This is a genomic window from Fulvimarina fulva, from assembly GCF_039652615.1.
In the GTDB taxonomy this organism is placed as follows: Bacteria; Pseudomonadota; Alphaproteobacteria; order Rhizobiales; family Rhizobiaceae; genus Fulvimarina.
This window is the reverse complement of record NZ_JBDJAC010000006.1, coordinates 1-57,671: the sequence shown is the minus strand read 5'-3', so window position 1 is coordinate 57,671 and position 57,671 is coordinate 1. Positions and strand designations below refer to the sequence as shown.

General features: G+C 63.5%; 46 protein-coding genes and 2 pseudogenes (1 of these 48 running past the window's edge). 25 read left to right on the top strand and 23 right to left on the bottom strand.

Going from position 1 to position 57,671, the window contains the following annotated elements:
- From ABDX79_RS10095 to ABDX79_RS10065, 7 genes are all read left to right on the top strand, one after another.
- Positions 1-589 carry the 3' end of an aspartate aminotransferase family protein gene (locus ABDX79_RS10095; RefSeq protein ID WP_346220167.1) on the top strand. 740 nt of this gene lie to the left of the window's left edge, so the window shows 589 of its 1,329 coding nt (coding positions 741-1,329); its start codon lies beyond the left edge, outside the window; the stop codon is at positions 587-589.
- Between the two features lie 425 nt (positions 590-1,014).
- A complete protein-coding gene (locus ABDX79_RS10090) occupies positions 1,015-2,685 on the top strand; it encodes an ABC transporter ATP-binding protein (protein ID WP_346220166.1) in 1,671 nt (556 codons plus the stop codon).
- Positions 2,686-2,739: 54 nt separating this feature from the next.
- On the top strand, positions 2,740-4,407 hold the full coding sequence (locus ABDX79_RS10085; RefSeq protein ID WP_346220165.1) for a peptide ABC transporter substrate-binding protein: 1,668 nt from the start codon (positions 2,740-2,742) through the stop codon (positions 4,405-4,407).
- An 83-nt stretch (positions 4,408-4,490) separates the two neighbouring features.
- Complete coding sequence (locus ABDX79_RS10080; RefSeq protein WP_346220164.1) at positions 4,491-5,441, top strand: ABC transporter permease; 951 nt, start codon at positions 4,491-4,493, stop codon at positions 5,439-5,441.
- Between the two features lie 39 nt (positions 5,442-5,480).
- Complete coding sequence (locus ABDX79_RS10075) at positions 5,481-6,362, top strand: ABC transporter permease (protein ID WP_346220163.1); 882 nt, start codon at positions 5,481-5,483, stop codon at positions 6,360-6,362.
- A 112-nt stretch (positions 6,363-6,474) separates the two neighbouring features.
- Complete coding sequence (locus tag ABDX79_RS10070; RefSeq protein WP_346220162.1) at positions 6,475-7,809, top strand: NAD(P)/FAD-dependent oxidoreductase; 1,335 nt, start codon at positions 6,475-6,477, stop codon at positions 7,807-7,809.
- Positions 7,810-8,215: 406 nt separating this feature from the next.
- Positions 8,216-9,091, top strand: coding sequence for a GNAT family N-acetyltransferase (locus ABDX79_RS10065; RefSeq protein ID WP_346220313.1), 876 nt, complete (start codon positions 8,216-8,218; stop codon positions 9,089-9,091).
- Between the two features lie 45 nt (positions 9,092-9,136).
- Here ABDX79_RS10065 and ABDX79_RS10060 read toward each other — a convergent pair whose 3' ends face one another.
- From ABDX79_RS10060 to argE, 6 genes are all read right to left on the bottom strand, one after another.
- Entirely contained in the window at positions 9,137-10,513 is a 1,377-nt protein-coding gene (locus ABDX79_RS10060; protein WP_346220161.1) for an aspartate aminotransferase family protein, read from the bottom strand.
- Positions 10,514-10,612: 99 nt separating this feature from the next.
- Positions 10,613-12,076: an NAD-dependent succinate-semialdehyde dehydrogenase gene (locus tag ABDX79_RS10055; RefSeq protein WP_346220160.1), complete on the bottom strand. Its 1,464-nt coding sequence runs from the start codon at positions 12,074-12,076 to the stop codon at positions 10,613-10,615.
- Positions 12,077-12,130: 54 nt separating this feature from the next.
- A complete protein-coding gene (locus ABDX79_RS10050; protein ID WP_346220159.1) occupies positions 12,131-13,174 on the bottom strand; it encodes a tartrate dehydrogenase in 1,044 nt (347 codons plus the stop codon).
- A gap of 66 nt (positions 13,175-13,240) precedes the next feature.
- Entirely contained in the window at positions 13,241-13,597 is a 357-nt protein-coding gene (locus ABDX79_RS10045) for a cupin domain-containing protein (protein WP_346220158.1), read from the bottom strand.
- Positions 13,598-13,631: 34 nt separating this feature from the next.
- Complete coding sequence (locus tag ABDX79_RS10040; RefSeq protein WP_346220157.1) at positions 13,632-14,567, bottom strand: 2-hydroxyacid dehydrogenase; 936 nt, start codon at positions 14,565-14,567, stop codon at positions 13,632-13,634.
- Positions 14,564-15,685 carry an acetylornithine deacetylase gene (argE, locus tag ABDX79_RS10035; RefSeq protein ID WP_346220156.1) on the bottom strand — a complete coding sequence of 374 codons (1,122 nt, stop codon included), beginning with the start codon at positions 15,683-15,685 and terminating at the stop codon, positions 14,564-14,566. The genes ABDX79_RS10040 and argE overlap by 4 nt, the downstream gene beginning before the upstream one ends.
- A 288-nt stretch (positions 15,686-15,973) precedes the next feature.
- On the opposite strand from argE, the gene ABDX79_RS10030 reads away from it, so the two are divergent.
- The 5 genes from ABDX79_RS10030 (at position 15,974) to ABDX79_RS10010 (ending at position 21,173) form a co-directional block, all read left to right on the top strand.
- Entirely contained in the window at positions 15,974-16,843 is an 870-nt protein-coding gene (locus tag ABDX79_RS10030) for a GNAT family N-acetyltransferase (protein ID WP_346220155.1), read from the top strand.
- A gap of 9 nt (positions 16,844-16,852) precedes the next feature.
- Positions 16,853-17,998 (top strand): DSD1 family PLP-dependent enzyme, encoded by a 1,146-nt coding sequence (locus tag ABDX79_RS10025; RefSeq protein WP_346220154.1) that lies wholly within the window; start codon positions 16,853-16,855, stop codon positions 17,996-17,998.
- 139 nt (positions 17,999-18,137) lie between these two features.
- Positions 18,138-19,418, top strand: a complete 1,281-nt coding sequence (locus ABDX79_RS10020; protein ID WP_346220153.1) for an NAD(P)/FAD-dependent oxidoreductase — start codon at positions 18,138-18,140, stop codon at positions 19,416-19,418.
- Entirely contained in the window at positions 19,415-20,881 is a 1,467-nt protein-coding gene (locus ABDX79_RS10015; protein ID WP_346220152.1) for an aldehyde dehydrogenase family protein, read from the top strand. The genes ABDX79_RS10020 and ABDX79_RS10015 overlap by 4 nt, the downstream gene beginning before the upstream one ends.
- Before the next feature lie 13 nt (positions 20,882-20,894).
- Positions 20,895-21,173: a hypothetical protein gene (locus ABDX79_RS10010; protein ID WP_346220151.1), complete on the top strand. Its 279-nt coding sequence runs from the start codon at positions 20,895-20,897 to the stop codon at positions 21,171-21,173.
- Here the strand turns inward: ABDX79_RS10010 and ABDX79_RS10005 are convergent.
- A pseudogene (locus ABDX79_RS10005) lies at positions 21,160-21,426 on the bottom strand (DDE-type integrase/transposase/recombinase); the annotation flags it as partial. The gene ABDX79_RS10010 and the pseudogene ABDX79_RS10005 sit on opposite strands and share 14 nt — an antisense overlap.
- A gap of 399 nt (positions 21,427-21,825) precedes the next feature.
- On the opposite strand from ABDX79_RS10005, the gene ABDX79_RS10000 reads away from it, so the two are divergent.
- The gene (locus ABDX79_RS10000; protein WP_346220150.1) at positions 21,826-22,926 is read left to right on the top strand and encodes an oxygenase MpaB family protein; all 1,101 of its coding nucleotides are present in this window, start codon (positions 21,826-21,828) and stop codon (positions 22,924-22,926) included.
- Between the two features lie 600 nt (positions 22,927-23,526).
- Positions 23,527-25,455, top strand: a complete 1,929-nt coding sequence (locus ABDX79_RS09995; protein WP_346220149.1) for a methyl-accepting chemotaxis protein — start codon at positions 23,527-23,529, stop codon at positions 25,453-25,455.
- A 287-nt stretch (positions 25,456-25,742) separates the two neighbouring features.
- Here the strand turns inward: ABDX79_RS09995 and ABDX79_RS09990 are convergent, their stop codons facing one another.
- The 3 genes from ABDX79_RS09990 to ABDX79_RS09980 form a co-directional block, all read right to left on the bottom strand.
- Positions 25,743-27,092, bottom strand: a complete 1,350-nt coding sequence (locus tag ABDX79_RS09990) for a c-type cytochrome (protein WP_346220148.1) — start codon at positions 27,090-27,092, stop codon at positions 25,743-25,745.
- A gap of 126 nt (positions 27,093-27,218) precedes the next feature.
- Positions 27,219-29,483 (bottom strand): xanthine dehydrogenase family protein molybdopterin-binding subunit, encoded by a 2,265-nt coding sequence (locus tag ABDX79_RS09985; protein WP_346220147.1) that lies wholly within the window; start codon positions 29,481-29,483, stop codon positions 27,219-27,221.
- Complete coding sequence (locus ABDX79_RS09980) at positions 29,480-29,941, bottom strand: (2Fe-2S)-binding protein (protein WP_346220146.1); 462 nt, start codon at positions 29,939-29,941, stop codon at positions 29,480-29,482. Before ABDX79_RS09980 ends, ABDX79_RS09985 begins: the two co-directional genes overlap by 4 nt.
- A gap of 468 nt (positions 29,942-30,409) precedes the next feature.
- On the opposite strand from ABDX79_RS09980, the gene ABDX79_RS09975 reads away from it, so the two are divergent.
- The 4 genes from ABDX79_RS09975 (at position 30,410) to ABDX79_RS09960 (ending at position 34,916) form a co-directional block, all read left to right on the top strand.
- On the top strand, positions 30,410-31,006 hold the full coding sequence (locus tag ABDX79_RS09975) for a TetR/AcrR family transcriptional regulator C-terminal domain-containing protein (protein ID WP_346220145.1): 597 nt from the start codon (positions 30,410-30,412) through the stop codon (positions 31,004-31,006).
- Positions 31,007-31,363: 357 nt separating this feature from the next.
- The gene (locus ABDX79_RS09970; protein ID WP_346220144.1) at positions 31,364-31,927 is read left to right on the top strand and encodes a TetR/AcrR family transcriptional regulator; all 564 of its coding nucleotides are present in this window, start codon (positions 31,364-31,366) and stop codon (positions 31,925-31,927) included.
- On the top strand, positions 31,924-33,588 hold the full coding sequence (locus ABDX79_RS09965) for an MFS transporter (protein WP_346220143.1): 1,665 nt from the start codon (positions 31,924-31,926) through the stop codon (positions 33,586-33,588). The genes ABDX79_RS09970 and ABDX79_RS09965 overlap by 4 nt, the downstream gene beginning before the upstream one ends.
- A gap of 254 nt (positions 33,589-33,842) precedes the next feature.
- Entirely contained in the window at positions 33,843-34,916 is a 1,074-nt protein-coding gene (locus tag ABDX79_RS09960; protein WP_346220312.1) for an HlyD family secretion protein, read from the top strand.
- Between the two features lie 286 nt (positions 34,917-35,202).
- Here the strand turns inward: ABDX79_RS09960 and ABDX79_RS09955 are convergent, their stop codons facing one another.
- A complete protein-coding gene (locus ABDX79_RS09955) occupies positions 35,203-35,697 on the bottom strand; it encodes a MarR family winged helix-turn-helix transcriptional regulator (protein ID WP_346220142.1) in 495 nt (164 codons plus the stop codon).
- A complete protein-coding gene (locus tag ABDX79_RS09950; protein ID WP_346220141.1) occupies positions 35,694-36,119 on the bottom strand; it encodes an organic hydroperoxide resistance protein in 426 nt (141 codons plus the stop codon). The genes ABDX79_RS09955 and ABDX79_RS09950 overlap by 4 nt, the downstream gene beginning before the upstream one ends.
- A 588-nt stretch (positions 36,120-36,707) precedes the next feature.
- Here ABDX79_RS09950 and ABDX79_RS09945 point away from each other — a divergent pair.
- The 6 genes and pseudogenes from ABDX79_RS09945 (at position 36,708) to ABDX79_RS09920 (ending at position 43,245) form a co-directional block, all read left to right on the top strand.
- The gene (locus ABDX79_RS09945; protein ID WP_346220140.1) at positions 36,708-37,793 is read left to right on the top strand and encodes an oxygenase MpaB family protein; all 1,086 of its coding nucleotides are present in this window, start codon (positions 36,708-36,710) and stop codon (positions 37,791-37,793) included.
- Positions 37,793-38,818: a PDR/VanB family oxidoreductase gene (locus ABDX79_RS09940; protein WP_346220139.1), complete on the top strand. Its 1,026-nt coding sequence runs from the start codon at positions 37,793-37,795 to the stop codon at positions 38,816-38,818. The genes ABDX79_RS09945 and ABDX79_RS09940 overlap by 1 nt, the downstream gene beginning before the upstream one ends.
- A 147-nt stretch (positions 38,819-38,965) precedes the next feature.
- Positions 38,966-39,190, top strand: a pseudogene (locus ABDX79_RS09935) (transposase); the annotation flags it as partial.
- 131 nt (positions 39,191-39,321) lie between these two features.
- Positions 39,322-40,611 carry a PQQ-dependent sugar dehydrogenase gene (locus ABDX79_RS09930; RefSeq protein WP_346220138.1) on the top strand — a complete coding sequence of 430 codons (1,290 nt, stop codon included), beginning with the start codon at positions 39,322-39,324 and terminating at the stop codon, positions 40,609-40,611.
- Between the two features lie 232 nt (positions 40,612-40,843).
- Positions 40,844-41,407: a DUF992 domain-containing protein gene (locus ABDX79_RS09925; protein WP_346220137.1), complete on the top strand. Its 564-nt coding sequence runs from the start codon at positions 40,844-40,846 to the stop codon at positions 41,405-41,407.
- A gap of 575 nt (positions 41,408-41,982) precedes the next feature.
- Positions 41,983-43,245: an Hsp70 family protein gene (locus tag ABDX79_RS09920; RefSeq protein WP_346220136.1), complete on the top strand. Its 1,263-nt coding sequence runs from the start codon at positions 41,983-41,985 to the stop codon at positions 43,243-43,245.
- Positions 43,246-43,248: 3 nt separating this feature from the next.
- Here the strand turns inward: ABDX79_RS09920 and ABDX79_RS09915 are convergent, their stop codons facing one another.
- The 8 genes from ABDX79_RS09915 to ABDX79_RS09880 form a co-directional block, all read right to left on the bottom strand.
- The gene (locus tag ABDX79_RS09915) at positions 43,249-44,307 is read right to left on the bottom strand and encodes a fatty acid desaturase (RefSeq protein WP_346220135.1); all 1,059 of its coding nucleotides are present in this window, start codon (positions 44,305-44,307) and stop codon (positions 43,249-43,251) included.
- A 314-nt stretch (positions 44,308-44,621) separates the two neighbouring features.
- On the bottom strand, positions 44,622-45,713 hold the full coding sequence (locus ABDX79_RS09910) for an ABC transporter ATP-binding protein (RefSeq protein ID WP_346220134.1): 1,092 nt from the start codon (positions 45,711-45,713) through the stop codon (positions 44,622-44,624).
- 36 nt (positions 45,714-45,749) lie between these two features.
- Positions 45,750-47,426, bottom strand: coding sequence for an alpha-glucosidase family protein (locus tag ABDX79_RS09905; RefSeq protein ID WP_346220133.1), 1,677 nt, complete (start codon positions 47,424-47,426; stop codon positions 45,750-45,752).
- Between the two features lie 36 nt (positions 47,427-47,462).
- A complete protein-coding gene (locus ABDX79_RS09900; RefSeq protein WP_346220132.1) occupies positions 47,463-48,290 on the bottom strand; it encodes a carbohydrate ABC transporter permease in 828 nt (275 codons plus the stop codon).
- 1 nt (position 48,291) lies between these two features.
- Positions 48,292-49,290 (bottom strand): carbohydrate ABC transporter permease, encoded by a 999-nt coding sequence (locus ABDX79_RS09895; protein ID WP_346220131.1) that lies wholly within the window; start codon positions 49,288-49,290, stop codon positions 48,292-48,294.
- A 271-nt stretch (positions 49,291-49,561) separates the two neighbouring features.
- A complete protein-coding gene (locus tag ABDX79_RS09890) occupies positions 49,562-50,827 on the bottom strand; it encodes an ABC transporter substrate-binding protein (protein ID WP_346220130.1) in 1,266 nt (421 codons plus the stop codon).
- Positions 50,828-51,056: 229 nt separating this feature from the next.
- The gene (locus tag ABDX79_RS09885) at positions 51,057-52,181 is read right to left on the bottom strand and encodes a Gfo/Idh/MocA family protein (RefSeq protein WP_346220129.1); all 1,125 of its coding nucleotides are present in this window, start codon (positions 52,179-52,181) and stop codon (positions 51,057-51,059) included.
- Positions 52,178-52,963 (bottom strand): ThuA domain-containing protein, encoded by a 786-nt coding sequence (locus tag ABDX79_RS09880; RefSeq protein ID WP_346220128.1) that lies wholly within the window; start codon positions 52,961-52,963, stop codon positions 52,178-52,180. The genes ABDX79_RS09885 and ABDX79_RS09880 overlap by 4 nt, the downstream gene beginning before the upstream one ends.
- Before the next feature lie 202 nt (positions 52,964-53,165).
- Between ABDX79_RS09880 and ABDX79_RS09875 the strand changes: the two genes are divergently transcribed.
- Positions 53,166-54,206: a LacI family DNA-binding transcriptional regulator gene (locus ABDX79_RS09875; RefSeq protein ID WP_346220127.1), complete on the top strand. Its 1,041-nt coding sequence runs from the start codon at positions 53,166-53,168 to the stop codon at positions 54,204-54,206.
- A gap of 64 nt (positions 54,207-54,270) precedes the next feature.
- On the opposite strand, the gene ABDX79_RS09870 is transcribed toward ABDX79_RS09875, so the two are convergent.
- Genes ABDX79_RS09870 through ABDX79_RS09860 form a run of 3 tightly spaced genes read right to left on the bottom strand, consistent with a single transcriptional unit; the run spans position 54,271 to position 57,471 of the window.
- Positions 54,271-55,371 (bottom strand): ABC transporter substrate-binding protein, encoded by a 1,101-nt coding sequence (locus ABDX79_RS09870; protein WP_346220126.1) that lies wholly within the window; start codon positions 55,369-55,371, stop codon positions 54,271-54,273.
- A complete protein-coding gene (locus tag ABDX79_RS09865) occupies positions 55,368-56,807 on the bottom strand; it encodes a sensor histidine kinase (protein WP_346220125.1) in 1,440 nt (479 codons plus the stop codon). The genes ABDX79_RS09870 and ABDX79_RS09865 overlap by 4 nt, the downstream gene beginning before the upstream one ends.
- Positions 56,800-57,471, bottom strand: coding sequence for a response regulator transcription factor (locus ABDX79_RS09860; RefSeq protein WP_346220124.1), 672 nt, complete (start codon positions 57,469-57,471; stop codon positions 56,800-56,802). Before ABDX79_RS09860 ends, ABDX79_RS09865 begins: the two co-directional genes overlap by 8 nt.
- Positions 57,472-57,671 lie beyond the last annotated feature (200 nt).

Sequence of the window (57,671 nt, the reverse complement as noted above, 5' to 3'; positions counted from 1 at the left end):
CGGGCTCTTCATCGCCGATGAAGTCCAGCCAGGCTTTGGGCGCACCGGCACCCACATGTGGGGCTTCGAGCGCCACGATGTGGTGCCGGATCTCGCAACGCTCGGAAAGCCGATGGGCAACGGCTATCCGATCGGCGCCGTGGTCGGACGCCGGGCGCATATGGACCGGTTCGGCGCGACGGCGCGCTATTCGAACACCTTTGCCGGCAATACCGTCGGCATCGCGACGGCCGACGCCGTGCTCACCATTCTTCAGCGCGACGGGATCATGGAGAATGCCCGTGTCATGGGCGAGCGCCTCGCATCCGGCCTCGATGTCCTTGCCGGCCAGTCGGACGTCATCCGCGCGGTGCGCCATGCCGGTCTGTTCTTCGGCATCGACATCGGGCGGGACGCAATGTCGCCCAGCCAGCGCCGGGCGATGGCGCTCGATCTGGTCAATCTGATGCGCGACGACGGCGTCCTGATCAGCACGTGCGGCGCCAATGAGGATACGCTGAAGGTTCGCCCGCCGCTGGTCTGCGAGGCCGCGCATGCGGACCGGTTTCTGGACGCGCTCGGTATCGCCTTGGCGCGGCTCGCGCCATGAGGCAGGGGCAAGGGGCAGGGGCAGGGAACCGCGCGCCATGCCGGCCCGCTCTGGGCACGGTGATCGCTCTTGAGGCAGAAAGCGCTTTCAGCCGCCTCTATGCGTGCTTCACGCCCGTCGCTTCCTCGAAGCAGCTCCGCTCAGACTGGTCTGGCGGGACTTGCGAAAGCACTCTGGCCGACCAGTGGAAAATGCCGATTTGGCCACGGCATGCAGAAGCTTCTGCTGCACGCTCCGCACTATTCAGCGCGATCGGTGGCGCCAAACGCGCAACACTCATGTCGAAATGATGACGGTCCCAAAGGAATTCCCGATCGACGACAAGTCAGCTCCGACCCGAAAACTAGCATAGCCTGCCCGATTTTGCATCATCTGCCTCACCATTGTGATGATTTATTAGACTGCACTGAGAGGACGCGCAAACCATGACGCCGCAATACCAGACGGACAAGGCAAGAGAGCCGGCGCTTTCGGTTCGCGGTCTCACAATCGACCTGCCCAAGGACATGGAACGGCGTCACGCCGTGGAGGACATTTCCTTCGATCTTCAGGACGGACAGATCCTGTGCATCGTCGGCGAATCCGGGTCGGGCAAGTCGGTCACCGCCAACACGATCATGGGTCTCCTGCCATCCTCGATCCGCGTCTCGGCCGGTGCAATTTATCTCAGCGGCACGGAGGGGGGCGAGATGGTCGGCGCCGCACCCGCCACCTTGCGCAATCTGCGCGGCCGTGTGGTCTCGATGATCTTCCAAGACCCGCTCTCGGCACTCAATCCACTGATGACAGTGGGCGAGCAGATCACCGAAGTGCTCACGGCTCACGGGGTGGGCACGCGCGAATGGCAGCGGGCGAGGGTCATCGAGCTCCTGACGGAAGTAAACCTCCCCGATCCCCAGCTCATGTATCACCAGTATCCGTTTCGCCTGTCAGGCGGACAGCGCCAGCGCGTCATGATCGCGATGGCGCTCGCGCTGGAGCCCAAGATCCTGATCGCCGACGAGCCGACGACGGCGCTCGACGTGACGACCCAGGCGCAGATCCTGCACCTGATCCGCGACATCCAGCGCCGCAAGGGCATGAGCGTCATGTTCATAACCCACGATTTCGGCGTCGTGGCCGAGATCGCCGACAGCGTCGTGGTGATGGAAAAGGGCCGCATCGTCGAGACGGGGAGCGCCAAAACGGTGCTCAAGACCCCCTCCCATCCCTACACCAAGCGTCTGATCGCCGCCGTTCCGGCGCTGACCGGCGAGAACCGTGCAATGGCGCCACATGCGACGGCGGAGCCGATCATCCGCGTCGAGGGGCTTGGCAAGACCTACCGTATTGGCAGCGCCCTGTTCGGCGGAGAGCACCTCGTCAAGGCGGTGCAGGACGTCTCCTTCGAGATCGCACCGGGCCGCACGCTCGGCATCGTCGGCGAGAGCGGTTCGGGCAAGTCCTCCCTCGGCCGCCTTCTGGTCAAGCTTCAGGACGGCAATAGCGGGCGCATCCTGTTCGAGGGCCGCGACATCGCGCCGCTTTCGGACGCCGAATTCCGCCCGATCCGCCCGAAGATCCAGATGATCTTCCAGGATCCGTTCGCCTCGCTCAACCCGCGCTCGACGATCGGGCGCATCCTCACGGTCGGCCCCGTCGCCCATGGCATGGCCTATGGCGAGGCGCGCAAGGAGGCGCAGGCGCTTCTGTCCCATGTGGGCCTCGATGCCGGTGCCTTCGAGCGCTATCCGCACGAGTTCTCCGGCGGCCAGCGCCAGCGCATCGGCATCGCGCGGGCCTTGATGTTCAAGCCAAAGCTTCTCGTCGCCGACGAGGCGGTGTCGGCGCTCGACGTGTCGATCCAGGCGCAGATCCTCGAACTTCTGGATCAGATCCAGCGCGAGACCGGCGTCTCGATGATCTTCATCACCCACGATCTGCGCGTCGCCAGCCAGATCTGCGACGAGATCGCCGTGATGCAGAAGGGTCGGATCGTCGAACAGGGACCGCCCTCGCAAATCTTCCTCGATCCGCGCTCGGCCTACACGCGCGAACTCGTCGACGCCATTCCCGGCCGGATGCCGGCGGAGGCGCAGCTATCGACCGTGAACTGATCAGGCCACCCAGACCCCTCAGCCCCGCAACCTCAACTGGAATGGAACGACGACATGACGGACAAGACCACCCCGAAATCCGGCCTTTCGCGCCGTAGTGCCCTGCGCCTGATGGCGGCCAGCGGCCTTGCAACCTTTGTCGCGCCCCATTTCCTCGGCGGCGTGGCCTTCGCCCAAGCCGGCAAGGAGCCGAAGGGCCGCGTCGTCGTCGGCATGTCCCAGGAGCCGACCGTCTTCAATCCGCTGATGGTCCACAACGAGGTGGACGACGCGGTCCATTTCTCGGTCTTCGACGCGCTGTTCCGCATCGATCCGGATGGTGTGATCCAGCCCAATCTCGCGGCCGAAGTGCCGAGCGTCGAGAATGGGGGAATTTCCGAGGACGGCCTGAACTGGCGGGTGCGCCTGCGCGACGACGTCAAATGGCATGACGGCAAGCCCTTTACGGCCGAAGACGTCAAATACACGCTGGAGCTGATCGTCGATCCGAAGTTCCTCTCCTGGCGCACCGGCGGACATTCGCTGGTTCGTGATCTGACGGTTGTTTCGCCGACGGAGATCACCTGGCGCATGGAGAGCGAGTTCGCGCCCTATCTCGCCTTCCTCGCCGAGACCTTCATGGTGCCCAAGCACATTCTGGGCGAGGCGGAAGACCCGAATACGGCCCCCTTCAACCAGTCGCCCATCGGCACCGGTGCCTTCAAATGGAGCAACCGCGTGCCGGGCGACCGGGTCGAGCTCGTCGCCAATGATGACTATTTCGGCGAAGGGCCGTTCATCGAGGAGCTCATCTTCAAATACATCCCCGACATGACGGTGCTCTACACCCAGTTCCAGAGCGGCGACGTGGATCTGGTGGATCAGTCCTACATCACCCCCGATCACTATGCCGAAGCCAAGGACCTTCCCGATCGCACGGTCACCCTGGAGCCCGGCTCGTCGATCGAGGGAATCTTCTTCAATCTGGAGCGGCCGCAATTCAAGGATCCGGCCGTGCGCAAGGCGCTCTATGCCGCGCTCGACCGCCAGTCGATCATCGATGGCATCTATTACGGCGTCGGCACCATCACCGAAACCTTCATGCCGCCGCTGTCATACTATTACGATCCGGATCTGCCGAAGCAGGAATTCAGTCTGGACGAGGCGCGCAAGATTCTCGACGATGCCGGCTGGGTACCGGGATCGGACGGCATCCGTGCCAAGGACGGAGTGCGCCTCGCCTTCGCCAACTCCACCACCTCCGGCAATCATCTGCGCGAGCAGGTGCAGCAATATATGCAGCAGGTCTATCGCGAGATCGGCGTGGAGATGACGATCTCCAACCTGCCGCCGGCGGTCATGTGGGGCGACTTCTGGACGAAGTCCCAGTTTGATACGGCCATGTCCGGCGTCACCTTCCTCATCGCCTCCGACCCGGACGTCACCAACCGCTTCGCTTCGACCTCCAGCGCCGCCAAGGGCGGGCAGGGATCGAATACGATGCAGTATTCGAATGCGCGGGTCGACGAACTTCTGAAGGAAGGACGCGGCACGTTCGGTCAGGAAGAGCGCAAGAAGATCTATACGGAGGTTCAGGAGATCATCCGCGAGGATCTGCCTTTCCTGCCGATCTTTGCCTACACGGTCGTGATGGGGCGCAAATCCGGGCTTGAAGGCTTCAAGTTCAATCCCAATACACGCACGCCCTCCTGGCATGCCGCCGCCTGGTCCTGGAAGGACTGATCGGGGCCTTTCCCGCTCCCTCCGCCCTTTCCCAGGGGCGGAGGGTCTTTCAAGGATCGCTGTCACGAAGGGTGCATGTCCCAATGCCAGGCTTCCTCATCAAACGGCTTCTGCAGAGCCTCGTCTTGCTCCTGATCGTATCGGTCATCGGCTTCGTCGTGCTCAATCTGCTGCCGGGCGGGCCGCTCGCGCAGTTCGGCCTCGATTCCAGCATCACCCAGAACGATCTTGACCGGCTGAGAGAACAGCTCGGACTGAACCGCCCGCTTTATGTCCAATATCTCGACTGGGCATGGCGGCTTCTTCAGGGCGATTGGGGTCATTCCTTCCGCGACGGCGCTCCCGTGCTCGAGGTCATCGCCCGGCACCTGTGGGCGACCTTTCTGCTCATGGGCTCGTCAACCATCATCGCCGTATCCATCGGCGCCTGGATCGGCATCCGCAGCGCCACCCATCGCGGGTCCACCTTCGACTACGCCGCGACGGTCGGGGCGATGATCGCCCTGTCGATCCCAACCTTCTGGTTCGGTCTCGTCGGCATCTATGTGTTTTCGCTGAAACTCGGCTGGCTGCCGGCGGGAAATATGTACACGATCGGCGACGAGACGGTGCTGGATTATCTGCACCATCTCATCCTGCCGAGCATCGTGCTGGCGCTGGTCCATGTCGCGATCTGGAGCCGCTATATGCGCTCGGCGACGCTGGACGTGATGAACCAGGATTTCGTCAAGACGGCGCGCGCCAAGGGCCTGTCAGAGCGCCGCATCCTGATGAAGCATGTGGTCGGCAACGCGCTTCTGCCGATGGTGACGCTCGCCGGCATCCAGTTGCCGAGCGTTCTGACGGGTGCCCTCGTCACCGAGACGGTCTTCACCTGGCCCGGCATGGGGCGCCTCTTCCTCGATAGTCTGGGTTACAGCGACTATCCGGTGGTGATGGGCCTTTTGATGTTCTCGGCGATCCTGGTCATCGCGAGCAACCTCATTGCCGATATCGCCGTCGCCCTCATCGATCCTCGTATCCGATTGGCCTGATCCATGACATCCATCGCCCGAGAGAGGGAGCCAACCGCCGTGACAAGCGCCACCCTGTCCCAACCCATCCGCGAACGCTGGTGGCGGAGCCGCACGACCCGCCGTTTCATCACCAACAAGCTCGCCATGTTCGGTCTGGGCATGATCGTTCTTCTGGTGCTGGCCTGCATCCTGGCGCCCCATCTCCTGCCTTACGGGTCGCTCGACATCGATCTCCGCGCGCGCTTCGCGCCGCCCTTCACCGGCTACCACTTCTTCGGCACCGACCCGCTCGGCCGGGACATTGCCGCCCGGCTCTTCGAGGCTGGACGCATCTCGCTCGCCGTCGGCTTTTCCGCCATGCTGCTGTCGACCATCATCGGCACCCTGGTGGGCGTCGTCGCCGGCTATCGCGGCGACTGGATCGGCAGCGTCCTGATGCGGACCGTCGACGGCTTCCTGTCCTTTCCCTCGATCTTCCTGGTTCTGGCGCTTGCGGCCGCCCTTCAGCCGAGCGCCATGATGATCACCATCGTCATCGCCGCCACCAGCTGGATGGAAGTGGCGCGCATCGTCGATGCCGAGGTCCGCTCCTTGCGTGAGCGCGAATTCGTCCAGGCAGGGCGGATGCTGGGTCTGAGCGGTGCCCACATCATGTTCCGGGAGATCCTGCCCAACGCGCTTGGCCCGATCATTGTCGCGGCCACGCTGACGGTCGCGCGCGCCATTTTGATGGAGGCCTATATCAGCTTCCTCGGCTATGGCATCCAGCCGCCGCTGCCCTCCTGGGGCAATATGCTGAACGGCGCCCAGCAATATCTCGGCAGTGCCCCCTGGCTCGCCATCATTCCAGGCGCGGCCATCACCATCGCCGTTGCCAGCTTCAACTTCATCGGCGACGGCCTGCGCGACGCCTTCGACGTGCGAAGCGACGGCCATTGATATCGCCGCGGCGCCGTTGCCTGTGACCGGCGCCAGTGATCGGCGCCGCCGCAGTTCGTCCTCCCAAAGCACCCCGCCTTCGCGGCTTGAATGATCCGAAAGACCTGTCTCCATGCCCATCGTCGTGAACCCTGTCCAGGACAGCGCCGAATTTCCCGCAAAAGTCGATGTGGTCGTCATCGGCGCCGGTATCGTCGGCACCTCCACCGCCTATGAACTGGCGCGCAAGGGCGTCTCTGTCGCACTCGTCGAAAAGGGGATCGTGGCGGGCGAGCAGTCGGGCCGCAACTGGGGCTGGGTGCGCCAGCAGAACCGCGATTTCCACGAGCTTCCGCTCGCCATGCACAGCCTGAAGCGCTGGGGCGAGATCGACAGCGAGATCGGCGCCGATCTCGGCTTTCGCCGCATCGGCTGCCTCTACGCCTCCAAGGATGCGGACGAACTGGCACGCTGGGATGCCTGGAGCCGGAAGGCCCGTGAAATGGGCTTTTACAACGAGACACTGACGGCGGCCGAGACACAGGAGCGCATGAAGGGAAGCACCACGAAGTGGGTCGGCGCGATCTGGTCGCCGACCGACGGATGCGCAGAGCCCGGCATGGCCGCGCCCGCCATCGCGGCCGGGGCGAAGGCGCTCGGTGCTTCCATTCATCAGAACTGCGCCGTGCGCGGGCTCGACATCGCCAATGGCGCGGTCAAGGGCGTGTGGACCGAACGCGGCCTGATCAAGGCCGAGGCGGCCGTTCTTGCGGGCGGGGCCTGGAGCTCGCGCTTCCTTCGCCGCCATGGCATCGATCTGCCGGTCGCCAATGTGGAGGGAACAGCCCTGCGCACGTCCGCCGCCCCGAACGTCGTCGAGGCCGGCTGCGTGACGGGCGCCGGATATGCGCTGAGACGGCGCCTCGACGGCAGCTACACGATCGCGGTCCCTGGGCACGGTGTCGTCAACCTCGCGCCGCAGGGCATCCTCTATGCCACCAAATTCCGCGAGATGATGCGCGCGAAGATCGGCAAGAAGCTGAAATACCGGCTGAATGGCCGGTTCTTCAACGGCCCCGACGCGCTCGGCGGCTGGGACTTCGACAAGATTTCGCCCTTCGAGAAGATCCGCATCATGGACCCGGCCCCCCAGAAGGATCTGGTCAAGGAGGCGATCGACAGCCTCGTTGCCGATTTCCCGGTCTTCAAGGGCATTGAAGTCGCCGCATCCTGGGCCGGCCTCATCGACACCTCGCCCGACCTCGTGCCCGTCATCGCCAATCCCGACGCCGTTCGCGGCCTGACGGTCGCCACGGGTTTTTCCGGCCATGGCTTTGCCCTCGGGCCCGGCGCCGGGCGGCTGGCGAGCGAGATGGCGATGAACGAAACGCCGTTCGTCGAGATTAATCCGTTCCGGCTCAGCCGCTTCTTCGATGGTTCGGCCATCAAGCGCCCGGAAATGATGTGACGACGAGGGGCATGGGCGGGGCGTGCTATACCAGCGGACCTGTGAAAGCATCGCTTTCGAAGGTCCGCCGGCAGCCCGGGGGGCGTATGAGCCCCGCGTCGGGCGAATGAATTGACCCCGGGGAGGCAATTCATTCGCCCGGCGGTAACAGAGGGAGCGGGAGCGCCTTTCTCCCCCGGAGCGGCGCCGTTTGAGCCGTCACGGAAGGAGTGCTATCCGATGGGTCGTCATAGCCTGGAAACCGGCGACGAATGAACCACCCTATCGAGAGCATGCGAGACATTCAGCGGCGGGGGAGCGGGTCTGATCGGACCGACGCGCAACGGCCGAACAGGCCGCTTTCGCGAGTGGGCCATCGTGCCAGTCCCGTTTGAAGGGTCGGTCAGGCTACGGAGGATTGATGAAGATGCAGGACGCCGTGCGGCTCAAATCCTTCGAGCTCTTCGCAAGGGATATCGGCAGCGTCGATATCAGCCTGCTTCACGCCCTGTCGATCAGCGTCGGCTGGCCGCACCGTCCAAAGGACTGGGAATTCCTTCTCAGCGTCGGGGAGGGGATCGTCGCCGTCGACGGGATCGGGCGCGTCTTCGGCAGTGCCATGTGGTTTCCCCATGGGGACGATTTCGCCACGATCGGTCTCGTCATCACCACGCCGCGCACGCAAGCGCAAGGCAATGGCCGCTGGCTCATGGATCAGGTTCTCGCCCGCTGCGCGGGACGCGATCTTGCTCTCAATTCCACTCGTGCGGCCTATATCCTCTACCACTCCCTCGGCTTCGCCACCGAGGGACAGGTCCATATGCATCAGGGCGTGATGCCGCCCGTGACGGCGGCGCGTCTGGTGCTGAAGGGTGAAATCGAGGCCCTGACCCCAGACGCGCTCGCGGACATCGCCGCGCTCGACCATGCGGCCTTCGAGGCCGACCGCATGGCCCATCTGAAGGGCCTGGCCGAGACCGCCTCGATCCGAGTGCTTCGGCGCGGCGGCGCGATCGTCGGCTATTCCATGTGCCGCCCCTTTGGCCGCGGCCATGTCATCGGTCCGATCGTCGCTTCGAGCGACAATGACGCCATCCATCTCGCGGCTGTCCATCTGGATGGGCTCGGCGGGCAGTTCGTGCGCGTCGATACAAGGTCCGATGGGCCTTTCGGCGATTTTCTGCGTCGCAACGGCCTCACGGTCGCCGAGACCGTCACCACCATGTCGAAGGGCCGCCGCATCCTCATCGAGCGGCCGGGCGAGCCGATCGTCTTCGGTCTCGCCGGCCACGCTTTGGGCTGAGTTTGCCCCGAAGGAAGCGGCCTGTTGCAGGCCGCTCCGCTCTCGTCAGCCGACCATCTCCGCGCGCACGTCAGGGTCTTCCAGCGTCTGGTCGAGCGTCATCTTCGTGCGCTCGATGATCCCGTCGATATCGGCGTCGGTCGCGCAGAGCGGCGGTGCGTAGCCGAGGACGCCGGTGGGGAAGGCCCTGACGACGAGGCCGTTGTCCCAGGCCCGGTCGAAGACGCGCTTGGCCGGCTCGGCGCTGGCGGGAAGGGGGGTCTTCTTCGCCTTGTCCGTCACGAGTTCCAAAGCGGCGAGCATCCCCCGGCCGCGCACCTCGCCGACCAACGGATGATCGGCGAGCGAATGAAGACCCGCCATCAGCCGTTCGCCGGCGCGGCGGCCGTTTTCGAGAAGGCCGTTTTCGTAAAGTTCGAGGCAGGCGAGCCCGACGGCCGCGCTGACGGGATGGGCGGAATAAGTGTAGCCATGGCCGACGGCCGTCAGCCCTGCCCCATCGGCGATCGCATCATAGATCCTGTCCGACAGGAGGACCGCGCCCATCGGGCAATAGCCGGAGGTCAAACCCTTGGCGACGGTCATCAGATCGGGAACGATGCCTTCGTCCTCACAGGCAAAGAGCGGCCCGGTGCGCCCGAAGCCGGTGATCACCTCGTCGGCGACGAAGAGGATATCGAGCTCGCGGCAGGTCTCACGCATCGCTTTCACCCAGCCATCCGGCGGCACGAGCACCCCGCCCGAGCCCTGGATCGGCTCCACATAGAAGGCGGCGACGCGCTCGGGTCCGATCTCCTCTACCTTTGCCCGCAAGGCCGCGACGGAGGCCTCGATGATCGCCTGCGGTTCGGTGCCGACCGGATTGCGGTAGCCGTAGTGCGAGGGAATCTTGTGCTGCCAGTCGAAGGGCAGGCCAAAACCGGCATGGAAGGCCGGCAGGGCCGTGAGCCCGGCGCCGACGGTCGACGAGCCGTGATAGCCGTTCATGACGGAGATGAACTGGTCCTTCTCCGGCTTTCCGATGGCATGGGAGTAATAGCGGATGAAGCGGACGGTGGAATCCACCGCGTCCGACCCGCCCAGTGTGAAATAGACATGGTTGAGGGCGCCTGGCGCGCGGTCGGCGAGCTTGGAGGCGAGGCGGATCGCCGGCTCCGAGCCGAGGCCGAAATAGCCCGTGGCATAGGGCAGCTCGCGAAGCTGTCGTGTCGCAGCCTCCACGATCGTCTCCTGGCCATAGCCGGCATTGACGCACCATAGTCCGGCAAATCCATCGATCAGCTCATGTCCGCCGGCCTCCTTGACCCGCGCACCCTTACCGGAGGCGAGAACCCGCACGCCGGTCTTTTCATGCCCCCGATAGGAAGCGACGGGATGAACGAGATGGGCGCGGTCGAGCTCGACCAGCGAATTCATCAACATGGAGAGATTCCTCGAGGTGGCATGGCCCGTGCCTGCCAGGATCGGCCGGTGAGCGAGGCGGGGCGCCCTGTCGGCGCCCCGCAGACAGCGGATCGAAACTCAGGCGCTCTGGCGCAAGCCGCCCATGTGGAAGGTCTTTACCTCCAGATATTCCTCGATGCCGAGATGGGAGCCCTCGCGGCCGAGGCCGGACTGCTTGACCCCGCCGAAGGGGGCGACCTCGGTGGAGATCAGGCCGGTGTTGAGGCCGACCATGCCGAATTCCAGCGCCTCGCCGACGCGCCAGGCGCGCGACAGGCTTTCGGTGAAGAAATAGGCGGCAAGGCCGAAGGGCGTGCCGTTGGCGATCGTGATCGCTTCCTCTTCAGTCTCGAAGCGAAAGAGCGGGGCGACGGGGCCGAAGGTCTCCTCCGAGGCGAGTTGCATCTCGGTCGTCGCGCCGCCGATCACCACGGGCCGCGCATATTGCCCACCCTCCGGCATATGGCCGCTCTCGGCGAGGATGCGTCCGCCCTTGGCCTTGGCGTCGGCGATGTGCCGCTCGATCTTCTCGATCGCGGCCGCGTTGATCATCGGGCCGATCGCGACGCCTTCCTCGGTGCCCGGCCCGACCTTCATCTCCTTCACCTTGGCGCTCAGGCGCTCGGCGAAGGCGTCATAGATGCCGGACTGAACGAGGATCCGGTTGGCGCAGACGCAGGTCTGGCCGCCATTGCGGAACTTGGAGATGAGAACGCCCTCGACGGCGAGATCGAGATCGGCGTCGTCGAAGACGATGAAGGGCGCATTGCCGCCAAGCTCCAGGCTGAGCCGCTTGATCGAGTCCGCCGCGCCGCGCATCAGCAGCGCTCCGACCCGCGTCGAGCCGGTGAAGGAGATCTTGCGGACCGTCTCGCTCTCCATGAAAGCCTTGCCGATGCCCGTCGGCATGCCGGTGACGATATTGACGACGCCCGCCGGAATGCCCGCTCTTTCCGCCAACACGCCGAGAGCGAGCGCCGAAAAGGGCGTGAACTCGGACGGCTTGATGACGACGGTGCATCCGGCGGCAAGCGCCGGCGCGACCTTTCGCGTGATCATCGCATTGGGGAAGTTCCACGGCGTGATGATGCCGCAGACGCCCACCGCCTCTTTCAGGACGAGGATGCGCCGGTCGGGCGTCGGTGAGGGGATGGTCGATCCGCCGATGCGCCGGGCCTCTTCGGCAAACCATTTGACGAAACTCGCGCCATAGGCGATCTCGCCGCGCGCTTCAGTGAGCGGCTTGCCCTGTTCGGCGGTGAGGATCTGGGCGAGATCTTCGGCGTGCTCGATCATCAGAGAATGCCACGCCTCGATCAGACGGGCGCGCTCGGCATGGGTCTTGCGCTTCCAGGGCCCGAAGGCGCGCTCGGCCGCCTCGATCGCGGCCCTGGTCTCCGCCTCGCCCATGTCGGGCACGATGCCGAGGATGCCTTGGCTCGCCGGATCGAAAACGTCGAGCGTTGCCGCCGAGCCGGCATCCTGCCAACGCCCGTCGATCAGACCTTGAAAGCGCAGGAGATCGGTATCGTTCAATTGCATGGGTTTCTTCTCTTCATGGGAGCGGCTGAAAGGACTGGTGCGCGACGCGCAACGTCAGCCCAGGGCATCCAGAACGGCGTCGGCGATCTGGTCGGTCTTGTCTTTTCCGGGCACGGTGCCGAGGCCTCGCGCGGTCGTCATCTCCACCGCCCGCATTACGTCGGCGGCAGCCTCGCCGGCGCCAAGATGCTCCAGCATCATCGCGCCCGACCAGATCGCCGCGATCGGATTGGCGATGCCGAGATGGGCGATGTCCGGCGCTGAGCCGTGGACGGGCTCGAACATCGAAGGCGCCGTCCGGTCCGGGTTGATATTGGCGGAGGCGGCGAAGCCAAGGCCCCCCTGGATCGCGGCGCCGAGGTCGGTCAGGATGTCGCCGAAGAGGTTGGAGGCGACGACGACGTCGAGGGTTTCGGGTGCCATGACCATGCGCGCCGCCATAGCGTCGATGTGATAGGGCGTAACCTCGACATCCGGATAGTCGGCCGCGATCAGCTTGGTCATCTCGTCCCAGAACACCATCGTGTGCTTCTGGGCGTTGGATTTCGTCACCGAGGCGAGCTTGCCGCGCCGCTTGCGCGCCTGCTCGAAGGCAAAGCGCAGGATGCGCTCGACGCCGACCCGCGTGAAGATCGCCGTTTCCACCGCCACCTCCTCGGGCGTGCCGACATGGACCCTCCCGCCGGCGCCGGAATATTCCCCTTCGGTGTTTTCGCGAATGCAGAGAATGTCGAACTCTTCCCGGCGCAAGGGGCCTTCGACGCGCGGCAACAAACGGTGCGGGCGGATATTGGCATATTGTCGGAAGGCCTTGCGGATCGGCAGGAGAAGTCCGTGGAGGGAAACGGAATCGGGCACCTTCGCCGGCCAACCGACCGCGCCGAGGAACACGGCGTCGAAACCGCGCAGCGTCTCGATCCCGTCCGCCGGCATCATCGCGCCGGTCTCGTGGTAGAATTCACAGGACCAGGGAAAACGCGTGGCGTCGAGCGCGATGGCGCGCCGGGACGCGGCCCGCTCCAGAATGGGCCAGGCGGCGTCGATGACGGCCGGGCCGATGCCGTCGCCGGGGACGAGCGCGATGCGATAGGTCTTCATCGGTTCCTCAAAGATGGAAGGAGGCGGCGTGGATGGCTCGGGAGCCGGATGCCCGCCGGCTGTCGATCATTCGGAGACCGTGACGTAAATCTTGCGGACCGTCTCGATCGTGCGCCAGATCCCGACGAAGCCGGGCTTCATGACGAAGCTGTCGCCGGTGCGAAACGTGTAGGTTTCGCCGTCCTTTTCCTCGATCTCGATGTGACCGGCGAGGAGGTGGCAGAATTCGAAGGTCGTGCCCTTGATCGAATGGGTTTCGCCGGGCGTTGCTTCCCAGACGCCGGTCTTGACCATCTCGCCCTTCGAGGCGTCCTGCGCCCAGGTCTTGAAGGTCGGTGAGCCGGTGATCAGGCGCTCCGGCAGCGGCTGGCCGGGTTTCGGCTCGAAGGTCGGATTGGGGTCGATCGGAACGATCAGCGACATGGATTCAGTCTCCGGGTGTGTCGGGTTTGTCTTGTCAGTAGCCGCGCGCCGGATCGACCAGGCCGACCATGGGCTGGCCGGCCTGATGACGGCGAATATTGTCGATGACGGCTTGGGCGGCTGTCCCCGCTTGGGTCACGCTCGCCACATGCGGCGTGATCACCACTTTGGGGTGGGACCAGAGCGGATGGCCGGCGGGCAGCGGCTCGGGATCGGTCACGTCGAGCATCGCCGCCGACAGATGGCCCGAATCGAGCGCGGCGAGAAGCGCGGCCGTGTCGAGCTGCGGCCCGCGCCCGGTGTGAACCAGCGCCGCCCCTTGCGGAAGCTTGGCGAAGAGCTCGGCATTGAGGAAGCCGCGCGTTTCGTCCGTCAAAGGCAGGAGGCAGACGAGAATATCCGTCCACGCCAGGAAGTCGGCGAGCTGATTTGTGCCGTGAAACCCCTCAACGCCCTCGATCGCGCGCGGCGAACGGCTCCAGCCGGCGAGCGGAAAACCGAAGGGCATGAGGCGCGCCATCGCCGCCTGTGCGAGAATGCCCTGGCCGAGAAAACCCACGCGCCGCTCACTGGCCTGCCGGGCGGGCAGCGCCCGCCAGACCTTTTCGGCCTGCTGCCTTCCATAAGCCGGCATATCGCGATGGAGGGCGAGCACCGCGAGCGTCACATATTCCTGCATCATGCGGATGATGCCGTCCTCGACCATCCGCACAACGGCGACATCGGACGGCAGGCCCGCCTTGCCGAACTGATCGACGCCCGCGCCGATCGAGAAGACCACCTGCAGATTGCGATAGCGGGCGAGATCGGCCGGAATGGTCCAGGTGATGAGATAGCGGACCTCGTCCGGCTCGACGGTCGCCGGATCGTCCGCGAAGACGACATCGGGCAGATCGCGCGCGAAAGCCTTCCGGAAGACGGCGGCGCGTTCGGCGCTGGAGTTGAACAGGAAGACGGGGCGGGCGGTCATGCCTGGCACCTTTCTGCAAGAGCGAGGATCATCGACAGGCAGGCGTTGAGTTCGCCCCGCGTGATGAATTCGTCGGGGCGATGGGCTCTGGCGATATCGCCCGGGCCGCAGATGATGGCGTCATAGCCCGCCGCCTGGAAAAGCCCCGCCTCGGTGCCGTAGCTCACGGCCGCGCACGGCGTCTGGCCGGACAACTCGCCCATCAGCGCCGCCAGCGCACTGTCCGGGGAAAGCGCGAGGGCCGGATAGGCGGCCAGCTCCTGCCAGCCGGTGCCGAAGCCCTCCGCCTCGAGCGCCGTCAGCCGGGTCCGGATCGGCTCCAGAAGCGCGCGCGGGTCGGCGCCGGCGATCGCCCGCAATTCGATCTCGGCGCTGCAGCGCTCGGGGATCACATTGACCGCCCGCCCGCCAGCAACGATGCCGACCTGCAGCGTCGATGAAGGCGGGGTGAAACGCGGATCGAACGGCCCTCTCGCCAGATCCTTGCCGAGGGCGACCGCATCGGCCAGCACGCCGACCATGGCATGAATGGCGTTGAGCCCCTGATCGGGGCGCGAGGAGTGGCCGGAGCGGCCGGTCACGTCGAGCCGGACCGATGCCTTGCCTTTGTGGGCGAGGACCGGCTGAAGCCCGCTCGGCTCGCCGACGATCACCCCGAGCGGTCTGGCGCAGAGCTCCGGCAGTTCGGCGATCATATGGGGCACGCCGCGACAGCCCGCCTCCTCGTCATAGGAAAAGGCGAGATGGATCGGACGTTTCAGCGGACGGGCCGCAAGGGTGGGCAGCGCGGCGAGCGCGGCGGCGAGAAACCCCTTCATATCCGTGGTGCCGCGCCCATAGAGCCGCTCGCCCTCGGCGCGCAGCGTGAACGGATCGGCGCTCCACCCCGCCTCGTCGGCGGGCACGACGTCGCTATGGCCGGACAGGACATAGCCCGGCACGTCGGCGGGGCCGATGGTCGCGAAGAAATTGGCGCGATCGCCCTCCGGGCCGGGCAGCACATGGACCTCAGCCCCATGGGACCGGCAATAGTCGGCGATCCAGCCGGTGATCGGCCCGTTCGGGGTGCCGACGACGGACGGAAAGGCGACCAGCCTCGCCAGAATTTCCTCCACCATCGCGCATCTCCTTAGGGACCTTGGTTGGGACCTTGCGCTGAAGGTAGCGAAACGTCAGGGCCGTTCGTGCCGTAAATCCGGGAACTTCGGAAGATGATGCCGAAATGCCCCCGGCCTGCGGTAGAACCTTTGGCCTCTCCCGGATCACCCTATGACATGAAAGATCGAGGACGCGCCTCTGCCCGCGAAGGGCCGGCGGGTTCCGTCCCTCAGCGACCGGGAGAACGGCTTGGCGGCCGGGCTCTCGACATCCTTGGCGAAATGCAAAAAGAAAAGTGCGCACGCATCATGGACACCGCAGCCATTCGGGACGTCAAAAACGCAGCGGACGAGGTGGCGATGGTGCCGTTTTCCGATCGTCACCTGCCGGGCGCCCATAAGCTCTCCATGGCACTTTCCTGGCCCTACCGGGTCGAGGATTGGGCCTTTGCCCTCAAGCTCGGCGAGGGCCTCGCGCTCGAACAGAATGGCGAAGTGGTCGGCACCGCAGCCTGGTTCCCCTATGGAGAGGACGGCGCGACGATCGGCATGATCATCGTGTCGAGCGCGCTGCAGGGGCGCGGCTATGGCGCCAGGCTGATGGACGCGCTCCTTTCGGCGGCGGGTTCGCGGACGCTTCTCCTGAACGCAACGGCGGAGGGCAAGGCCCTTTATCTCAGGCGCGGCTTTACGCCCGTCGGCACGATCCACCAGCATCACGGCATTCTTCCGGGGCGGGTGGACGCGCCGCCCGCCGATGTCGTGCGCCCCATGGCCGCGTCGGACTTCGACGCCATCCTCAAGCTCGACCGTGAGGCGACCGGCTTCGAGCGCCGCCCGCTTCTTGAACAGCTTCTGGCGGTCGGCGAAGCCGACGTCCTCCTGCAAGACGGCGAGGTCGCGGGTTACGCCATCTCCCGCGTCTGGGGGCGTGGCCATGTGGTCGGCCCCGTCGTCGCGCCCGGCGCCGACGAGGCCCGGCCTCTGATCGCGGCCGCCCTGTCCCGGCTCGAAGGCCGCTTCGTGCGGATCGACACCGACGTGGAGACGGGCCTGTCGCCATGGCTGGAGAGCGTCGGCCTGCCGATGGTCAGCGATGCGCTGGTGATGGTTCGCGGCACGCTGCACAAGACCGGCCCCGCCCGGCTTTTCGCCCTCTCCAACCAGTCGCTGAACTAGGAGTCTCCAATGTCCGCGAAATCGCAGCTGGACACCCTCCCGACTCCGGCTCTCATTCTCGACACCGAGCGGCTCGACCGCAATCTCGCCCGCCTTTCCAGCCGCATGGCCGGCTTCGGGGTGACGCTTCGCCCCCATATGAAGACTGTGAAATCGATCGACGCCGCCCGCCACGTCTTTCCCGACGGGCCGGGGCCGATCACCGTTTCGACCATGGCCGAGGCAGAGTATTTCGCCGGGCATGGCTATCGCGACATGACCTATGCGGTCGGCCTCGCGCCGCACACGGCCGAACGGGCCATGCGTCTTCGCAAGGATGGCGTCGACATCAAGCTTCTCCTCGATACGGTCGAGCAGGCGCAAATCCTCGGCAAGGCGGGTCAGGCGGCGGGCGTGACGCCGTCGGCCTTCATCGAGATCGACTGCGACGGCCATCGCGGCGGCCTGCGGATCGACGACCCGAAACTGATCGCGGTCGCGGCGGCGTTGAAGGAAGGCGGCGTTCAGCTCGCGGGCGTCCTCACCCATGCGGGCGAATCCTACGGCCTCAACACGCCGGACGCACTGGAAGCGTCGGCGGAAAACGAGCGGGCCGTCGCCGTCGAGGCCGCCACGCGGCTGCGCGCGGCAGGTCATGAATGCCCGATTGTCAGCGTCGGCTCCACACCGACCGCCCATTTCGCCAGGTCTCTCGACGGCGTCACGGAGATGCGCGCCGGCGTCTACATGCTCTTCGACCTCGTGATGCACGGCGTCGGCGTCTGCTCCACCGACGATCTCGCTCTGTCGGTCCTTGCCACCGTCATCGGCAAGCGGCCGGAAAAGGGCTGGATCATGATCGACGCCGGCTGGATGGCCCTGTCGCGCGATCGGGGCACGGCGGCGCAGCGCGTCGATCAGGGCTACGGCCTCGTCACGGACATCGCGGGCAAGATCTATCCCGATCTCCTCGTCGCCCAGGCCAGCCAGGAACACGGCACGCTCGCCATCCGCTCCGGCTCTTCGGCAGAGCTGCCCGACCTGCCCGTCGGCGCCAGGGTCCGCATCCTGCCGAACCATGCCTGCGCCACCGGCGCCCAGCATGAGAGCTACCATGTGGTCCGCGGCACCGACGCCACGGTGACGGCCGAATGGCCGCGCATCCGCGGCTGGTGAGACCCAAACTCGATGAGACTGACTCATCGAGTTTTGGTCAAGCCCGCGTGGCGCTTGAACGGTTCAGGATGCGGATGGGTCACCATTCCCTTGCATCCTGAAATGAACTTCCTTTCCCCACCCCCACCGGACATTCGCGATGAAACTCACATCCTATTGGCTGGACACCTCGAAGCCCTTTTCGGGCGCGGCCATGGGGCCGCTCGAGGAGACCTATGACGTCGCGGTGATCGGCGGCGGCCTGACGGGATCCTCGGCCGCGCTGACGCTCGCCAGGAAGGGTGCCCGCGTCGTCCTTCTCGAAGCCGAGACGATCGGCAACGCCGCCTCGGGCCGCAATGGCGGCATGTGCAACAACGGCTTTGCCCAGGATTACGGCGTCATGTCCGAGCGTCTCGGGCGCGAAGCCGCCGACACGCTCTATCGGGCCTTCGACCTCGGCGTCGACACGGTGGAACGACTGATCAAGGAAGAGGGCATCGACTGCAATTTCGCCCGGGTCGGCAAGCTGAAGCTGGCGGCCAAGCCCGAGCATTACGACAAGCTCGCCCGGGCTCAGGAGCTGCTGGCCGCCCATGTGGATCCCGATACCGAAATGGTCACGCGGGCCGATCTTCCGGGCGAAGTCGGGTCCGAGCGCTATTATGGCGGCCTGATCTATCGCAAGAGCGCCACGATCCATATCGGCCGTTTCGTGCGCGGCCTCGCCGAGGCCGCCGCGCGCCACGGCGCCGCGATTTTCGAGCACACGCCCATGACCGGCCTGAAGCGCGCGCCGGGCGGCGGTCACATCGTTCAGACCCCGCGCGGTGAGACGCGCGTGCGCCAGGTGCTTCTGGCGAGCGGCATCTCCCACACCGGCCGCCCGCTCTCCTGGGTGCGCCGGCGCATCGTGCCGGTGGGCGCCTTTCTGATCGTCACCGAGCCGCTGCCGGTCGAAATGCTGGACAGGATGGTGCCGCGCCGGCGCAACTGCGTCGATACAAAGAACCTCGTCAACTATTTCCGCACGACGCCCGACAACCGGCTTCTCTTCGGCGGCCGGGCGCGCTTTGCCGTCTCCAATCCAGCCTCCGACCAGAAGAGCGGCGCCATCCTGCGCGCCTCGCTGAACGAGGTCTTCCCCGAATTGCGCGACGCCCGCATCGATTACTGCTGGGGCGGCATGGTCGACATGACGCGGGACCGCCTGCCACGGGCCGGCGAGCGCGACGGCATCTATTATTCCATGGGCTACAGCGGCCACGGCACCCAGATGTCGACGCTCATGGGCACGATCATGGCCGACGTCATGGACGGGCAGGCCGAGGCGAACCCCTGGAAGAACTTCGACTGGCCCGCCATTCCCGGCCATTTCGGCAAGCCCTGGTTCCTGCCCGTGGTCGGCGCCTATTACCGCATCAAGGATCGCCTGCAATGACCGACCCCATCCAGCATCTGAAAGAAGCCGGCCATCTCGATCGGTTCTTCATCGACGGGGGCTGGCGCGCGCCGAAAGGCCGCGAAAAAGCCCCGGTCGTCGATCCGGCGACGGAAGCGGTCGTGGCACAAGTGCCCCTCGGCAACGCAGCCGATGTCGACGATGCGGTGCTGACGGCAAGGCGCGCCTTTCCGGCTTGGTCCGGGACGCCCGCCCAGGAACGCGCGGCCTGTCTCGGCCGCATCCATGCGCTGATCCTCGAACGGCTCGACCTGATCGCCCATGCGCTGATGGCCGAGATGGGCGCGCCCCTCACCTATGCCCGCCAGACCCAGGTGCCGCTCGCGGCCGAACATATCCGCGTCGCGCGCGACAATCTCGCCGGTTTTCCCTTCGTGTCGAAGCGCGGCACGACCGCGATCATGAAGGAGCCGATCGGCGTCTGCGCGCTGATCACGCCCTGGAACTGGCCGCTCTACCAGATCACCGCCAAGGTCGGCCCGGCGCTGGCAGCCGGCTGCACGGTGGTCCTCAAGCCGAGCGAGCTTTCCCCCTTGAGCGCGCTTCTCTTCGCCGAGATCGTCGAGGAGGCCGGCTGCCCGCCGGGCGTCTTCAACCTCGTCAACGGCTCCGGCCCTGTCGTCGGCGAGGCGCTGGCCGCCCATGACGATGTGGACATGGTCTCCATCACCGGCTCGACCCGGGCGGGTGTCCTCGTCGCGCAAGCCGCCGCCCCGACGGTCAAGCGCGTTGCGCAAGAGCTCGGCGGCAAGTCGCCCAACATCGTCCTGCCCGACGCCGATCTTGACCGCTGCGTGCCGCTCGGCGTAGCCGCCGCCATGCGCAATCTCGGCCAGTCCTGCAGTGCGCCGACGCGCATGCTCGTGCCACGCGCCCGGCTCGCCGCGGTCGAGGCGCTGGCTCGGACGGCGGTTGCGGAGTTTGTGGTCGGCGCGCCGACCGACGAGGCGACGACCCACGGCGCCATCGCCAACCGGGCGCAATATGAGCGCGTCCAGACCATGATCGAAAAGGGCCTCGCCGAGGGCGCCAGCCTCGTCATCGGCGGCCCGGGCCGTCCCAACGGGCTGACGGCGGGCTTCTTCGCCCGGCCGACGGTCTTCTCCGATGTCCGCAGCGACATGGCGATCGCAAGGGAAGAGATCTTCGGGCCCGTGCTCGCTATCCTGCCCTATGACACGGTGGAGGAGGCGATCGCGATCGCCAATGACACGGTCTACGGTCTCGGCGCCCATGTGCATGGCACGGATATGGACGAGGTGCGCCGCGTCGCTTCGCAGATCCGCGCCGGCCAGGTCCATCTCAACGCCCCGGCCTGGGACCCGCAGGCGCCCTTCGGCGGTTACAAGCGCTCCGGCAACGGGCGCGAATACGGGCCCGAGGGCATGGAGGAATATCTCGAAACCAAGGCCGTCCTCGGCTTCTATTCCAGCCCTGCCTGAAGAGAACCGTCCGATGGACACGTTCATATCGGAAGAAGAGACCCGACGGCTCATCTCGAACGAGGCGGCCTTTGCGCGAGTGGCGGAAGCCCTGATCGCCGCGTCCTCCAGCAATGCTCAGGTCTTTCCTGCCGTCATCGCCAGAGCCTCCGAACCGCAGAACTTGCTCTCGCTGAAATCCGGCTCAACGGCGGACCTCGCTGGTCTCAAGGTCGGCTCGTTTTGGCGTGTCGCAACTTCGATCCTGAGACAGGAAAGCCCCGACTTTGCGGGGATTTTCAGGCTTCGTTAACCTTTTGAAGCCCGAAGATTTGCGCGACGAGATCGTTCTGGCTGTGAACGGTCCACTCGCCCGCGAAGCCGAAGCCCTTCTTCAGCCATAGCATCGCCTCGAACTCCTTGATCGTTCGCCGGGCTGTGTTGAAAGATCGGAAGCCCCCGATCCGCGTCATAGCCTTCTTCACCCGGAAATGGTCGCTCTCGATCCCTTGCTGGAGGTGCTTGGTAACGGAGTGGACCGGATGGGGCGGAAGCAATCCGTCCTCGAACTGCCGGCCTTTGAAGTCGTCCGTCGACTGCCGCTTCAGCTCCTCGGCGACCGTGTTCAGGATCACGGCAAGGCTCTCCAGCAGTGAGCGCTCGAAAATTGACGAACACGGTCACCGAACCGTTAAGCCGCGAAAGTTTGCGACAGGGCCTCTTTTGCGACCGAAGCCCAAAGTTGCGACAGGCCTGGCCAAGTCTCCCCCGCTGACCGCTTGTTCGGGCATTTCTCCAACGATGTCATGAGTTGAGGGTTGCCGGCCTTGTCGGGTTCGGGTCGTGATTTCGCGTTGGTTCAAAGTCGCGAACCGATCCACGCGACACCCATACACGCTTGACATGGCGGCTCTATCGAGCCTTTATTCCCTATCGGGAATAAGAGAGCAATTGAGGAGGACCCCATGACAGCTCAGGCACGCGCAGAACTTCGTCCCGACACCGAAAAGGTCGTCACGCATGAACGCCTGATCGGCAAAGCCTCGCGATGGCGCAGACATGGAGAGCCGACCCTCGCGCGTTCCGGCCCCGGTATCGACGACGGCGTCTACGGCCCCGGCTCGCTCGCATGGGAGGTGCTGCTGCACCCGGCCACCATCGTCTTCCAGTCGGCGGCCCAGTTCATTCTGCAGCTGAGCTACAAGCCGGTGTTCGCCGGCGTTCGGGACAATGATCCCATTTCGAAAAAGGCGCGGGCGGGGACGCTGACCATGTTTGACGTCTTCGATCGCGGCCAGCGCAATTCCGGTATTCATGCCCCGATGTGGCTGGGCGACATGGACACGGCGAAGCGCGTGTCGGGTCACCTCATCCGCATTCACGAGAAGGTTCAGGGCGACGTCATCGACGTGGGGACGCCAGAACTCGGCGGCTACGCGGCGAACTCGCCGCGCGACTCGATGTGGGCGGCGCTGACCGAGATGCACACCATGTTGTGGGTCTACGAACGGCTCGGGTTCCACGGCTTCAAGCTACCGAAGCGCCTTCCGGACCATCTTCGCGACGCATATATGCGCGAGGTCAAGGCGTATTGCCGTCTCTTCCCCCATAAGGAAGAAGACCTGCCCGGTTCGATGGCAGAGCTGCGCGCTCTCTACGAGCGCGATGCCAAGCTGTTCGGCCTGACCAAGACCATCGCGACCATCCCGGCGACCGGCCAGAATTTTCTGGAGCTGTGGCACGACTCGGTAAAGAAGAACTATCATCCCTCGCAATTTCGGGTGCAGATCCAGCTCTTCTTCCAGGAAAAGCTGCTGAAGCTTCCGGCCTTGGCTGCGGTGTCCAGCAAGACCCGTCGCAATTCGGGCATTTCGCCTGCCAAGGAGAAGCGCATCCTTTTCGCCAAGACGCTGATGATGCCGATCATCTGGCTCGTGCAGCAAGGTCCGATCGAGCGCTATTTCATGCGCATGATGTGGGGGCCGGATTCGGTGAAGCTGATCCAGAACGCGCGCAAGCTCCATGCCGAGGCCAAGAAGCACGCTTCCGCAAAGGCTTTTGGCTGAGAGCGATCGGACCGAACTTGCGCAGGAGCGGCGCTCATATGGGCCGCCCCATGGTCTGCGACACTCGATTGTCTTCGCTCTCTCGGCGAAGACCGAAAGCAGAGAAGAAATTGATCCAAACTGGTTGTAGTCGAAATAGGGCGAGGATCTGCGCTTTGAGGTAAAAATTCCGCTTTTTCCAACGCAGATAGTGTTTCAGGAAAGCAATTTGTCTGGTTAATTTCTCGTCCTGCCGACTGACGATGCCTCCTCCTGAGAGCGATATGACGTCCAATCGTATCAACAGTCTCGGATTTCGAGCGCCCTGCATCAATGCGGCTGACAACATCGACCTTCGTCCAACGATCAGGACAAAATGCTGTATTGCATTGATTTGCAATGAAGTTCGAACTTCAAACTGTCTTTGCTCAAGAGCCTGTCCCCAAGTTCGTGGGTTGGTCCGCATTGCAGTTTGCTACTAACGATGCACCTGCCTTCCTCTCGGCAGAACAAAAACTCCCGTCCATCACTTTCGATCTGTGCCCATAAGATATTCTTCAATCATCTGCCTATGACTGTCTGATATACACGTAACCTGATCTCCAAGCGTCGAGCGACACCGTGACCATCAGCCGAAAACTATCGATCCTCATCGCGACATCCATCATTCTCACGATCATCGCGATGTTCCTTCAGCTCCATTCGCTGAACCGAACGATCTGGAACGATCGGCAACATCTGATTGTCGCGCAGGTCGAGAGCGCAGTTTCAATTATCGCTGGCTACAAGGCGGCCGTGGATGCTGGCGAATTGACGGTTTCGCAGGCGCAAGAACAGGCCAAGCAGACGCTGCGCTACGTCCGTTTCGCCGGCAATGACTATCTCACGGTCTTCAGCAAGGACGGCCAGCTTCTCATGCATCCGACTCTCGAAGGGGACGGAAAATCCACCTTCGGGACACTCGACTCCAATGGCACGGATTACACGAGGGACTTTGTCGACAAGGCCTATGACGGCGGTGGTTTCACCTCGTTCTTGCGCCCGCGTCTCGGAAGCGAGGCGGATTCGGAGAAACTGAATTACTCAGCGCTTTTCGCCCCCTGGGACTGGACGGTTTCCGCCGGGTTGTACTTCGACGACCTCGACGACCAGTTCTGGACCGAGGTCTATCAGACGCTTGCCTGGATCGCAGTCTTGCTGATCGCGCTCGTCGCCATCGCCTGGCCGCTCGCGCGGTCCATCTCACAGCCGATCAACCGGATGACGGCGGCCATGCGTCACCTCGCCGATGGCGATCAGTCCGTGGAAGTACCAGCCCAGGGCCGCAAGGACGAGATCGGAGCAATGGCGGCAGCGGTTCAGGTCTTCAAGGAACAGGCGATCGAGCGGAAGCGGCTGGAGCATGAAGCCGAGGCCTCCCGCGCTTCCCAGAGTGAGATGAAGCAGCGTCAGGCTGATTTGGAACACGCCAAGGCCGAAGACCTCCGTGCCTTCATGGGCGTGGTCGATGCGAGCTTCGATCGACTGTCCTCGGGGGATCTGACCGTCCGAATGACCGCAACCGTTGCGACGGAATTCGAGCCGATCAAGGCGAAGTTCAACGCCTCGGTGGAAGAACTCGAACAGGCGATCGGTCAGGTCGTCGGCACCATCGGAACGATCCGCACCGGCCTCGTCGAAATCACAGACGCCTCCAACGATCTCTCCCGGCGCACCGAGCAGCAGGCGGCGAGCCTGGAAGAGACCGTGGCAGCGCTCGGCGAAGTGACGACCGGCGTCAATCAGACAGCCGAAGGCGCTGCCGAGGCTCAGAAAGTGGCAACCTCAGCGCGTCAAAAGGCCACGAATGGCGGCGAGGTCGTCGCTTATGCAGTCTCTGCCATGGGGGAGATCGAGAAGTCGTCCCGCCAGATCAATCAGATCATCTCGGTGATCGACGAGATCGCATTTCAGACCAACCTTCTGGCACTCAATGCCGGGGTCGAGGCGGCCCGAGCCGGCGAGGCGGGCAAGGGCTTTGCGGTCGTCGCACAGGAGGTCCGGGGTCTGGCCCAGCGTTCGGCCGAGGCGGCGAAGGAAATCAAGGCATTGATTTCGACTTCTGCCGAGCACGTCGGGCGCGGCGTCGAACTGGTCACGGAGTCGGGGCGCTCTCTGGAGGAAATCGTCGCCGAGGTGACGGCAATGGCCGATATCGTCAGCAAGATCGCCGGCTCGGCCCGCGAGCAGGCGACGAGTTTGCGCGAGGTGTCGGGAGCGGCCGACCAGATGGACAAGGTTACCCAGCAGAACGCCGCGATGGTCGAAGAATCGACGGCTGCGGCGCAAAGCCTGCAGTCAGAGACCGACGGCCTTGCCGAGACGGTCACCCGCTTCAAGACCAGCCAGGTGGCGAGGACCGCGACGGCCAGCACGGCGCCGCGAACCGTGGACCGCCCAACGCCAAAAGCACAGGCCGCTGCGAGACCCGTGCCGCAAATCCGCACCACTGGCGCCGGAAGCGCCGCCCGCGCCCCCGCGCCGTCCGAAGACAGCTGGGAAGAGTTCTGATCCAGGCCCGGGGCTCGCAGCTCCAGGATTGGAGCTGCGAGCCCCGGCAACTATTGGCGGTGATCGCGGATATGGGGGCTGCACCAGAGAACGGTGCGTATGGATGGGGAATACGCACAACCACGTTCCATGGGAAACCAATTCAGAGGGGGCAAACGACAGCGGGAGAGCCGATTTCGTGGATCGGCTCTCCCGCTGTCGTTTCTTCTTGCGCATCGGATCAATCGAAAATCGGAGACAGTTTTCGATCCGATACTCTTGTTCTCGTTGAGCTCGACGTGCCCCGCTCACCGCATCTGGAGGATGATCGGATCGCTGCTGGCAGGATCGGTATCCTCGCGAAGCTTCTGAACGTCCTCGACCGTGACCGCGCCGCCGTCATTGCCCCAGCTGCTGCGCACGTATGTGAGAACGTCGGCGATCTCTTGGTCGCTCAGCTGATTGCGATAGGGCGGCATGCGGTAGGAATCGGGAATGCCGTTGCTCACCACACGGGCCGATCCATTCAGCGTCACGTTGACTTGGGATTGATGGAACTCGGCAAGCGATGCGCTCGATCCGGCGAGCGGGGGAATCCACTGGTTCTGCCCCTTGCCATCGACGCCATGACAGAAGCCGCATTTCTCCAGATAGACCTCCGCGCCCGGTTTTCCACTCTGGCTGGCCGCAGCTGCCGTCAGGATCGCGCTGGGCTGATACGTCCATGCAGCCTCTTTCCCGTCTGCCTTTCCGGGCAGCGACTTCAGGTAATGGGCCATGGCCTTCAAGTCGTCCTCGCTGAGAAATTGTGTCGAGTTGTTGTAGGCATCGGCCATCGAGCCGAAGACGACGGCATGCTGGTTGCGACCGTCCTTGAGGAAGGCGAAGATATCGTCCTCGCTCCAGCGGCCGAGACCCGTATTGTGATCCTGGCGCAGGCTCGGTGCATACCATCCATCGAGGAGAGCGCCCGATAGGAATTGCGGATCGCTCTCGTCGAAGCCCTTTTCGTTGAAGACCAGGCCGCGCGGCGTATGGCAGGTGCCACAATGGCCCGCGCCCTGAACGAGATAGGCGCCACGGTTCCATTGCTCGTCTTCTTCGGACTTGGCGACATAGGTCCCGCCGTCGGTGAAGACGAGGTTCCAGAATGCCAGCGGCCACCGCATGTCGAGCGGCCATTCGATCGTGCTGTCCTTGTTCGGCTTGTCGCTTGCCTCAACGGCCGTCGTGAAGAAGGCATAGAGCGCCTCCACGTCGCCATCCGTCATCTTTTTGTAGGACGGATAGGGCATCGCCGGGTAGAGGCGGCGACCACCCGGCGCTACACCGTGACGAACGGCCCGGTCGAAATCGGCGAGCGTGTAGGCGCCGATCCCATGCTCGGCATTCGGCGTGATGTTGGTGGCGAAGATCGAGCCCAGCGGCGTGCCCATTTCAAGACCACCGGAGAAGGGCACTTCACCAGGAAAGCTGTGACAGGCCACACAGTCGGCCTGGCGGGCCACATATTCACCTCGCGCAACCAGCTCGTCGGCCGAAACCTCCGTGACCTGCTGGCCATCGAAGGGCGAAGCTGGAAGCCGGGTTGCAAACCAGATCGTGGCGCCGGCAAGAAGCACGACGATGGCGAGGATGGGAAGCCAGAGTTTTTTCACGGGCAGAACGTCCTGTCGAAGGGCATAGGGCGCCGGTCGGCCGTACAGGTGCCGGCGCTGCAAGTTTTTAAAAGGGGCAAGGGGTCATCCCGCGTCAGGCGAGGATGAACCCTTGGACAGTTCCGCTCAGCTCTGGAACGAATAGCTCGACAACGGCATGCGGCGGACGCGCTGGCCCGTCAGTGTCGAGACGGCATTGGCGACAGCGGGCGGCACCGCGGGAAGTCCCGGTTCCCCAATGCCACCCATCGGCGCACCGCTTTCGACAATCTTCACATGCACGCGCGGCATGCGATCGGGCGGCAAGATCGGGTAGAGATCATAGTTGCGGGCAACCGGCTCACCCTTCTCGTAAACCGTTTCCTCAAGCAGAAGCTCGGACAGTCCGAGTGCCGTCGCCGACTGGACCTGCGCCTCGATGATCGCCGGGTTGACGATGCTGCCCGGATCGATGGCTTCCCAGACGTCGTGCACGACCACCTCGCCATTCGCGATCGAGACTTCCGCGATCGCCGCCGTATGGCTGCCGAAGGGTGAGGCCATGGCGACACCGCGAGCGCGGGTGCTTCCATCTTCTGCGGTGAAGGGGCCGCGCTTCCAGCCGCCGGAGAGGTCTTCGACCGCCTTAAGCAGCGTGGTCAGGCGTTCGTTGCCTTCGAGCAGCTTGAGACGCATCTCGAACGGATCCTGGCCGCCCTTGTCGGCGAGCTCATCGAGGAAGGACTCGTAGAGGAAGTCGTTCATCGAGTGCCCCACCGAGCGCCAATAGGCCAGCATGGTCGGGTTTTCGACGTAGATCTGAGCGATGCGCCTGTTGGGGATCGCATAGGCCTTGCCGGTCAGTCCCTCGACCGCCATCGGGTCGATCTTGTCCGGGTCGTGTCCGTAGATGGCTTCGGTCGGACCTTCGCAAGCGCTAATCGCCTCGATCGCGGCCGGTATTCCCGAAGCGTCGAGAGATCCGCGGAACCGCACGGCCGCCATCGGACGCAACGGATCACGCAGGAACTCCTCCTCGCGGCTCCAGATCAGCTTGATCGGACGCCCGGTCGCCTTGGCAAGCTGGATTGCCTGCGGATAAGGGTTGCCCGAAGGGTAGAGGAAGTGACGACCGAAGAAGCCGCCCAGGATCATGCTGTGAATCTTGATCTTTGAGGCGTCGAGCCCCGTCATCTTGGCGATCTGCCCCTGGAACTGTTCCGGCGCCTGGTTCGGCATCCAGACCTCGAGTGTTCCGTCGTCGTTGAAGCGGGCAAGCGCTGACGGCGGCTCCAGCTGGGCATGGTGGAGGTATTGGGTGTGATAGGTCGATGACACGACGTCCGAGGCGTTCTCAAGCGTGCCGCGGGCGTCGCCTTCGGCTTCGGCCTCCTTGCCCTCGCCCTCCTCGGAACTCAGCCGATCGAGGAAAGCCGTGGTGGAGAAGTCGGCGGGCATGTTGCGAATGCCCTCCATGACCGGCGTCTCGCCGGCTTCCGCCCAATCCACCATCAAGGCCTCGGCCGCGCGCTTGGCGTTCCACCAGCGTTCGGCGACGACGGCCACGGCACCGGGCAGAACATGCACCGAATGGACGCCGGACATCGCCTTGACGTCGCCTTCGTTGCGGATCGAACCAACGAACATGCCGAGCCGAGGCGCGTGCTGGACGGCGGCATGGAGCATGCCATCCACCTTGGCGTCGATGGCATAGACGGCCTTGCCCACCGACTTTTCGAAGACGTCGAGACGGGCCACGGGTTTGCGGATCCAGCGAAAATCCGCTGGATCGCGAAGGGTCAGGCTGTCGCCGTCGGGAACGGGAAGGTCGAGCGCTTCTCCCGCGAGATCGCCATAGGCGATGCGCTCGCTGCCTGCAGCGTGAACGACGAAACCGGGCTGGGTGGTCAGTTCATCAACGCCGACATTCAAGCGCGAAGCGGCCGCCTGGAGCAGCATGGCACGCGCCGAGGCACCGAGCTTGCGCATGGTCTCATAGCTGGAACGAACGGACATGCTGCCGCCGGTGATGCGCATCTTGCCGCCGACGACGAGATAGTCAGGGCCAGCCGGCGCATTTTCAACGATGAAGGCGGCCGGGTCCATGTCGAGCTCTTCGCCGACGATCTGGGCCATAGCCGTGAAGACCCCCTGCCCGCCTTCGACGAAGGGGCTCATGAGCCGGACAGTGTTGTCGGGACGAATCTCCAGAAATGCCGGCACGCGGGTGCCGGGCGCCATCTTGGCGGCATCCTGCGCCCTGGCCGTCTTGAGCGGCAGGCCGAAGCCCAGAACCACTGCGCCGGCTGCTGCGCCTGCGGAACCGAGCAAGAAGCTACGACGAGAAATGTTGACCGGCGAGCCTGTCGGCAGTTCCTCGTCGGCATTCAGCTTGTGAACGAGATCGTTCATAGCGTGTCCTCCTTCACGCCGGCCACATCGCGGACTGCCGCCTTGATGGCGTTGTAGGTTCCGCAGCGACAGAGATTGACCATCGCCGCAGCGATCTCGTCGTCCGTCGGTTTTTCCGTGTCCTTGAGGAGAGCAGTCGCCGCCATCACCTGGCCGGACTGGCAATAGCCGCACTGAGGCACCTGATGCTCGACCCAGGCGGCCACCACCTTCTGGCCGATCGGATCGTCCTCCATCGCCTCGATGGTCGTGATATTCTGACCTTCGACGCTATCGAGCGGCGTGACGCAGGACCGCATGATCTGGCCATCGACCAGCACGGAGCAGGCACCGCATTGGGCAAGGCCGCAACCGTATTTGGTGCCGGTCAGTCCGAGTTCATCGCGGATGACCCATAAAAGCGGTGTTTCTCCATCCGACGTCACCTCGTAAGGCCGATTGTTGATCTGGATCTTCATGGCTTTCTCCCAAGGGTTAGGAAAAACTGTCAGGCGTTGCGTGCATGCCTTTTCGAGATCGCGAGGCGGAAACCGAGTTATGCTCTCGACCAACGCTTTTGCTGAGGCCGATTTCGCGTCTGCGCGACATCGAGCGTCGGTTCAGGAGTCACAACAAACTTTGGGGCCCCGTGGACAAGCGACCGGGCATCGCCAAATTGCCTTTTATTCCCGTTCGGGAATAAGTAGGGTCGATGATGGCTTTTTGTCAATACGACGCTCAGCGCGAACTCAGCGGGCGCGCTTGCAAGCCAAGAGTGCTAGGAGCGAGTTCATGAGGTGGAAAAACATGGCAGGGCAGGCATGACGGCAGAAGGAAATCGTCGGCGAAGCGCTTCGCGGCGCGGGAGAGGCCCCGGGGAACGCGCTGGCCTGGACCTGCATCAGATCATCGCCGCGGCAAGGACACTTCCATTGGAGGATCTGTCGATGCAGTCCCTGGCCGACATGCTGAAGGTCGACCGTAAAGCGCTTCATTATCACGTGAAGAACCGGCAATCCCTCTTCGAACTGCTCGCGCATGATGAGTTCACCCGGCAACTGTCGGAGACTGCGGTCGCGACAGCGGCCGACTGGAAGGAGGGGTTCCGGATCTACGCGCGCGACCTGACGGCGAGCGCTGCCAATCTCGCCGAGTTGGTCGACTATCTCTGGTTCGGCGATGTGATGACCTGTCTGCCTCTGGAACCGGTCGAGATCCTCTTTGCCCAACTCAATGCCGCCGGGTTTACCGACGAGGAGGCTATCCGCCTCATGACCGCCCTTTCGACCCTTTGCCTCGGTCACGCCCGCGACCTTGCCCAGGCGCGCAAGGAGGATGCGCGAACGCGCTCGCGCCTTCTGCGATCTGCATTGAGTGAACAGCCCGTGTCGCGCTTTCCGAACCTCGAGCGGATATCAACCGCTAATGTCGATACCTATAGCGCGGAGCAACTGGCCTTCAGTGTCGAACTCATCCTGGACGGTGCGGACAGATTGAGCTTGGCGAAGGAGAACGCCATGCCGCCTTCCCCGCCCGGAAAATAGCGGCCCGTCCGTTTGCAAGAGCATGCCTGTCCAGCCCATCCGGGCTGAGGCAAACCGGCCTGAAGGGAGGCCGACATAACTCACACCAACGGCTATCGGTTTCGACCGGCCACCGTTGATATCTCGGCCTTTCCAATGAAAGCCGGTTCGGCGTCCGCGCCCGGACGATACCGCTTGGCAAGACGATCAGGCGTTTCCGGCGCCCCGATGTCCGCCTGAAACGCTCCACCAGAATCCCTCGACAATCGGCAGATCGATCGAAGCGTAGAGCCCTTCGCTGGTGCGCTGCAGCATTTTATCGCTTGACAATCGGACAACAATGTCCACTTTAGGCGGACACATTTGTCCGGATCGATCATGTTGAAACTTCGCACCGATGCCGCCCAGAACCGGGCCGACATATTGACGGCGGCCGATACCGTCTTTGCAGAGCACGGGGTCACCGCGCCGCTCGACCTCGTCTGCAAACGGGCCGGCGTCGGGCGTGCAACGCTCTATCGAAACTTCCCCGATCGGCACTGCCTGCTTGTGGCCTTGCTGGACCGCTCGCTCGACGAAATGGAGGATAAGGCCAACGCGCTTGGAGATGGGGCAGATGCGTTCTTCGAACTTCTGCGCTTCCATTCCCAGAGGATCAGCGCCCGGGCTTCCCTGGTTGATTACTGGCGCGTCATCGATCGGGACAATCCGGAGATCAGCCGAGCCCGCCAACGCATTCAGGACATCCTGAAGCCGCATCTCGACAGGGCGGTGAGCGCTGGACACTGCCGCTCCGACATCACGCCTGACGACATCTCGCTGCTGATCAACATGCTTGGCGCTGCGCTGCGCGGGCGCACACCCGGCGAGCAGGCGAGACTTGGGGTCCGCGCTCTTGATCTGCTGATCGAGGGGCTGAAGCCACGGGCGGCCAGTCGATGAAACAGCCCGTCTACGTTGCCACACCGCCGAACTGGACCCCTGAAGAGCGGCCGATGCTGCCCGGCTCGCCTGCTTCGGTCTATCACCGTCCGCATGTCCGCGCCGCCTATGCCGCGGTGGGCGTTCTGGTCGGCGTCACGGGCGGCCTGAGCAATGCGCTCGTCGCCGCGAACCTGCCTCAGATCCAGGGACAACTGGGACTGACGCCGTCGCAGGGTGTGTGGTTGCCCGCCGCTTATGTGATGGTGAACGTCACCTCCAACCTTCTCCTGTTCAAGTTTCGTCAGCAGTTCGGCATCCGCCGGTTCGCCGAATGGGGAATCTTGGCCTATGTGCTGGTGACGTTTCTGCACGTGCTTGCCGACGACTACTCCACAGCGCTCTTCGCCCGCGCGGTCAGCGGCTTTGCCGCAGCGCCGATGACCTCACTCGGACTCTACTACATCCTCCAGGCCTTTCCGAAGGCGAAGCTCGGGTCGGGGCTTTGCATCGGGATCGCGCTTGCGCAATTCGCCGGCCCCCTCGCCTGGATGATCTCGCCCGCGCTTCTCGACATCGGGGACTGGCGCGGGCTCTATCTGTTCGAACTCGGGATGGCGCTCTGCACCATGGCGGCCGTCGTCGTGCTGAAGCTTCCGCCCGGCATACAGATCCGCGTGTTCGAGCCGCTCGACCTTCTCACTTTCTTATTGATCGCGCCTGCGGTGGCTCTCGTCGCCGCGGTCCTCGCTCAGGTGCGTATCCAATGGTGGCCCGACCATCCGTGGATGGCCTATGCGCTGATCGCCGCACTGCTCCTGTTTCTGATCGCCGGTTTCATCGAACATCAGCGCGAGACGCCTCTCATTCAGATCCGCTGGCTCGGCACGGCGGAGGTCTTTCGCTTTCTCCTGGGCGCGCTCGGAATCCGCCTTCTTCTTTCCGAACAGACCTATGCGGCCACGGGCCTGTTGCGCACGCTCGGCATGGGGCCGGACCAGCTTCAGCCGCTCTATCTGGTGATCATGCTGGGAACGGCCGTCGGCACCGGGCTGGCAGCCTGGTTGATCGATCCGAAGCGGCTGACATTCCTGGTGATCGCCTCCGTGGTTCTGATCATCGTTGGCAGCAGCATGGATCAGGCCGCGACAAGCCAGACCCGTCCGCATGACCTTTTCCTCAGCCAGTTCTTCGTGTCCTGTGCGGCCGGGATGTTCCTGGGCCCGCTGCTGATCAAGTCCATCATGCCTGTTCTGATGACGAGGGGCGCCGACTACATCGTCACCTTCATCGTCCTCTTCTCGATATCACAGAGCGTTGGAGGTCTGATGGGGCCGGCCCTCTTCGGGACCTTCCAGCAGTATCGCCAGCACGAATACTCCGCGCAGATCGTCGCCGATGTCGATCCGACGGATCCAGTCGTCGCCCAACGTTTGCAGCTCCAGGGACAAATCTACGGCCGTGTCGTCACGGACCCGGTGCTGCGTCAGGCGCAAGGGATCGCGCTTCTCTCCAAGACCGCGACCCGAGAAGCCAATGTCCGCGCCTATAACGACGTCGTCGTCCTCAACACACTCATAGCACTGGCTTTTCTCGCCTGGTCGCTTCTCCAGCCGCTGGTTGCAAGCTGGAAAGCCATGACCGCGGCTCGAGCGACGCCCGCCACGCAGGGAGCGCAATAATCGTCATGGACGCCATGAGCAGAAACCCCGACGCCAACCATTTCGACGACAGAAACGCCGAGGCGGAAGGCGACCGGAACCTCACACCAGGTGAAGACCCGAACACGCTCGCGACGGATGCCGCGCCGATAGAGGCCCGCACCGGACAGCCGAAGACGGCCGACGGCACGCCGCCGGCTTCCTCGCCAGCGCCCGCGCCGGAGGATTCAGCGCCACCGAAGAAGATCTATCCGAAGCTGTCCACGGTTCTCATCATGATGGTCGTCGCGCTCGTCGGCGTCTCCGTCATCCTCTACGCTTGGCGGCTCCCCCCTTTCGCCACGGCGGTCGTCAGGACGGACAACAGTTATGTGCGCGGCCAGATCACGGTTCTCGCGCCCCAGGTGAACGGCTATGTCACCGATGTTCTGGTGAACGACTACCAAAAGGTGAAAGCGGGAGAACCGCTCGTCGAGATCGACGATCGCATCTATCGCCAGCAGCTCGAGCAAGCAGAGGCGGGACGCGAGCAGGCACAGGCCCAACTCGCGAACGCCGAACAGACGATGGCGCAGAACCGGGCCGAGATCGAAGCGCGCGAGGCCGATCTGTTTCAGGCAAAGGCCGCACTCGAACAAGCGCAGGCAACCCGCAAGCGATCCGATGCCTTGGCAAGGAAGGGCTTGAATACGCGCGCCGAAGCCGGCGAGATCGAGGCGGCCTTACGCTCCGCCGAGGCCGGGGTCAGGCGGGCCGAGGCCTCCATCGACATCGCCAAGGAGACACTTCGCGCCACCGAGGTCTCGAAGAAGGGGCTGGCGGCGGCGGTCCGCACGGCCGAGGCCCAGGTGCACCTGGCGGAGATCAATCTGTCGAACACCGTCGTCCGCGCGCCCCGTGACGGCCAGATCGGGGAAGCGACGGTGCGGCCGGGGCAATATGTCTCTGCCGGCTCTCAATTGATGTTTCTCGTGCCCGACACGCTCTGGGTGGTGGCGAATTTCAAGGAAACGCAGACCCATTACGTTGCCGCGGGGCAGAAGGCCTCGTTCGCCGTGGACGCTCTCGGCGGGCGGCACTTCACCGGCACGGTCCTCGAACTCGCTCCCGCCACGGGCTCCGAGTTCAGCGTCTTAAGAGCCGACAATGCCAGTGGCAATTTCACCAAAGTGGTCCAGCGTGTTCCCGTCCGGATCGCGATCGACCCCGACCAGCCCGAATTGGAGCGCCTGCGCCCCGGACTTTCCGTCGAGACGCGTGTCGACACCAGCAATCTGGCGCCGGAAGAAACCGGCTGGTTGTCCCGCTTCCAACTCCCGGCGGCAATTCAGGAGTGGCTCGACTCATAGCTGGCGCCCCTTGCGAAAGTCCGGATTGATACCGGCGGACCTTTGAAACCATCGGTTTCATGGGTCGTCGGCAGCCCGAGCGGCGTTTGAGCCGTTTGCCGGGCGTGGATTGACCCAGCGGGTCAGTTCATTCGTCCGGCGGTATGAATTGCCCATGAAAAGCTCCTCTTTCCTTCAGAAGACCTCTCCACATTCTCGAGGCAAGTCCACGCTACGCTCCGAGAACACGAGCCCAATTCGAGACCGAAGTTCCAAAACGACTTCAAGCGCGAAGTCGTGCTTCAGATCAAAGGTTTGGCGCTACCGTCCGCCGGAACAGAGCATTGATGTAATGATCAAGCTGGGCATCGAAGCGCTCCAGCTCCGAGGCGCTGGCGCAAGTCGCCTCTGCCAAATTCGTCACCATCCGATCGGCCTCGGCCCGTAATCCGCGTCCGCGCTCGGTCAGGCTTATAAGAACCCGCCTCTCGTCGGCTGGATCGCGTCGACGCTCGACAAAGCCCGAGGCTTCCAGCCGCTTCAGCAACGGCGTCAGTGTGCCGCTGTCGAGATAAAGCCGTTCGCCGAGCTGGCTGACCGATTGCTGCGTCTCTTCCCACAAAACCAGCATGACAAGATATTGGGGATAGGTAAGCCCCATCTTGTCCAGATGGGGCCTGTAAAGTCGCGTCACGAGGTTGGAGGCGGCGTAAAGACGGAAGCATGTCTGGCGCTCCAGCCGGAGGCGATCTCCACCATCGACCGGACCACCTTCTTCGAAATCCGCCGCCTGCGAACTCATCGCGTGCTCACCTCGATTTGGACGTCCACGTTCCCCTTGACCGCATTGGAGTACGGGCAGGTCTTGTGGGCCGCGGCCACGATCTCTTCCGCGGTGCTCTGGTCAATGTCGGCGATCACCACATCCATGGCAACTTCCAAGCCGAAGCCGCCGCTCTGGTTCGAGCTCATGCTGACCGTCGCCGTAACTTCGATATCGCGATCACGAACCTTGGTCTCCATCTCGCGGCTGACGTGAATCACCGCGTTCTCGAAACAAGCGGCGTAACCTGCAGCAAAGAGCTGCTCCGGATTCGTGGCGCCGCCCTTGCCGCCCATCTCCTTGGGCACAGCCAGGGACAGATCAAGAAGACCGTCTTCGGTCTTCACGGTGCCGTGGCGGCCGCCGACCGCCGTCGCGCGGGTAGAATACAAAGTGCTCATAGCTCTGCTCCGAATTTGTAAATGCGGACGGACATCGCCGGCCGATTATTTTATATTGCGTACAATTTAATTGCGCACAATGTACTTGAAGGGCTTTTTCTGTGCAAAGAGCTCTGACCTCCCCTTCTCCCGAACCCGACGGCCCCTGGCAGGCAGAGACCCCAGAACCAGAACGGTTCCGGGAAACCTGATGCGCATATCTAACTAGTTCGCGCTTGCGAGCGGAGGAACCGTGCAAGGTAGCGTCGGAGCCGGTTCCGGGACGAGGTCCGAGTGCGCCGTAGAACGCAGTCCCTGACCGTCTACAGGGACCAGAGGAACTCCAACTCCCGTCTCTCTCGTATCCTGCGACGCATTCCGGGTCTGAATGGGCCCTTGCTCTAAGCGATGACGTGCTGCTCCCCCTTGCGCGCTTGAAGACATGCACTACCTGCTGTTTATTCCCACTCGGGAATACCGAATCCCGTGAAGCTGTCATGACACGACGATGCCTTCGGCTGGGCAAAATCGCTCGAGCCACGCTTCATCGCAGGCTCACGGACCCGCGAGCGATCGATCTGTCGATCATTTGGTCAAAGGAATTTCGAGATGTCCGAACAAGTTGCGAAGCGTTCGTCGGAAGAGTTCGCCCTTTCCGTCGAAAAACTGATGGGAAGTCCGTCCCGATGGCGGCGGCTGGGGGTGCCGGTTGCGGCCGGTCGGCGCAACCATGAAGACGGCACGCCGGACTATGGCCTGTTCGGCCCTTCCAGTGTCGTGTGGAAGGTTCTTTTGCATCCCGCCACCATCATCTACCAGACACCGGCTCAATTCAGTATGCAGCTGATGTACAAGCCGGTGGTCGCCGGTGTCCGCGATGCCGATCCGCTTGCGACCCAGGTTCGCGCCGGCACATTGACCGCGTTCGATTCCTTCAACCGCTTTCAGCGCAATTCGGGCCTTCATGCGCCGATGTGGTTTGGTGATACGCGCACCGCCGAAACCATGTGGGCGCATCTCCATGCGCTTCATGACCATGTGCAGGGCGGGCTTATCGATGTCGGGCAACCCGAACTGGGCGAATATCACGCCGATGGCCCCCGTGACGTCATGTGGGCTGGGCTTACCGAGATGATGGGGATGCTCTGGACGTACGAACATTTCGCCTGGCATGGCGATTCCCCTCCGCAGCCGCTGCCGGACGATGAACGCGACCAGTATGTCGCGGAATCGGCGGCCTATCTGCGTCTTGTCGGAGCGCCGGAAGCGGAAATTCCCCAGACGATGGCGGATGTCGAGGCGCTTTTCGGCAAATATCAGGAATTGTTCAAGAAGACCGACACGATGTACATCATGCCGGACTCGGGCAAGGACTTCTCCGCACTCGCTCAGCAACAGATTCAGAAGAACTGGCACCCGACCCAGAAAATGGCCGTTGATGTTCTGGACGAGTTCTTCAACAAGCCGACGAACCTCGTCATCGCTTCGTATCCGATCTATCTGCAGATTTGGGGTGCTGGCTGGGACGACGCGAAAAGAGCCGAAATGGCCGAGAATTTGAAGACGGCGCAGCCGGAAATTCGCGCCCGGCAGGAGTCGCCCGATGTCGAGCGGCGCGCGATCGATCTCTTCTGGGGCCCCGATGCTCATGAGCTGATTTCGTCAGCCCGCGCGCTCATGAAGAGGGCGAACTGATGTCTGACATGACAGCGTCCAGCAGAGATATGTCGCTCACCCGGATTTCGGCAAAGATAACAAGGCGCGACGAGATCGCCGAGGACATCCTGCAGATCGAGTTCAGCGCCGAATATCTGCCCTCCTGGACGCCCGGAGCGCATATCGACGTTGAGGTTCCCGGCTGCGGATTGCGATCCTATTCGCTGGTGGATGGCGATTATCAGAAGAAGTACCGGATCGCGGTCAAGATCCTCGAAGATCCGGGGTCGGCCTCCTTGTCCATTCGCGACCATTTCCATGTGGGCACCGACGTCGACATCTATCCGGCGATCAACCGGTTTCCGATCAGGCAAGCGTCACACTATACCTTCCTGGCAGCCGGTATCGGCGTGACGCCGATCCTCTCGATGCTCCGCGAACTCGATGGCAGCGACACTGCGTGGAAATGCCATTATTTCGTCAGGACGAGAGATCAGATGCCCTTCATCGACGAGATGCGGGCTTTGGCAGACAAGGCAAATGCCGAACTGAACGTCTATGTCAGCGGCGAAACCGGCCGCCAGTCGCTTGCAGAGCTTTTCGCGCAGAAAGACAATCTGGACGCCGTCTATGCGTGCGGCCCCACCGGCTTCATGAACGAGGCCGAGGCCATTGTCTCGAAGCGAGAGGGGGCCCGGTTCTACATGGAGGATTTCGACGACCAGAGCACGGAAGTCACCATGGAGCATCCTCTCCCCGTCTGTCAGGGCGAAACCGCGGAGCGGATCAGTTCGACTTCGCCTTTCGAGGTCGAATGCCGCGCCAGTGGGCGGAGCTTCACCGTGGCATCGCATGAGACGATCCTGGACCATGTGAAAGAGATCGTCCCCGATCTACCCACTTCCTGCGAGGAGGGCGTGTGCGGAACCTGCGAGGTTTCGGTCCTTGAGGGAATGCCGGCGCACCGCGATCAATGGTACAATGACGAAGCACGTGCCCATGGCGGACGGATGATGATCTGCGTCAGCCGGTCGAAAACCAAGAAGATCGTTCTCGATCTTTGACCGCTACATAAGCCGGCCCGTTTCCGCGTGGCGGTCGATCGACGACAGGCGGGATCGCTTGTGGTGGTGACGTGCTACCCCGAAATCGGACCGTTCTGAGCTGGAATTTTCCAATTATGATCCCGTGATCGGGACGAGGAAAATTCCATGAAGACGTCGAAGTTGACCGAGGCGCAGATCGCCTTCGTCTTGAAGCAGGCCGATGAAGGGACTGCCTTTGCCGAGGTCTGCCGGAAGGCCAGGATCTCGGACGCGAGCTTCTACAATTGGCGCAAGCGCTACGGCGGCATGATGCCGTCTGAAGTGAAGAAGCTGCGGCAACTCGAGGAGGAGAACACGAAGCTGAAGCGGCTGGTCGCCAAATGGTCGCTGGCCGGGAGCGATGGGGCAGCTTGAGACGCCTTGACGCCGCCTCCCGTCATGGCGAAAACCGCATATCGATGCCAATGCCTTACGGGTGCTGGCGCTCTCCATACATGCTCATCAGGACAAGGCGGTCGGCTATGGGAATTGTCGCGAAGGCGACTGAGGTCGTGGGTGGCGCGGTCGCGCTCGTCAGGCGTTTCGGGTCTCCGTCACATCAAGCGGTCGGGCTGACCCCCAAGATTCCGGAAGCGCGAAAGCAAGGAATCATGACCCTGAAACTTCCCGCCGCAGAAGGCTGGAAGGACGGGCGCCTGCCCACCTGCGCGCCGGGACTTCAGGTCAATGCCTTTGCGTCGATGCTCGATCATCCCCGCTGGATCGAGGTCCTGCCGAATGGCGACGTCCTCGTGGCGGAATCAAAGGAACAGCCGGAGACGCCGCGCAGCCTGATGGACCACGCCCAGCAGGCGACGATGCGCCGCGTCAAGGCGATCGGGACAAGCGCCAATCGTGTCACCCTCTGGCGTGACGCGGATGGGGACGGCGTCGCCGAGCGCCGCGAGGTGTTCGTCAAAAACCAGAACCAGCCCTTCGGCATGGCGCTGGTCGGCGACAAATTCTATCTTGGGAATACCGACGGCATTCGGCGTTTCGACTACCAGCCGGGCGATACGAGCCTTAAGGGCGATGGTGAAAAGCTCGTCGACTTCAAGCCGCACGGGCACTGGACCCGCAGCCTGATCGTCTCGCCGGACCGGGCGAAGATCTACGCCGGCGTCGGATCCCTTTCCAATATCGGCGACAAGGGCATGGCGGCGGAAGAGGGACGCGCTGCGATCTGGGAACTGGATGTTGCCACCGGAAAAGCGCGGATTTTTGCCTCCGGCCTGCGAAACCCGGTCGGCATGGCCTTCGAGCCGGTCACGAAAAAGCTTTGGACCGTCGTCAACGAGCGCGACGGGCTCGGGGACGAAACGCCGCCCGACTATCTGACATCTGTTAAAGAAGATGGGTTCTACGGCTGGCCCTATTCCTACTGGGGCCGGACCGTGGATGATCGGGTCCCGCAGGATGCGGGCCTTGTCGCCCGGGCCATCCAGCCGGATTATGCGCTCGGCGGCCACACGGCTTCGCTCGGCCTCTGCTGGATGCCGGCAGGCACCTTGCCGGGGTTCGGCGAGGGCATGGTAATCGGCCAGCACGGATCGTGGAATCGCTCGACGCTCAGCGGCTACAAGCTGATCTTCGTTCCGTTCAAGGACGGCGCGCCGAATGGTCCTGCCCGCGATATCCTGTCCGGCTTCCTCTCCGATGACGAGAAACTCGCCTATGGGCGTCCCGTCGGCGTGGCGGTCGGGCCGGACGGCAGATCGCTGCTCATGGCCGACGACGTGGGAGACATCATCTGGCGCGTGACCGCCGCGTAATATCATCTCCGGCAGATCAGGCCGGGGATGATATCGCAGCCCGCGGGGCACTTGAGCATTTTTGAAATCCGTCATCGCGAAGCGATCAAACGGATTTCGTATAATGCCTTAACGGCAGAACCACGTCGCACGAAAACGTTCCGGACCGGGAATGATATTTGGCTGTGGAACAATGGGTTGGGTCAATCGCTTATCGAGCCCGAAGGACAATCAAGTTCATCGGAGACTCCCCATGCGCATCAAGACCACTCTCGCCGCTACCGCCGCATCGGCTGCCGTCCTCACATTTCTCAGCATCGCTCCGGCTTCAGCAGCGGTCGAAGTCGGAACGCTCGGCTGCCATGGCGAGGGATCGACGGGCTACGTGATCGGCTCGAGCGAAGATCTCGTCTGCGAATTCACGCCCGCTGGAGGAGACCAGCCCACCGAACTTTACGGCGCGACCCTCGACACGTTCGGGCTCGATGTGGGCGTAACCGGGCGCACCGTCATGACCTGGGCTGTCGTGACCGTCGATGGCGCGACCTATCAGCCGAACAGCCTGGCTGGCACCTATGTCGGCGCGACAGCAGACGCTTCGGCCATCGTCGGTGGCGGCGCGAATGTTCTCGTCGGCGGATCGAACGACAGCTTCTCCCTCCAGCCTGTGAGCGTAACCGCGCAGGAAGGCATCAACGCGGCCGTGGGCGTTTCGAAGTTCACGCTGACGGCAGCCCAGCCTGTCGTCACAGGCGAGGAGACGACGCCGGTTGCCGTCGAGAGCACGGCGAACGGCGAAGCCGTCGTTCCGAAGTAAGACCGGCGGACCTTGAGCCCTTCGTCGGACGGGAATTGACCAAGAGGCAATTCTTTCGTTCGGCGCTCGAAGCGCTCTTGCCGGCCACGCCGGATGGCGGGGCCTGACAGCCTGATCGAAAAGCCCGAGACGCGGTCGCGCGTGTCGGGCTTTTCTTCGGCGCAATCGATACGCAACCACTTCCTGGTTTTTGGCCGCGTTTGAAACACCCCACGGTATCGGACCTGTCCCATCACGCGCATGCTCAGGATGCGGCCCGCCAGCGTCATTTTAAAAGCAACGGACCGAACCGCGACGACCGGCTTTGGGAAAATCCGATGCGAAACCAATCTGGTGGGAGCATCAGAACCAGGCTGACAGTAGAGCATCGGGCGATAAGCCTGATGCTCTGAGCCTTCGCGGCGAGGCCTTTCTCAAAACCGCCAGGCGAGCAAAGAGTGCCCTTTCCATCTCTCCCGCTTGCCGCTATACGGGCCGCCCCTTCAAGGATCGTGACATCCCCTTCGCCCGGCGTTTCTCATGAACACCCATGGGTTGGCGTGCGTCCGTCGCGACACTGCCCGAGGCTCGTTCTTATGTCCGCCCCAATCTTTCCCGGCCTCGATTTCGGCACCACCAATTCGACGCTCGCCCTCGGCTCCGATAATGGCGCCCCCCGGCTCGTCGTGCTGGAAGGAGACCATCTCAGCCTGCCCTCGGCGCTGTTCTTCTCCCTCGAGGACGGCAAGACCTATTACGGGCGCGCGGCGGTCCACGAATATGTGGATGGCGCCGAAGGCCGTTTCATGCGCGCGCTCAAGAGCATTCTCGGCTCTTCCCTCATGAAGGAGACGACGGCGGTCGGGCGCCAGCGCATGAGTTTCGAAGCGCTGATCGGATGTTTCCTGCAGCGCTTGAGGGAACGGCTGGAGGCCGAAACCGGTGCGGCGGCGGGTCCCGTGGTCTTCGGGCGACCGGTGCGGTTCGTCGACGAGGACGATGCGGCCGATCAACGGGCCGAGGACGAACTGGCGCGTGCGGCGCGCAGCGTCGGTTTTTCCCATGTGGAATTCCAGTTCGAGCCGGTGGCCGCAGCGCTCTATGCCGAACGCCAGCTGACCGCCGAACGGCTTGCCCTGATCGTCGACATCGGCGGTGGTACGTCGGACTTCACGCTGGTGCGGCTATCGCCGGAACGGGCCCGCTCGCTCGATCGGCGGGACGATATCCTGGCGACCGGCGGCGTACATGTGGGCGGAACGGATTTCGACCGGCTCCTCAACATCACGCGCATGCAGCCGCTGCTCGGTCTCGGCTCCTTTACGCGCGACGGCAAGCGCGAAATGCCGCGCTGGTATTTCAACGACCTCGCCACCTGGCACCGGGTGAACCAGCTCTACACGCAGAAGGTCAAACGCGATGTCTTCGAACTGACGCGCGAGGCCGCCGAACCAGAGAAGCTGGAGCGTCTCGCCCATGTTCTCGAACATCGCTCCGGCCACCGGCTTGCCGGTGCTGTGGAGCGCGCCAAGATCGCCCTCACCGACGAGCCGGAAACCGCGATCCGCATGTCGGAGCCGGGCCTGAAGCTGGACGCCCCGGTCAAGCGAGAGGATTTCGAGACGGTGACCGAGGAACTGACCTTACGGATCACCACGTCCATCGAAAGCGTGCTTGCCGGTGCGGGAGCAGAGGCGTCAGCCGTCGAGACCGTGATCCTGACCGGCGGCGGCGCGGAGGTTCCGGCGGTGCGCCGGGCGGCCCTTGCTCCCTTCCCCCATGCGGAGGTGACGCGCTCCGATGCCTTCGGCTCCGTAGGCCTCGGCCTCGCGCTGGATGCGGCCCGCCGCTTTCGCTGACGGCTATCCGACGAGTGACGGCTCCCGCTGACCGCCTTCCCTGCCGGCGAGCGCGTCCTTGAACGAGATCAGTTTGCGACGATCGGCGCTCCACAAGGTCAGCCGGACGGTGCTGAAACTTTCCGGGATCGTGATGCGGCCGATATCGGCGAGATCCGGGTGGTCCCTCAAAACCTCCGGCAGGCGGTAATAGGGCACCTTGCTGGAGAGGTGGTGGACATGGTGAACGCCGATGTTACCGCTGAACCAGCGCAGGATTTTCGGCAGGACGTAGTGTGACGAGCCATGGAGCGCCGCCTCCTGAAATTCCCAGTCCGCGCCATCCATCCAGCAGGTCTCTTCGAACTGATGCTGGACATAGAACAGCCAGACCCCGAGGCTGGCGGCGATCATGACGATCGGCAGGTGGATGAGGAGGAACGGGACGAGCCCGACCAGCCAGATCAACAGGAGCGACAGGACCACGATGCCGAGATTGGTCAGAACGGCCGAAAGCCATGGGCCGGGACCTGCGCGCATCAGCCCGATCGGCAACCGCTGCTCGAAGAAGAACAGCCAGGCCGGACCAAAGCCGAACAGGACGATCGGATTGCGATAAATTCGATATCGAAGTCGGCCCCAGCGGCTCCGGCCGAGATATTCGTCGACCGTCAGGGTCAGAATGTCTCCGAGCCCGCGCTGGGCGAGATTTCCGGTCGTCGCGTGGTGATGGGCATGGCACCGACGCCAGTAGTCATAGGGGGTCAGGGTGAGAACGCCGATCACACGCCCCGTCCAGTCGTCGGCCCGGCGATGGCCAAAGAACGCGCCATGACCGCAGTCGTGCTGGATGATGAAGAGGCGCAGCAAAAACCCCGCCGCTGGCACGATCAACAAAAGGCCCCACCAGAGGCCGTAATGGATCGCAACGCTGCAAAGCGCCCAGAGGAGTGCGAAAGGCAGGAGCGTGATCGCGAGTTCGGCGATGCTTCGAACCCGGTCGGGCGTGCGATAGTTCGCGAGGATCTTGATCCAATGCCTGGTGGCGGCGGGACTGCTGCTTGCGGCGGTCGATGACGTCATTGGACGAACCTAATTCTCATGCCGCATGCCCTCGGCACGCAACCGATCGCGGACTATCGTTGTGATCGTGAAGCTGGCCGGTCCTGCGATCAGCGCGAATGACGTTTCATGTTTCGCGTCTGACGTTTCGGGCGGAACGCTCGAAGACCCTTTGCAGGCGTCGATCATGCCGCCGCTTTTCGCCTTAGAGGTGAAATGAGCCGAAGTCGATCCCGTTCCAAGGACCGGATCACAAACGCCGCGCCCGGCAGGGGCGGTATCCGCCTTTGCGCGCAAGAGCGTGATCGAAGCCTTCGTCGGCGCGTTGGTTCTCCTTACGATGGATGGATCGCGTCGCCGTTCTCGTCGAACACATGCAGCGCCTTGCGGCGGGCTTTCAGCGCAACCGTCTCGTCGCGCTTGACCGGAACGCTGCCGGGAAGCTTGGCCACCAGCGGCTCTTCGCTGGCGCCGATATCGACATAGAGAAGCGTCACTTCGCCAAGGCGCTCGACGAGCGACACCTTGCCCTCGAAATCCGCCTCGCCTTCCTCTGCGATGGACAGATCTTCCGGGCGGACCCCGAGATAGCCCCTTTCGCCCGCCGTCACCTTGCGGGGCGCGGGCAGCGTGAGCGGCGCAAGCCCCTCAATCGTCGCCTGGGCGCGCTCGCCCTCCGAGCCGATCTTCGCCGGCATGATGTTCATGGCAGGCGAGCCGATGAAGCGTGCGACGAAAAGATTGTCGGGCCTGTCGTAGAGGTCGATCGGCGAGCCCACCTGTTCCACATGGCCCTTGTTGAGGACAACGATCTTGTCGGCGAGCGTCATCGCCTCGACCTGGTCGTGCGTCACATAGATCATCGTCGTGTCCGGCATCTTCTCGTGCAGGCCGGCGATCTCGATCCGGGTCTGGACGCGCAGCGCCGCATCGAGGTTGGAGAGCGGTTCGTCGAAGAGGAAGACCTTCGGGTTGCGGGTGATAGCCCGGCCGATCGCGACACGCTGTCGCTGGCCGCCGGACAGCGCCTTGGGCAGGCGGTCGAGATAATCCTCGATCTGAAGGATGCGCGCAGCCTCGCGGATGCGCTTGTACCGCTCGTCCTTGGTCGTCCCCTTATCGAGCTTCAGGCCGAAAGCCATGTTCTCGTAGACCGTCATATGCGGATAGAGCGCGTAGGACTGGAACACCATGGCGATGCCCCGTTCCTTGGGGCTCTTGTCGTTGACGGTCTTGCCGTCGATCTCGAGCGTGCCGCCGGTGATGTCCTCCAGCCCCGCGATGAGACGTAACAGGGTCGACTTGCCACAACCCGACGGTCCGACGAACACAATGAATTCGCCTTCCTCGATCTGAAGATCGATACCGTGCAGGACCTTCACTGCGCCGAAGGCCTTCTCGACCTTGGTGAGCTTGACGCTGGCCATGCTGAACTTCCTCCCGTCGATCTTTCGTTTTCTCTGTTAGCGCGTAACGCGGGCGATGAAGCCGTCATGGGCGGCAAGCCGGACCCTGTCGCCGTCGAGCAAGCCACCGAGAAGGTCGAAGGTCTGCTCCGTGACGGCCATCCCCTCCGGCACCGTAAAGCTCGCCGGCGTATCGCCCAGATTGAAGACGCAGAGCGAGCGTTCCCCCTCCCCTTCGCGGAGCATTGCGAGAATGCCGGGCTCGGCGTCGAGGAAAGTGAGCGTGCCGGTGACCAGCGAAGGCGAGGATTTCCGGTATGCGATCAGCCGCCGATAGAAGGCGAGAAGCGAATCCGGATCGTCTTCGGCGGCGGCAACACCGAGCGCGAGATGTTCGCCCGGAACCGGCAGCCAGGGATCGCCATCGGAAAAGCCGCCATTCCGGTTGTCGGAGACCCAGACCATGGGGGTGCGGCAGCCGTCGCGGGTCTTCACGTCCGGCCAGAGCGCGATGCCCGACGGGTCGACCATCTGGTCGTAGGGGATTTCGGCCTCGGTCAGCCCGAGCTCCTCGCCCTGATAGATGCAGACCGAGCCGCGCAGGGTCATCAGGATCGCGGCCGCAAGTTTCAGAACCTGCTCCGGATCGGCTGCCCCGTCCGCCCAGCGCGAGGCATGGCGCACGACATCATGGTTGGAAAAGGCCCAGCAGGCCCAGCCGTCGGGTCCGGCGTTCTCGAACCGCTCGATCACGTTTCGAATGGTTTCCGGGGCTGGGATGCCGCCGGACAGGAATTCGAAGGCGTAGCACATCTGCAGCTTGTCGCCGCCGGAGGTGTACTCCCCCATCAGTTCGATGCCCGTCGTCCGCTCGCCGATCTCGCCGACGGCGACCGCGCCGTATTCGTCGAGAACGCTTCGCATCTCCGTCAGGAAATCGAGGTTTTCCGGCCGGTTCCGGTCGTGGACATGGTGCTGGTAATTGTAGGCGTCGGAACGCGGCGTATAGACTTCCGAGCGCATCTCCTCGGGAAGCGGCGGATTGTCCTTCAGTTCGGCATCGTGGAAGTAGAAGTTCGCCGTATCGAGCCGGAACCCGTCGACGCCGCGCTCCAGCCAGAAACGCATCTCGCCGAGGAGCGCTGAGCGAACGTCGGGATTATGGAAGTTCAGGTCCGGCTGCTCGATCAGGAAGTTGTGGAGGTAGTATTGCCGCCGCCGCGAATTCCAGCGCCAGGCCGGCCCCGAAAAGACAGACAGCCAGTTGTTGGGCGGCGTGCCGTCCTCCTTCGGATCGGCCCAGACATACCAGTCGGCTTTGGGGTTGTCGCGGCTCTGCCGGCTTTCCTCGAACCAGGGGTGCTTGTCGGAGGAATGGGAGATCACCTGATCGATGATCACCTTCAGCCCCAGCGCGTGAGCCCGTTCGAGGAGGGCGTCGAAATCGGCGAGCGTGCCGAAGATCGGATCGACATCGCGATAATTCGCGACGTCATAGCCGAAATCCTTCATGGGCGAGGTAAAGAACGGCGACAGCCAGACCGCATCGACGCCGAGCGAGGCGACATGGTCCAGCCGCCGGGTGATGCCGGCGAGATCGCCGACACCATCGCCGTTCGAGTCCTGAAACGAGCGCGGATAGATCTGGTAGATCACCGCGCCGCGCCACCAGTCCGGGTCCCGGATCAGCTGGCCTGTCGCAGAGAGCTGGGTGTTGTGAGCCTGATCAAGCACGGGTTCGAACGACCTCGCTGGATTGCGGATTGAAGATCAGCCCTTCACGCCGCCGGCGGTCAGGCCGGATACGATCTTGCGCTGGAAGATGAGGACGAGAACGATCAAAGGCACGGTGACGATGACCGAGGCCGCCATGATCGTGCCCCACGGGATCTCCTGCTCGGAAGCGCCCGAAAGAAGCGCGATCGCGACCGGCACGGTGCGCGTGTCGTTGTTCGACACGAAGGTCAGCGCGAAGAGAAACTCGTTCCAGGCCGCGATGAAGGCGAGGAGCCCCGTCGTCACCATGGCCGGCCACATCAGTGGCAGGAACACCTTGGTGACGATGACGACGGGCGAGGCGCCATCGACGATCGCCGCTTCCTCGATCTCCACCGGAAGGTCCCGCATGAAGGTGGTCAGCACCCAGACCGTGAAGGGCAGGGTAAAGATCATATAGGCGAAGATCAGCGAGAAGAGCGTGTTGTAGAGGCCGACCGAGCGGATCATCTCGAAGAGACCCGCCAGCACGGCGATCTGCGGAAACATCGAGACCGCGAGGATCGTCAGAAGCAGGAGCCCCCGGCCGCGAAAATGGATGCGCGAAAGCGCATAGGCCGCCGTCACCGCCAGGAAGAGCGAGATGACCACCACCGTCACCGCGACGATGACGGAGTTGAGAATGTTCAGCGGAAAGACGCCGTTCGTCAGAACGTCGCGATAATTGGCGAGGGAGAATTGGGTCGGCAAATAGTTCACGTCGAACAGGGCCGTACCGGATTCGAAGCTCGTCAGGATCGCGTAGTAGAACGGAAAGATCGAGAAGACGACGATGAAGACGACGAGGGCATAAAAGCCCACCCGTTTTGCGATGGCTTCCATGTCAGCGCCCTTTCCCGCCGAGATCGAGCTTGGCGACCTTGATATAAAGGAGCGTGATCATCGCGATCACCAGGAACAGGAATGTCGAGGCCGCCGAGCCATAGGCGAACTTGTCGAACTGGAAGAGGTTCTCCTGGGCAAAGACCGACATCGTCTTGGTATCGGTGTTGTTGGGCGTCAGCACATAGATGAGATCGAAGATGCGCAGGGCATCGAGGGCGCGGAAGATGACCGCGACGAGGATGGCCGGCCGGATCAGCGGCAGCGTCACCCTCCAGAACACCTTGACCGGGTTGATGCCGTCGATCCTGGCGGCCTCGTAGACATCGCCCGGCACCATCTGCAGGCCGGCGAGGATGAGGAGCGCCATGAAGGGCGTCGTCTTCCAGACGTCGACGATGATCACCGCCCACATCGCCGTGTCGGGATCGGCCGTCCATGCGACCGGCGAGGAGATGATACCGACCGTCATCAGCATGTCGTTGAGAATGCCGAACTGGTCGTTCATCATCCAGCCCCACATCTTGGCCGAGACGATGGTCGGGATCGCCCAAGGGATGAGGACGGCGGCACGCACCAGGCTACGGCCCTTGAATTCGGCGTTGAGGACGAGAGCGAAGGCGAGGCCGAGCACCGTCTCGATCGAAACCGAGATCGCGGTGTAGTAAACGGTGTTCCAGACGGCGTTCCACCACTGGCTGTCGAAGAAGAGGCCGAAATATTCGCCCTCCCCGTCGCCATAGTCGACATATTCCCAATAATTGCGGAAGCCGACCCATTCGGCTCCTTCGATATTGGAAAGGCTCGCATTGGTGAAGGAATAATAGATCGTCTGAAGAAGCGGCCAGCCGGCGACGAGGACGAGAACGAGCAGCATCGGCGTCAGGAAGAGCCAGGCTGATCTCAGCCGCTCGCGCGAGAGATTGGAGCGCGCCGCAGGTCGCTCCTCCGCCTCGATCGCCTTCTTGGTCGGCGGGGCTCCCATCGAAACATTCGCCATGTCATCCTCCCGAACGCGCACTCCCGAACGCGAAATGCATTCCCTTGAGACAGCCGCGAAGGCCGCGCTTCTCCGAGCGCTTAGACCTTGTGAGTTGTCCTGCCGCGAGCGGCGCGATACCGCGCCGCTCGCGATGGCCCGTTACGAGGCCTCATCCTGCCGCCGGACACATGAATCGACCTTGGTTCGTTTCTCGTCCGGTGAACGGCTCAGACGCCGCTCGGGCTGCCGGCGACCCTCAGAAACCGTTGGTTTCAAGGGTCCGCCGGTCTTATTCCCAGCCGCTACGCTTCAAGCGGCGAAGGCGCTTTTCCAGCTGGTCGAGATTGCCGGCGGCATCGCCGCGTCCCGAAAGCGTCTCGTTGACGGCGGTCCAGAATTCCTTCGAGACCTCGTTGTATTGCCCCTTGGTGGGTGCGGAGGGACGCGGTACCGCGCTTTCCACGACCGTGTCCCATTCGGCGACGATCGGCTGCGCCTTGGCGATTTCCGGGTCGTCGTAGAGGCTCGGGATCGTCGGCAGCCGCGCGGTCGAAAGCGCGCGTTCCCTCTGCGACTGCTCCGAGGTGAGGAATTTCACGAGTTCGATCGCGGCGTCCTGGTGTTCGGAATATTGCGAGACGGCCAGGTTCCAGCCGCCGAGGCAGGCAGCGGACTCGCCGCCTTCGCCAGCGGGAAGCGGCGCGACGTCGAACTTGCCCTTCACGGCGGAATCATCGCCATTGCCCAGCGGATAGGCATAGGGCCAGTTGCGCATGAAGACGGCGTTGCCGGTCTGCCAGACGCCACGTGACTCCTCTTCCTTGTAGGAGAGAACGCCTTGCGGAGCGATCGTGCCGATCCAGCCCTTGGCCTGTTCCAGAGCGTCGGCGGCCTTCTCGTTGTTGATGGTGATTTCGCCGTTCTGGTCGACGATCGTCCCACCGCCATGGGAGGCGACCCATTCGAGCCCGTCGCAGGTGAGGCCCTCATAGGGCGCGCCCTGGAAGACGAAGCCGTTCATCTGGGTATTGCCGGCCTCGCGCTCGGCGTCCTGGATTTCCTTGGCGGTCGCCTCAAGCTCTTTCCAGGTCTTCGGCACCTCCATGCCATATTTTTCCAGAAGGTCCGTGCGGTAATAGAGCGCCGGCGCGTCCGTATACATCGGGAAGGCGACGAGCTTGCCGTCGACCGTCTGGGACTGGATCACCGAGGGAAGATGCTGGTCGACGCGGTCGGCCATCGCCTCGGAAAGATCGACGAGATTGGCCGCGAGCTGCGGGGCCCAGATCACATCGGTCCGGTAGACGTCGATATCGGCGTTCTGCGCGGCGAGCCACAGACGATACTGGCCGAACTGGTCGGTGGTCGAGGCCGGCATCTCGACGATCTTCACCGTGTGGCCGGTCTCTTCCGTGAACTTGGAAAGCTGGTTGCGCATCTCCTCGACATCCTTGCCGATGGAGCCGAGCGCGACGGAGAGCTCGACCGCAAAGGCCGGTTGGGCGGCCAGCATGGTGCTGAGTCCCAGTCCCAGTGCGAGTGCTGAAAGTCGCATCTTATCGTTTCCTCCCGTTTGAGAGATCGGTGCGAACATCTCCTCCGCCGCAACCGACCCCGATTGATCTTCGATCCCGAAACATTCCTTTCGCATCTGGTCGAAAGGCGTTTCACGCTTTCGACGACTGGCCAGATCCTACACTATCAAGCGCCGTTCGCCGACATTCCAAGCCCTCCGATTGCAGATTACGCGCAGTCGGAGCATCCCCTCAGGGCCGGACCGCTCGTCAAGATGCCCGGCGCTGCTCGATGTCATGGGCCTCCACCGGGACATCGGTGCCAAGACCCGTCTCGATCATCCGCTTCTCGGCATCGGAGACGAAACAGAGATCGAGCGTCTTCTGAACCTCGGCCGCGCGCCGGAAGCTCGGCTCTCCCGTCACACCCGCGCGCAGAGCATCGGCAAAGCGCTGTTCGTTGCGCGGCGTCGGCTCGCACTCCATACGCTCCCATGTCGCTTTGTGAATGTTGTCGCCGAGGCAGGCATCGAGGGTCGAATCGAACTGATTGGCCCAGACGCGCAGGGCGCCGCGGTCGCCGTAGATCGTGAGATGCAGATCGTTGAAATTGCCCGTCGCATAGCGCGACATGTGGACGACGCCGATCGCGCCGTTCGCAAGCTCCACGGTCATCGCGACGGAATCGTTGACGTCCAGCTTGTACGCACCGATCGCCCCGCCTTCTGCCTTGTCGAATGTCTTCATCCGCGCCTGTAGCGCGGCGATTTCGAGACCCGATCCGAAGGTGACGAAGTCGAGAAGGTGAATGCCGATATCGCCGAGAACGCCTTTCGAGCCATGGGCACCCGAAAGGCGCCAGAGCCAGCGCTCCTCGGTGCGCCAATCGCCCCAATGCGTTCCCGTCAGCCAGCTTTGCAGATAGTTGGCATCCACATGCCGAACCGAGCCGATCTCGCCGGCCTCGACCATCAGGCGCGCCCTCTGGATGGCGTGGGCGTTGCGATAGGTGAGGTTGACCATGTTGATGACGCCGGCCTTTTCCGCCGCCGCCGTCATCACCATCGCGTCCTCATAGGTGGGCGCAAGGGGTTTTTCGCAGAAAACGTGCTTCTTTGCCGCCAGAAGCTCGAGCGTCGTCGCCATGTGGACGGCATCGGGCGTCGAGTTCACCGCCGCATCGAATTCGCCCCAGGCGATCGCCTCGCCAAGGCTTGCGAAACTGCGGGCAATGCCATGAACCTCGGCAAAGGCCGCCGCGCGCTCGCCATTCATGTCGACCGCCGCGACGATCTCGATACTGTCGATCTCGCCGAATTTTTCGGCATGGCGGGCCGCGATGCCGCCCGTGCCGAGGATGATGAGCCGGTCCTTGTGCGTATCGCTCGCGCTCATCGGTAACCTGCCTCGCCCGCCTTGTGCAGGGCCGCGCCCTTCGGCTCCAGCTTTTCCGGTGCCTTGTCGTAAGGCACGTTCGGAGCCTTGGAGACATCCTTCCAGGGTTTTGCCGGGTTATAGGCCCAGCGGACCGCGTTGCGCAGGACCTGCGCGACGCTTTCGTCCTTGTAGATCGGATAGGTCTCGTGCCCCGGCGCGAAATAGAAGATACGTCCGGCGCCGCGCTGATAGGTCAGCCCCGAGCGGAACACCTCTCCGCCCTCGTACCAGGAGACGAACAGGGTCTCCAACGGCTCGGGAACCAGGAAGGGCTCGCCATACATTTCCGAATGGGGAAGCTCGATCGACGGGCCGATGCCTTGCGTGATCGGGTGCGAGGGATTGATGACCCAGAGCCGCTCGCGCTCACCGGCCTCGCGCCAGCGCAGCGAGCACGGTGTTCCCATCATCCGCTTGAAGATCTTCGAGAAATGGCCGGAATGGAGGATGATCAGCCCCATGCCCTCGGCAACGCGCTGCTGGATCCGGTCGACAACCGCGTCGGACACCTCGCCATGGGCCTTGTGACCCCACCAAAGGAGAACGTCGATCTCATCGAGGCGCGATTGCGATAGGCCGTGCTCGTCCTCCTGAAGGGTCGCCGTCGAGACATCGATCGTCTCGTCCACCGACAAAGCCCGCGCGATCTCGTTGTGGATGCCGTCCGGATAGACCTCCTGAACGGTGGCGTTGTTCTGCTCGTGGATAAATTCGTTCCACACGACGGTACGAATTGCCATCGCTTGTATCCTCCTCCCGATTTCTGGCCTTTTCGGCTCTCCCATGCTCATCGTGCATCAGCTCATCCCGTTTGTCAAAGCGCTTTGAAAGGAAATTTAAGCGCTTTGATTGACGTGCTGATGTCGATGGTGCGATTTTCGGAGCCCGGGATCACGGGTGGGAGGCACGATGCCGACATCGTCGGGAGGCGGGAGGGAACGGATGGGACTGAAGGACATCGCCAGCGAGCTCGGACTGTCGCTCACGACCGTCAGCCGGGCGCTGAACGGCTACCCGGAGGTGGGCCTCGAAACACGCCGGCGGGTTCGCGAGGCGGCCGAACGGTTGAACTATCGGCCCAATGCCGTGGCCAAGCGGCTGGCGACAGGCCGCGCCAACGCCTTCGGCGTCGTCGCCCCGCTCTCGCGCCAGACCCTGGCAAGCCCGATCGTCACGGATTTTCTCACCGGCGTGTCGGAAAAACTGGCCGAGGACGGGCTCAACCTCGTCTTTACCCAGGTCAAGGAAGGGCATGAGCGCGAAGGCTGTGAAAAGCTCATTGCCAGCGGCACGGTCGACGGCCTCATTCTCTTCTCGCCGCTGATGGAGAACGAGCGGACCGCCGCGCTTGCCGCGCTCGACTTTCCGATGGTCATCCATGGCCGTCCACTTCACGGCACGGTGGTGCCCTCGCTCTCGATCAACAACCGAGCCGCCTTCCAGACGGCAGCCGAATATCTCCTGTCGCGCGGCCATCGTCGGATCGGGCTTCTCAATGGCGACGAACACCAGACCTATGCGATCGATCGGCGGGACGGGGTCGAAAAGGCGATCGCCGGCACGACGGACGCCCGCCTGATTCTCGCCGCATCCGGCGACATGACCTTCGAAGTCGGACGCGAAATCATGCTCGACTGTCTCGCGCGCAGCGAGACGAGCACGGGTTCGCAGACGTCGGAGCGGCCGACGGCGCTACTGTGCTCCTCCATACTCCTCGCGCTCGGCGCCGTCGCTGCCTTGCGGGAACGGGGGCTGGACGTGCCGAAAGACGTATCGATCATCGCCCATGACGATCAGGTCGCCGCCCTCCCCCCGATCATGACGGTTCCTTCGCTGACGACGACGACCTCCTCGATCAGGGCGGCCGGACGACGCATCGCGGAAATCCTGCACGATCGCATCCAGGGTGTCCTTCCGGCAAACTATTCCGAAGTCTGGGAGACGGAGCTCGTCGAACGCGGCTCCGTCCGCCAGCTCGATTGATGCCGGGAGACGAAGGGCTCAGGCACCACTCAGGCTACGCGCGCCATGGCACCTGCGGCAAGCCTCACGGCCTTTCGGACACTTGCGAACGAATGTCCTTCCCGTCCCCCGGTTCGACCCCCGTCATGGAGGCCTTCCAGTCCTTCAGGAACCGTTGCTTCTTGCGGTCGTCGAGCCAGGTCAGGAGATCGGGCCTGAGGCGGATCGGCAGGAGCGCGGCGCCGCCCGAAAGCTGACTGGCGAGAACGCCCGTCTCGACCGGATCCTCGCTGCCGACGGGATCGAGCGAGCTCTCGTCTCTCAGCGTCGATTGCCCTTCGGGCGAAAGAAGAAATCGCACGAAGCTCTTGGCCTCGCTGGGGTGGTCGGCCGAGCGCGTCACGAAGACAGAGCGGGTGAAGACCAGCGCGTAATCGCGAAGGAGCAGAAGGGAAAGGCGCGGATTGTCCGCAACCATGCGGTTCGCGTAGGACCCGATCACATTATAGGCGAGGACGAGATCGCCGGACGCGATGTCGTCGATCATCTCGCCCGTGCAGCAATACAATCGCGCATGGGCGCGACCGAGAGATTCCACGAGCCGCGAGGCCTGATAGCCGCGCTGGGCGTCCTGGGTCGCGAACATGTAGCCGACGCCCGAAACCGTGACATCGTATGTCCCGACCCGCCCTTCGAAGAATGCGGGATCGTCGCGCAGCATGCCGGCTAGGTCGGAGCGGGAGACCGGCAGGTCGCGTCCCGCGAAGGCCTCGCGATCATAGACGAGCGCCACGGGCTCTCTGGTGAAGCCGAAAAGCTCGTCGCGCCAGCGCGACCAGCCCGGTGTCTCGGGAACATCGTCCACAGGCGCTGCATAGCCGGCGTTCACGAGATCGACCTGAAGATCCATGGAGGACGACATCACGAGATCGGGCAAGTGGTCGGCATCGAGGACGGCCTTGTAGAGTTCGGCCGTGTTGAACTCGGTGTAGTCGATGTCGATCGAAGGATTGAGCGCCTCGAAGCGTTGGATGACCGGTTCGATCGCCTCCCGATCCGTCGCGCTCCAGATTTCGAGCACGGTCCGCTCCTGCGCCACGGCCTGCGGCCGAAACGCCATATGTGCGATGGCGAGGCCGAAGACGGCGGCGACAACACTGAGGACGGCGACCCGAAGCTTCGTCATGACCGATCCCTTTCCGTGGGCGCGACCGACAGGCGCATGACGCATCGCAGCCCGCACGGCTCTGCGTCCTGCAGCTCGAAATGGCCGCCATGGCTTTCAGCCACCGCTACGACGATGGACAGGCCGATGCCGGAGCCCGAACCGGTCGAATAGAACCGTTCGAGAACCCGCAGCTTGTCTTCGTCCGGCACGCCCGGTCCGCGATCCTCCACCGAGATCTCATAGGCCTCGATCGCGCCATCGTCTCCACTCACGGGTGTCAGGCCGATGGTGATCTCGTTGTCCTTCGATCCGTGACGGATCGCATTGTCGATCAGATTGCGCAGGGCTTCGCGAATGGCGACGGCGTCGCCCGCGATCACCGCCGGCTGCCGGTCGTCCGGCAGATCGACGCCGAATTCGATGTCCTCCACCCCGTTGCCCTTGTCTCGCACGCTCTCTTCGAGAAGGCGCAGGATCACCTCGCGCAAGTCGACGGGCGCGAACATCTCCCGGTCGCTGCGATGGATCACCATGGCATGGCTGAGAAGCTGGTTGGTCATGCGCACCGTCCGCCCGGCCTGTTCGCGGGCTCGCCGAAGCTGTGCGGTATCGACCTGATCCCCACGGTCGGCCGCATCGAGATGGGTCTGCAGCATGGCCAGCGAGGTGCGCGTCTGGTGGGCGACATCGGCGATGAAGGTTTCGGCCTGTTTGCGCGACTGACCGAGGCGGCGCATGAAACCGTTGATCGCGGCGATCAGTCCCTCGATTTCGCGGGGCGGCTCGGCGCGCAGGGGCTCGAGGTCGAGGGGCTGACGGTCACGGATATCCCGTTCGATCCCGGCCAGTGGCCGCATGGCAAGGCCGATCCCGATGCGGGCGATGACGATGCCGGCGAGCGAGAGCGCGGCAAGCGGCACGATGCCCTTCAGCATCAGGTCCCTCTGCATCGCATCGCGCGCCCGGCGCGTCTGGCCGATCTGCACACCGACCCATTGCGGTGCGACCGCGCCGGGAAGCACCCGGCCATTGACCACGAACCGGACCGGCTCTCCGCTATAGTCCTGATCGAAGAACATGGCATCCTGGCGGGGCTGGTCGCCATGGGCGATCCAGTCACCCGGCAGGTCGGAATCGCCGGTCAGGGTCCGCCCGTTTTCGTCGATGACCCGGTAGAAGATCCTGTCGCTTTCGTTGAGCGCCAGAATTTCAAAGGCCGATGGCGGCAGATCGATCTCGATCCCGTTCGGCGCAACGGTGATGCGCTCCAGCATGGAGATCGCCGCACCCCGCAGAAGCAGATCGTAGGTTTCGTTGGCGGCGGTACGGGCATAGGCCCAGACGCCAAAAGCAAGAAGGGTGATGAGGACGAAAAACGCCACGAAGGACACGGCGAGAAGGCGGCGGCGCAGCGAATATCGTCGCTGGAACAAGCCATCGACGAGATCAAACATCCCGCATGCTCGCGATATAGCCGAGGCCGCGAATGGTGCGGATATCGATTGGCGCGCCCTCCAGCTTGCGGCGCAGGCGGGTCAGGATCTGCTCGACGGCGTTGAGGCTCGGGGCCTCCTCGAAGCTGTAGATGCCGTCCGCCACCTGCTCCTTCGTGACGACCCGATCGAGATTGCCGAGAAACAGCTCGAGCACCTGGAGCTCGCGCGTGCGCAGTTCGAGGTCGACCCCGGCAAGACTGGCCCGGCGGGCGGCGCGATCAAAGGCAAAATCGCCATTCACGAAGAGATTGGACGCTTCGCCGGAGCGCCGACGCACGAGCGCCCGGCAGCGGGCGGCAAGTTCCCGGAAATCGAAGGGCTTGACCATGAAGTCGTCCGCGCCGACATCGAGACCGATCACGCGATCCTCGATCTCGGAGCGAGCCGTCAGCACGAGAACAGGCGTGCGGTCGCCGCGCAAGCGCATCGAGCGCAGGATTTCGTAGCCATTGCGCGAGGGCACATTGATGTCGAGGATCACGAGATCGAAACTCGCATGGCGCAGAAGCGCCTCGGCCTCCCCGCCGTCCCGCTCGTGGTCGACCGCATGGCCCTCGGCTTTCAGTCGCTCGACCATTGCGGCCGCAAGCTCCCGATTATCCTCCACGATCAGCGTGCGCATCGGGCCTCCCTTCCCTGGCGCTTCATGACGGGCAGACTTTTCCTCCCATGTCAGTTTGGTGTCAGCGAGCCGTCAGACCGTTGTCAGCTGCGGGGGTTAGCCATGTCAATGGGAGTGAGGATTTTCCGTCAGGACGTTGGCAGGGCATCGATGCCCGCGGTGTCGCACCTTTTTTAAGGTGAAGCGTGGCTTTTTCGGCC

Excerpts from the sequence above, each read along its gene's own strand:
- ABDX79_RS10055 (WP_346220160.1), bottom strand. The coding sequence starts at position 12,076 with ATGCAATTGAACGATACCGATCTCCTGCGCTTTCAAGGTCTGATCGAC.
- ABDX79_RS09860 (WP_346220124.1), bottom strand. The coding sequence starts at position 57,471 with ATGCGCACGCTGATCGTGGAGGATAATCGGGAGCTTGCGGCCGCAATG.
- ABDX79_RS09890 (WP_346220130.1), bottom strand. The coding sequence starts at position 50,827 with ATGCGACTTTCAGCACTCGCACTGGGACTGGGACTCAGCACCATGCTG.
- ABDX79_RS09880 (WP_346220128.1), bottom strand. The coding sequence starts at position 52,963 with ATGGCAATTCGTACCGTCGTGTGGAACGAATTTATCCACGAGCAGAAC.
- ABDX79_RS10050 (WP_346220159.1), bottom strand. The coding sequence starts at position 13,174 with ATGAAGACCTATCGCATCGCGCTCGTCCCCGGCGACGGCATCGGCCCG.
- ABDX79_RS09915 (WP_346220135.1), bottom strand. The coding sequence starts at position 44,307 with ATGACGTCATCGACCGCCGCAAGCAGCAGTCCCGCCGCCACCAGGCAT.
- ABDX79_RS09925 (WP_346220137.1), top strand. The coding sequence starts at position 40,844 with ATGCGCATCAAGACCACTCTCGCCGCTACCGCCGCATCGGCTGCCGTC.
- ABDX79_RS09910 (WP_346220134.1), bottom strand. The coding sequence starts at position 45,713 with ATGGCCAGCGTCAAGCTCACCAAGGTCGAGAAGGCCTTCGGCGCAGTG.
- ABDX79_RS09865 (WP_346220125.1), bottom strand. The coding sequence starts at position 56,807 with ATGTTTGATCTCGTCGATGGCTTGTTCCAGCGACGATATTCGCTGCGC.
- ABDX79_RS09955 (WP_346220142.1), bottom strand. The coding sequence starts at position 35,697 with ATGAGTTCGCAGGCGGCGGATTTCGAAGAAGGTGGTCCGGTCGATGGT.
- ABDX79_RS10085 (WP_346220165.1), top strand. The coding sequence starts at position 2,740 with ATGACGGACAAGACCACCCCGAAATCCGGCCTTTCGCGCCGTAGTGCC.
- ABDX79_RS09870 (WP_346220126.1), bottom strand. The coding sequence starts at position 55,371 with ATGACGAAGCTTCGGGTCGCCGTCCTCAGTGTTGTCGCCGCCGTCTTC.
- ABDX79_RS10040 (WP_346220157.1), bottom strand. The coding sequence starts at position 14,567 with ATGACCGCCCGCCCCGTCTTCCTGTTCAACTCCAGCGCCGAACGCGCC.
- ABDX79_RS10010 (WP_346220151.1), top strand. The coding sequence starts at position 20,895 with ATGGACACGTTCATATCGGAAGAAGAGACCCGACGGCTCATCTCGAAC.
- ABDX79_RS10065 (WP_346220313.1), top strand. The coding sequence starts at position 8,216 with ATGCAGGACGCCGTGCGGCTCAAATCCTTCGAGCTCTTCGCAAGGGAT.
- ABDX79_RS09930 (WP_346220138.1), top strand. The coding sequence starts at position 39,322 with ATGGGAATTGTCGCGAAGGCGACTGAGGTCGTGGGTGGCGCGGTCGCG.
- ABDX79_RS09900 (WP_346220132.1), bottom strand. The coding sequence starts at position 48,290 with ATGGAAGCCATCGCAAAACGGGTGGGCTTTTATGCCCTCGTCGTCTTC.
- ABDX79_RS09980 (WP_346220146.1), bottom strand. The coding sequence starts at position 29,941 with ATGAAGATCCAGATCAACAATCGGCCTTACGAGGTGACGTCGGATGGA.
- ABDX79_RS09895 (WP_346220131.1), bottom strand. The coding sequence starts at position 49,290 with ATGGCGAATGTTTCGATGGGAGCCCCGCCGACCAAGAAGGCGATCGAG.
- ABDX79_RS10000 (WP_346220150.1), top strand. The coding sequence starts at position 21,826 with ATGACAGCTCAGGCACGCGCAGAACTTCGTCCCGACACCGAAAAGGTC.
- ABDX79_RS10060 (WP_346220161.1), bottom strand. The coding sequence starts at position 10,513 with ATGTTGATGAATTCGCTGGTCGAGCTCGACCGCGCCCATCTCGTTCAT.
- ABDX79_RS09965 (WP_346220143.1), top strand. The coding sequence starts at position 31,924 with ATGAAACAGCCCGTCTACGTTGCCACACCGCCGAACTGGACCCCTGAA.
- ABDX79_RS10045 (WP_346220158.1), bottom strand. The coding sequence starts at position 13,597 with ATGTCGCTGATCGTTCCGATCGACCCCAATCCGACCTTCGAGCCGAAA.
- ABDX79_RS10030 (WP_346220155.1), top strand. The coding sequence starts at position 15,974 with ATGGACACCGCAGCCATTCGGGACGTCAAAAACGCAGCGGACGAGGTG.
- ABDX79_RS10070 (WP_346220162.1), top strand. The coding sequence starts at position 6,475 with ATGCCCATCGTCGTGAACCCTGTCCAGGACAGCGCCGAATTTCCCGCA.
- ABDX79_RS09920 (WP_346220136.1), top strand. The coding sequence starts at position 41,983 with ATGTCCGCCCCAATCTTTCCCGGCCTCGATTTCGGCACCACCAATTCG.
- ABDX79_RS10025 (WP_346220154.1), top strand. The coding sequence starts at position 16,853 with ATGTCCGCGAAATCGCAGCTGGACACCCTCCCGACTCCGGCTCTCATT.
- ABDX79_RS10020 (WP_346220153.1), top strand. The coding sequence starts at position 18,138 with ATGAAACTCACATCCTATTGGCTGGACACCTCGAAGCCCTTTTCGGGC.
- ABDX79_RS09975 (WP_346220145.1), top strand. The coding sequence starts at position 30,410 with ATGCAGTCCCTGGCCGACATGCTGAAGGTCGACCGTAAAGCGCTTCAT.
- ABDX79_RS09985 (WP_346220147.1), bottom strand. The coding sequence starts at position 29,483 with ATGAACGATCTCGTTCACAAGCTGAATGCCGACGAGGAACTGCCGACA.
- ABDX79_RS10090 (WP_346220166.1), top strand. The coding sequence starts at position 1,015 with ATGACGCCGCAATACCAGACGGACAAGGCAAGAGAGCCGGCGCTTTCG.
- ABDX79_RS10080 (WP_346220164.1), top strand. The coding sequence starts at position 4,491 with ATGCCAGGCTTCCTCATCAAACGGCTTCTGCAGAGCCTCGTCTTGCTC.
- argE (WP_346220156.1), bottom strand. The coding sequence starts at position 15,685 with ATGGTGGAGGAAATTCTGGCGAGGCTGGTCGCCTTTCCGTCCGTCGTC.
- ABDX79_RS09945 (WP_346220140.1), top strand. The coding sequence starts at position 36,708 with ATGTCCGAACAAGTTGCGAAGCGTTCGTCGGAAGAGTTCGCCCTTTCC.
- ABDX79_RS10015 (WP_346220152.1), top strand. The coding sequence starts at position 19,415 with ATGACCGACCCCATCCAGCATCTGAAAGAAGCCGGCCATCTCGATCGG.
- ABDX79_RS09970 (WP_346220144.1), top strand. The coding sequence starts at position 31,364 with ATGTTGAAACTTCGCACCGATGCCGCCCAGAACCGGGCCGACATATTG.
- ABDX79_RS09960 (WP_346220312.1), top strand. The coding sequence starts at position 33,843 with ATGATGGTCGTCGCGCTCGTCGGCGTCTCCGTCATCCTCTACGCTTGG.
- ABDX79_RS09875 (WP_346220127.1), top strand. The coding sequence starts at position 53,166 with ATGGGACTGAAGGACATCGCCAGCGAGCTCGGACTGTCGCTCACGACC.
- ABDX79_RS09885 (WP_346220129.1), bottom strand. The coding sequence starts at position 52,181 with ATGAGCGCGAGCGATACGCACAAGGACCGGCTCATCATCCTCGGCACG.
- ABDX79_RS09940 (WP_346220139.1), top strand. The coding sequence starts at position 37,793 with ATGTCTGACATGACAGCGTCCAGCAGAGATATGTCGCTCACCCGGATT.
- ABDX79_RS09950 (WP_346220141.1), bottom strand. The coding sequence starts at position 36,119 with ATGAGCACTTTGTATTCTACCCGCGCGACGGCGGTCGGCGGCCGCCAC.